The following is a 50,149-nucleotide window of genomic DNA, read 5'->3' as shown; positions in this document are numbered from 1 at the left end:
GTCACCCACGAAGCTTTGCACGTCTTTGCACGTCTCAAGATCGGACGCACTGTTCTCGACACGACAGGGCGGTGCCGGACGCACGGTCAGCGGCAGAAGCGGACGTCACGACGCGCGGGCCGTCGACACCATGGTGCGGAAGGTCTGCCGGTACGCCGTCGGCGAGACCCCGATCGCGCCGGTCAGGTGCTGACGCAGCGACGCGGCGGTGCCGAAGCCGGCCTCGGCGGCGACCCGGTCGACCGGCAGGTCGGTGGTCTCCAGCAGACGGCGGGCGTGTTCGACCCGCTGCCGCGCGAGCCACTGCACTGGTGTCATGCCGACCTCGGCGCGGAAGCGGCGCGAGAACGTGCGTACGCTCATGCGGGCGTGCCGGGCCAGCTCGGCGAGGGTGATCGGCCGGTGCACCTGTCCGAGTGCCCACTGCCGGGTCTCGGACGTGGTCGTGGTCGCCGGCTCGGGCACCGGGCGGTCGATGAACTGCGCCTGGCCGCCCTCGCGCCACGGCGGCACGACGCACAGCCGTGCCACCCGGTTGGCGACGGCGCTGCCGTGGTCGCGGCGCACGAGGTGCAGACACAGGTCCACGCCGGACGCCACGCCGGCCGCGGTGAGCACCTGTCCGTCGTCGATGAACAGCACGTCGGCATCGACCTTCACATTCGGAAACGTACGCTGGAAATGCTCCGCATTGTTCCAGTGCGTGGTGGCAGGCCGGCCGTCAAGCAGCCCGGCGGCGGCCAGCACGTACGAGGCTGTGCAGATGGACACGATCCTCGCATCCGGCCGCAGCCGGCGCAGCGCCGCCGCGACCGGCTCAGGCAGCCAGTCCTGGTCGCCGATCGGATCGCACACGAAGGGCGGCAACACCAGTGTGTCGGCCGTGTCGATCACCTCAGGGCCGTGCTGGACGGCCACGGTGAAGTCCGCGCTGGTGGCGACTGGTTCGCCGTCGACGCTGCAGGTGACGACCTCGTACAGCGGCTCACCGTCGGGACCGACAGCGGTACCGAAGATGCGGACCGGAATGCTCAGCTCAAACGGGTACACGCCGTCGAGCGCCAAGACGACCACGCGATGCATGGCCAGATCCTTCCACATATTGGCGATCTGGCCACTCGAACCATCGAACGCCGCTCCGGCAGGGTGGATCGCACACACCGAAGATGGACAGAAAGGCATGCGATGCGTGCGATCGAACAGGACCGGTTCGGCGGCCCCGAGGTCCTCAAGCTGATGGAGGTCGACCGCCCCGAGCCCGGCCCGGCGGAGGTACTCGTCCGGGTCCACGCGGTCGGGGTCAACCCGACCGACCTCTGGCACCGCGCAACCGGCGGCCTGCTCGGCCGACCGGTGCGGCTGGGCTGGGACCTGTCCGGCGTGGTCGAGGCCGTCGGTGTCGGCGCCGCGCTGTTCCGGCCCGGTGACGAGGTCTTCGGCATGCCACTGCTACCGCGGGCGGCCGGCACCTACGCAGAGTACGTCACGGCACCGTCGCGGCACCTCGCTCGCAAGCCCGCCGGGCTGTCCCACGTCGAGGCGGCCGGTCTGGGGCTCGCCGGGCTCACCGCGTGGCAGGCCCTGGTCGATGTCGCCGACGTCCAGCCGGGCCAGCGCGTACTGGTTCACGCGGCCGCGGGCGGCGTCGGCCACCTCGCCGTGCAGATCGCCAAGGCGCGCGGCGCACACGTGATCGGCACCGCGAGCGCCGCCAAGCACGCGTTCGTCCGTGGGTTAGGTGCCGACGAGGTCATCGACTACACGACGACGGACTTCGCCGAGCGCCTCCACGACCTCGACGTGGTCATGGACTCGATCGGCGGCGAGTACGGGCCGCGCTCGCTGCGGACCCTGCGCCCGGGCGGCATCCTGGTCGCCCTCGCCTCGCCGGCCGAGACGTACCTGGAGGAGGAGGCAGCCCGGCAGGGCAAACGCGCCCGATTCATGATCGTCGAGCCGGACGCTGCCGGGCTCACGTCCCTCGCCAACCTGGTCGGCACGGGGCAGCTCCGCGTCGAGGTGGACACAGTACTGCCCCTCGAACAGGTCGCCAAGGCCCACGAGATCGGCCAAACCGGCCGTACCAAAGGAAAAATTATCCTGACACTCTGACCTCCTGCGTCAATCCTGGCGGCAACCCGACTGGACGCGGCCGCAGCGGCGCCGTCGCACCGCGTCGTCCACCACACATGAGTGCTCACCTCGCCGCAGATCTCGCCGCAGATACTGATGGGACTAGCCGAACGCAACGTCGACGTCTGGCGATGCCCTGGCCGGCTCGACGCTGGCGACCCAGCCAGTGAACCGCCGCGGCACGGCCGGATCAGGCGCCCGGGCCGAGTGCATTTCGCCACCACCCGAGCCAGCCGGCTCGGGGCCAGCTGTCCGGCGCCATCGATGATGATGGTCAAGATCAAGACTTGGAGCGGGGTCCGCAGCAGGTGTTGCAGCGCCTCGTCGTCCGCGGCCTTCTGCAGGCGTGTGAGCACTCTTTCGATGCGATCGAGGTCCGTGCGGAGGCGGACCTTCGTCGCAAGCTCGCCGTAGCGGACGGCCTCGGCGAGTTCGAGGAAGTCCAGGTCGATCCGCTCGAAGTGCGCGGGCGCGATGTTCTCGGTGTAACCGACCGGGCGAGTGGTGAGGACAACCAGCACGTCGCATTTGTCGGCCTCAGCGATGTTGACGAACTCGGTGACTCGCTCGATCAGGCGCTTGCGCACAGCCGGTTCGGTGACTTCGTCCAAGCCGTCCGGGACGAGCAGCCAGGGCCACCTCTGCATCCAGGTTCTCAGCGCCCACGGCTTCACCTCTCCCATGTCGGAGCGGCGCGAAACCTTGTGGGCGATCCACCGCAGCAGAGTCGAGTCGTCGCTGAGCCCTCCTTCCTGGGCGTACAAGGCCAGGTCGATGCGCATCGGCCAGCGGCGGTTCTTCGGCAGCTCACGGCCGAAGCGCTTCAGGGCTGCCGCGGTGCCCTTGATGACGTCGCGGTGCCCGTCGCTGAGGTCTTCGGCGCGTTCGAGCATGGCCGCGCGGAACATCTGGACGAGGAACTTGGAGATCGTCGTCTTGCCGTTGCCGGGCGCGCCGGTGACGATCATGTGCCGGGGCGCCTCCTGGGTGGTGACGCCGGGAGCGAGGACATGTTCGGCGCGGTCGAGCACGTACTTCACTACGCTCGTACGCCGCGTGCCGGCGGCGAAGGTGATGGGCAGGTCGATGGCGACGTCGTGGACGGGGATCCCCTGGCCGTCACCGCTGCCCGCCTCGTCGAAGTAGATGAAACCCTCGCCCATGAGCGTGGTCTTGGCGTGCTCCCGGAGCCCTTCTTCGAGGTCCTTCAGCGGTATGGTGTCGGTGAACTGTGCCAACGCGGCGAAGACGTCGCCGGCGGTGAGGAACCCCGGAAACGCGTTGCGGATGCCCGGGTGCACCTTGAGCAAGGCCTGGATCTGGTTGCCATCCCAGATACGCACCTTCTTGATGCGCTTCAGCCTGGCCAGGCGCGCCCTCCGCTCCTCTGCGGCTTCGGGGTCGACCTCCCGAGTTTTGTCGGCAAGGCGCTCTAGGTAGCTCTTGATGTTGTCGTTGAGAAGATCATGGCCGCCGACCTGGGGGAACGGCGTGAGCATCACGTTCGTGATGATGATCAGGAAGTCGGGAACCGGATTGCGATCTCCGTAGGGGTTGGCCCAGTCATCGAGCTCGCCGCGGACCTGCCCCCACAGCCAGGCCGCGTTCTCCTGGTGGTTGGCGGAGGGGGTCGCCCGGTGCTTCACCTGCAGGACGGTGTATCCCTCCCACACCTCGGCAGGCTGATCCTCCGTCGGCTTCCAGATGAGCGAACCCCGGTGGTACAGGTCCCGCCCGCCGTCCCGGCCCGCGCCCATCACCTGGACACCTGGCCCGAAGGAAGCGACCGCTAGGCTGGCCGCAAGGTCTTGGAAGCCTGTTGGACCTAACTGCTCCAAGTTGTCGCTCAACGTCACACCTTCTCGGCCACCCTGTCATGCGGGGCGAGCCGCCACGGCCCCGGAGGACAGCCTACGCGGGCGGGTCGCCAGGCCAGGTGGCCGGCGTCATGCCAGGCGATCCTGCACCTCGCGATTGGCGAGAGTCGCCCCGCGACCGCAGGCCTGCTACGACTCGCCGAAATAGCCCTCCTCCTCGCCGAGCAGCAGCGGCACGTCGTACACCGACATGTCCGGCCGGGCCCTTGGTGGCGGGCGGTATTCGCTACGTCCCTATTCGCCCCAGTCCTACGATCCCCCGACGGCGTAGCCCCGTAGTCCGGCACCGGTCAGCCTAACTATGCGGTTGTTCGGTAGGCGTCGAAGACGCCGTCGATCCTGCGGACCGCGGCCAGCAGGTGCCCCAGGTGCTTTGGGTCGGCGATCTCAAAGCTGAATCGGCTCACTGCCACCCGGTCGCGGGTGATGGTGACGGTGGCGGAGAGGACATTGACCTGCTCGTCGAACAGCACCCGCGCGGTATCGACAAGTAGCCCGCGCCGGTCGAGGGCCTCGACCTGAATCGCCACCACGAAGTTTGACGAGGAGGTGAGTTTCCAGGTCACCTCGCGAAGCCGCTCGGGCTGGGCCTTGAGGTCCTCGGCGTTGGGGCAGTTGTCCCGGTGCACGCTGACCCCGCCGGACCGGGTGACGAAGCCGAAGACCGAATCCGGCGGAACGGGGGTGCAGCAGCGGGCCAGCTTGATCCAGACGTCGCTGACCCCGCGGACCACGACACCCGGGTCGTGACTGGAGGCCCGGTTGCGCGGCGGCTCGGTGGCGACGGTGGTCTCGGCGATGTCCTCCGCCGCGCCCTCCTCGCCGCCGTAGGTGGTCATCAGCTTCTGCACCACCGACTGCGCGGAGACCTGGTTGTCGCCGACCGCCGCGTAGAGCGAGGCCACGTCGGCTAGGTGCAGGTCCCGGGCGATCGACATCAGCGCGTCGGAGGTGAGCATCCGTTGCAGGGGCATGCCCTGCTTGCGCATGGCCTTGACGATTCCGTCCTTGCCGGCCTCGATCGCCTCCTCGCGGCGCTCCTTGTTGAAGTACTGCCGGATCTTGGTGCGGGCACGTGGGCTCTTGACGAAGCCGAGCCAGTCCTGGGTCGGGCCGGCCGTGTCGGACTTCGAGGTGACGATCTGGATCACGTCGCCGTTGGAGAGCGTGGATTCCAGGGGCACCAGCTTGCCGTTGACCCGCGTCCCGATGCATTTGTGCCCGACTTCGGTGTGCACCGCGTACGCGAAGTCTACCGGCGTCGACCCGGTCGGCAGGGGGATGACGTCACCCTTCGGGGTGAAGACGTACACCTCCTGGCTGGACAGGTCGAAGCGCAGCGCGTCCAGGAACTCGCTCGGGTCGGCCGCCTCGCGCTGCCAGTCCAGCAGTTGCCGCAGCCAGGTCATCTCGTCGATGTGCGCCGGCGGGCCGACGATCTGGGTGCCCTTGTGCTCCTTGTACTTCCAGTGCGCGGCGATGCCGAACTCGGCGGTGCGGTGCATCGCGTACGTGCGGATCTGCATCTCCACCGGCTTGCCGGTGGGCCCGATGACCGTCGTGTGCAACGACTGGTTCATGGCCCGCCTGCACGGCGACGCCGGGATGAACACCGCCGAGTACGCCGTCGGCACTCTCGCCGCCGTCGCCTTCGCGGGGATCCTGTTGAAGGTGTTGACCTCCGGCAACGTCCAGTCGGCGTTGACCGCCGTGATCGACCGGGCGCTCAAGTGATCGGGCGCCGGCAGACCGGCCGCTGTCGGGGGTCCGGCACCACCGGGTGGGCGGCCGGCGGCGGACGGAGATTCCGCTTCGTCGACCGGGCAGCCGGTGGGGACCGGGGGTCCTTCACCGCCGAACTGGCGGCCGGCCTGCCGGCGCTGCTCCTGCTCCTGCTCACCGGCCTGGCCGCGGTCAACGCGGTCAGCACCCGGGCGAGTTGCCTGCACGCGGCCCGGGAGGCGGCGCTGGCCGCCGCCCGGGGCGCGGACGGCAGTGCCGGCGGCCTGCGCGCGGCGCCGCCGGGGGCGGAGGTGTCGGTGTCGGTCGACGGCGACCGGGCGCAGGCGACGGTCCGGGCGCCCGTACGCGCGTTGGGCGGTCGCCTCCCGCGGATCACCGTGGTCGCTACCGCCGTCGCGGCCGTGGAACCCGGGGCCACCGAGGGCAGCCGATGAACCAATGCCCAGGCATGCCGAAGCAGCAGACCGGGCCGGGCCGGGCGCACCTCCGCCATGAACGACCGCACCCCGAGCGACCGCACACCGAGCCACCGGAAACCGAGCGACCGCACACCGAGCCACCGGAAACCGAATGTCCGCACCGGGAGAGGCTCGACGCCGAGCGGACGGAGACTGCATGCCCGCCCGGGGACAGGCCCGACGCGGAGCGGACGGAGACTGCATACCCGCCCGGGCACACGCCCGATGCGGAGCGGACGGAGGCTGAGCGAGGCGGGGCAACCGTGCTCCTGCTCGCGATGGGTCTGGTGTTCGTGCTGGTGGGGACATTCGGCGCCGCCGTCGCCGCGGCCGGAATGGCGGCGCAACGGGCGGCGGTGGCGGCCGACCTGGGTGCGCTGGCCGGGGCGGCCAGGGCGCTCGACGGCGACGCGGCGGCGTGTGCGTCCGCTGCGGACATCGCTGGTCGCAACGGTGGCCGGCTGGTCGACTGTCGTACCGACGGGCTGGATGTGCTGGTGACCGTCCAGGTGGCGATCACGCCGCTGCCCGGCCTGACCCGGGTAGTGGCGTCAACGGCCCGCGCGGGCCCGGTGCGCGGTTGAACGATGCGCGGCCCGCACCCATCGACGGCATCAGCCGCGATGCGTCTACGACATCAGGTCGAGAGGCGCCGCAGAACAGCAGGCGGCCCGACAGCCGGCTGGCCGGGACGTGGGCCGACGGGCCCGTGTCCCGGCCAGCGGGCGAGAAGATGGGTGGCTCGGTGAGCCGGGGTGGGTCAGCGGGACTGGAGCGCGTCGAGAGCGACGGCCATGGCGATGACCAGGCGGCGGTCGATCTGCCGGTTCTGTACCTCGACGATGTACTTGTCGCGCAGGCCCCACTTCTTCACGACCGAGAAGACGGGCTGGCCGCCGGCGGTGAAGTCGAAGTGGTACGGCAGCCAGGACAGCGAGTCGACGAACCGGCGCAGCAGCGCCACCGGCATGCTGCGCTCCTGGCCCGTCACCTGCGGCAGGCCGTTCTGCTCGACGTGCCAGGTGGAACGGAGCAGCGACTGGGCGAAGTCCTTGCGGAACAGGCCGATCGGGTTGCCGGCCGCGTCGGTCACGTCGTACGTGGCGCCCAGGTCGAGGCGCTGGCGGGCCTTGAAGCCGAGCAGGGGCTGCTGCTTGGAGTCGTCGGTGTAGATCGTCACCTGCTCCTTGAAGGCGAGCCGCTTCTGCTGCGCGAAGGCCAGCAGTTCACCCTCGGTGCCGTCCGGCGAGACCGCCCGGACCTCGTACTGGTTGACCATCATCCGCAGCCGCTGGCGGATGTGGAACTGCTGCAGGGTCTGCAAGTTGTCGAGCTGCATCTGGTCTCCTCAGGGGGATTGTGCGCCGGAGTCTCGCACAGCCCGGCGACCGCCGCCGGCCCGCGTCCCGGCGCTCCCACCCGTGACCGTGCGGCCGTCCCTGCAGAGGTCAGCGGCCGTCGACGGTGACGCGCAGCGCCCAGCCGTTGAGAACCTGGTGGATGCCCTGCAGCCGCTCGTTGATCTGCTCCAGCCGTTCTGCCTGGGCCAGGGCGGCCAGTGCGGATCCGAGCGCGATCTGCTGGTCGAGGGTGAGTTTCTCCTGGTCGATGGTGTAGAGCAGGTCGACGGTCTCGGCGATGGTGTCGGCCACGGCTCCTCCTTGGGCACGGGACGGGCAGAAAAGGCAGGCATCGATGGAAGCGCTCCCATCATTGTGCCCCGTCCGGCTCGGGATCATGCAAGGTGGTTCAGGCGGGCAGGTTCGCCAGCACCACGTCGAGCACCCGGATCGCGTCCGGCTTGGAGAGCGGGTTGTTGCCGTTGCCGCACTTCGGCGACTGCACGCAGGACGGGCAACCCGTCTCGCAGCCGCACTCCGCGATCGCGTCCCGGGTGGCCCGCAGCCACGCCGACGCTGTCCCGTACGCCCGCTCGGCGAAGCCCGCGCCGCCGGGGTGTCCGTCGTAGACGAAGACGGTCGGCGCCTCGGTGTCCGGGTGCACCGCCGTGGAGAGCCCGCCGATGTCCCACCGGTCGCAGGTGGCCATCAGCGGCAGCAGGCCGATCGCGGCGTGCTCGGCGGCGTGCAGCGCACCCGGCACGTCCGGGGCCTGCACACCGGCTGCGGCCAGTGACTGCGGCGACAGGGTGAACCAGACCGCCACCGTGCGCAGCTCCCGGGTGGGCAGGTCGAGCGGCCGGGTGTCGATCACCTCACCGGTGGCGATCCGGCGTCGCTGGTACGACACCACCTGGCTGGTCACGTCCACCTCGCCGAGGAACATGCCGACCGGCCCGGCGTCCACGTAGGAGCGCACCGACACCACGGACAGGTCGGTGACGTCCCGGGCGTGAGTGGACCAGTCCGGCTCCTCCACGTGCACCAGCGCGCAGCCGTCGGCGAGGTCGAGGTCGTCCACCACGTACGAGACGCCCTGGTGCAGGTAGACCGCGCCGGGGTGGAGCAGGAAGTGCGAGGAGCCGCCGTCGACCGTGCCCAGCAGCCGGCCGGTGGCCGACTCCACCACGCAGACCGGGGCGCCGCCCTGGCCGCGCAGGTCCACCTCGGGGCGCTCCCGGTGCCGCCAGTACCAGCCGGTGGGCCGTTGCCGCAGCGCCCCGGCCGTCACCAGCTCGTCGATCGCCTCCTTCGCCCCGTCACCGAAGAGTGTCAGGTCGGCCGGGGTCAGCGGGGCCTCGGCCGCGGCGCAGGCGAGCTGCGGGGCCAGCACGTACGGGTTGGCCGGGTCGAGCACCGTCGCCTCCACCGGCGCACCGAAGATCGCCTCCGGGTGGTGGACCAGATAGGTGTCCAGTGGATCGTCCCGGGCCACCAGCACAGCCAGGGCCTCCTGCCCGGAGCGCCCGGCGCGGCCGGCCTGCTGCCAGAGCGACGCCCGGGTGCCCGGATACCCGCAGATCAGCACCGCGTCCAGGCCGATCAGGTCCACGCCCAGTTCGAGCGCGTTGGTGGAGGCCAGGCCCAGCAGGTCACCGTGCAGCAGCGCCCGCTCCAACTCACGCCGCTCCTCACGCAGGTAGCCACCCCGGTAGGCGGCCACCCGCTTGCCGAGCCCCGGCACCGCCTCGTCCAACGACCGGCGCGCACTGGCGGCCACCACTTCGGCGCCCTTGCGGGACCGGACGAACGCGAGCGTGCGTACCCCCTCGGCGACCGTGTCGGCGAGCAGGTCCGCGGTCTCCCGCAGCGCCGACCGGCGGACCTGGATGAGGTCCGGCACGTCGTCGTGCCCGCCCGCCGCCTGGGCGGGCGCCGGGGACGAGGTCGCCGACGAGTCGGGTGGCAGCAGCGGCGGCTCCCAGAGTGCGAAGGTCACCCCGCCGCGCGGCGAGGCGTCCTCGGTGACCGCCGTCACCGGCAGGCCGGTCAGCCGTCCGGCCGCGGTCGCCGGGTCGCCGGAGGTCGCCGAGGCGAGCACGAACACCGGGGTGGCCCCGAACCGGGCGCACTGCCGGCGCAGCCGGCGCAGCACGTGCGCGACGTGCGAGCCGAACACCCCCCGGTAGGTGTGGCACTCGTCGATCACCACGTACGCCAGCCGGCGCAGGAAGCCCGACCACTGGGCGTGCCCGGGCAGGATGCCGTGGTGCAGCATGTCCGGGTTGGTCAGCACGAACCGGGAGTGCCGGCGAATCCACTCCCGCTCGGCGCGCGGAGTGTCCCCGTCGTAGCAGGCCGGGCGTACGCCCTCCAGTTCCAGCCCGGCCACGGCCCGCAGCTGGTCGGCGGCGAGCGCCTTGGTCGGCGCCAGGTACAGCACGGTGGCCCGGGGGTCGGCGAGCAGCGTGGCCAGCGATGGGAGCTGGTACGCCAGGGACTTGCCGGACGCGGTGCCGGTGGCGACCACGACGTGGCCGCCGTCGTACGCCAGGGTGGCCGCCTCGGCCTGGTGCCGCCAGGGCGCGACCACGCCGCGGCGGGCGAACGCCTCGCGCAGCTCCACGGGCGCCCACGGCGGCCACGGTGCGGGCACTCCGGCGCGGGCCGGCACCCGTTCGACGTGGGTGACCGGGTCACCGGCGCTTCGGGCGCGCAGCCGGCGCAGCAGGTCGACCGGCGATGGCTCGGGGCCGGGATCTGCGGATACGGTGGCTGCGGACGACACGCCCTGCACTCTCGCACTGGTGTTCGGAGATGAAAAGTCGGGCCGGGGGGTAAGGGGGAGCTTCCGTTGGTGACCGCAGGGTGGCCCAGCGGTAGTGGTTAGATGCCCAGGAGAGTTTACGGCTCTGGCGAGGAGGACCGATGGAGCTGTCGCTGGCGACCCGCACCGTGGGCGAGCACACGGTGCTCGAGGTCGGCGGTGAGGTGGACGTCTACACCGCGCCCCGGCTCCGCGAACGGCTCCTCGAACTGATCGACGGCGGCGCCCGGCACGTGGTGGTCGACCTCGGTCGGGTGGACTTCCTCGACTCGACCGGGCTGGGCGTGCTGGTCGGCGCGCTCAAGCGGCTCCGCACGGCCGGTGGCTCGTTCGCCCTGGTCTGCGACAAGGAGCCGCTGCTCAAGATCTTCCGGATCACCGCGCTGGACCAGGTGTTCCCGCTGTACCCCTCGGTCGACGCGGCGGTAGGCGCGGAACCGACCGGTGCCAGCGCGTGATGGCGACAGTCAAGCTCTCCTTCTCCCCGGCGCCGGTGCACGTACGTACCGCCCGGCTGGTCGGTGTCGCCGTCGCCCGGCGCGCGGGGGTCCGCGAGGATCTGCTGGACGAGGTGCGCCTGGCCATCGGCGAGGCGTGCACCCGGGCGGTGGCCCTGCACCGCCAGTACGGCCTGGCCGACCCGGTGCTGGTGGAGATGTCGGACGCCGGGTCGTACGCGGTGCGGGTGGTGGACCGGGCGCCGATCGAGGCCGGCATCGGGCTGGCCGCGCTGCCGCCGGACGAGCTGGCCAACGAGTCGCTCACCGATGAGGCGCTGACCACCGGAGTTGGTTTCGCCCTGCTCGCCGGCTTCGTCGAGGACCTTCAGGTGCGTCCGGTCGACGATGGCGTCGGCACCGAGGTGCGGATGGTGTGGCCGGTCGGCCGCTGACCCGTTCGTTCTGTTCTGTTCCATACAGGCCGCATCCCCGCCGGGGTGCGGCCTTTTTGCCATGGGCCGGGCCCTATATCAGATTTCGTTTCATAACACAGCGACGAAGATCATCGAGACATGGTGCCACCTCGGTGTGACCTCCAACACTCCGGAGGGCTACAGTACCCGGGTTGTCAGCAAGTGATCCATCCCGCAGCCAGCGGGAATGGGTGGTCATCGCTGGTCCGCTGGGGTGGGTTGGCGCGCGCTTGCGAGTCCGCGTTCAGGCGCCGGTCGGTGCGTCTCCACTCACCGGCGCGAGTGTTCGGTAACAGGAGGACACAGATGTCCGAAACCTTGGCCGCCGACGCCGGCGGGCTGTCCCTAACCGGAAGCAATGTCACGTACGTCGTCATCGCCGCGGTAATCGCGCTGGTGGCGCTCGTCTTCGCCGCCGCCCTGACAAAGGCGGTGCTGGCAGCCGGCAAGGGCACCACCAACATGCAGGAGATCTCGGGGGCGGTCCAGGAGGGCGCTTCCGCCTACCTGCTCCGCCAATTCCGCACTCTGGCGATCTTCGTTGTCATCGCCGTGGTGCTGCTCTTCCTGCTGCCGGTGCACGACACCGACGGCAGCGAGACCGCCGTGAAGTTCGGCCGCTCGCTCTTCTTCGTGGTGGGCGCCCTGTTCAGCGCGTCCATCGGTGGTGCCGGCATGTGGCTGGCCACCCGCGCCAACCTGCGCGTGGCCTCCGCCGCCCGGGAGCGAGAGGGTGGCCGCGAGGCGGCCATGAAGATCGCCTTCCGCACCGGCGGCGTGGTGGGCTTCCTCACCGTCGGTCTCGGCCTGTTCGGCGCCGCGCTGGTCGTCCTGGTCTACCGGGGCGACGCACCGACCGTGCTGGAGGGCTTCGGCTTCGGCGCCGCGCTGCTCGCGATGTTCATGCGGGTCGGCGGCGGCATCTTCACCAAGGCGGCCGACGTCGGCGCCGACCTGGTCGGCAAGGTCGAGCAGGGCATCCCCGAGGACGACCCGCGCAACGCCGCCACCATCGCCGACAACGTGGGCGACAACGTCGGTGACTGCGCCGGCATGGCCGCCGACCTGTTCGAGTCGTACGCGGTGACGCTGGTCGCCGCGCTGATCCTCGGTCGGGCCGCGTTCGGCGAGGATGGCCTGGTCTTCCCGCTGATCATCTCCACCATCGGCGTGCTGGTCGCGATCGTCGGCGTCTTCATCACCCGGCTGCGCGCGTCCGATCGCAACGCCCTGACCGCGATCAACCGGGCGTTCTACCTCTCCGCGGTGCTCTCCGCGGTGCTGGTGGCGATCGCCGCCTACGCGTACCTCCCGGCGACCTTCGGCGAGTTCGACAGCGGGCTCACCGACGCGGGCGGCAACCCGCGGCTGGTGGCCATTGGCGCCGTGGTGATCGGCATCGTGCTGGCCGCCGCGATCCAGGCACTGACCGGCTACTTCACCGAGACCAACCGGCGCCCGGTGCAGGACATCGGCAAGAGCTCGCAGACCGGCGCGGCCACCGTGATCCTGGCCGGCATCAGCATCGGCCTGGAGTCGGCGGTCTACTCGGCGCTGCTGATCGGTGCCGGCGTCTTCGGCGCGTTCCTGCTCGGCGGCAGCTCCATCACCCTGTCGCTGTTCGCGGTGGCGCTGGCCGGCACCGGCCTGCTCACCACGGTCGGCGTGATCGTCGCCATGGACACCTTCGGGCCGATCTCCGACAACGCCCAGGGCATCGCCGAGATGTCCGGTGACATCGACGAGCACGGCGCCCGGACGCTCACCGAGCTGGACGCGGTCGGCAACACCACCAAGGCGATCACCAAGGGCATCGCGATCGCCACGGCGGTGCTCGCCGCGACCGCGCTGTTCGGCTCGTACACCGACTCGCTCCGCAGCGCGTACGCGACGGCTGGCGTGGGCGACGTCGGGACGGAGATCCTCAACTCGCTGAACGTGGCCAACCCGCGCAACCTGGTCGGCCTGATCATCGGTGCGGCGGTGGTGTTCCTCTTCTCCGGGCTGGCCATCAACGCGGTGTCCCGCTCGGCCGGTGCCGTGGTGATGGAGGTCCGCCGGCAGTTCCGTGAGCTGCCCGGCATCATGGACCGCACCCAGCGCCCGGAGTACGGCAAGGTCGTGGACATCTGCACCCGGGACGCGCAGCGCGAGCTGATGACCCCCGGCCTGCTCGCCATCCTGGCGCCGATCGCGGTCGGCTTCGGCCTCGGGCCCGGCGCGCTCGCGGCCTACCTGGCCGGGGCGATCGGGGCCGGCACGCTGATGGCGGTCTTCCTGGCCAACTCCGGTGGCGCCTGGGACAACGCCAAGAAGCTGGTGGAGGACGGCGCGTACGGGGGCAAGGGCTCCGAGGCGCACTCCGCGACCGTCATCGGCGACACCGTCGGTGACCCGTTCAAGGACACCGCCGGCCCGGCCATCAACCCGCTGCTCAAGGTGATGAACCTGGTCTCGCTGTTGATCGCGCCGGCCGTGGTGGCGTTCAGCATCGGCGACGACCGGAACACCCCCGTGCGGGTGGCCATCGCGGTGGTGGCCGCGCTGATCATCGTGGCGTCGGTGGTGTTCAGCAAGCGCAAGGGCATCGCGATGGACGACTCCGACACCGGTGCGGGCAGCACGGACCACCGGCCGGAGACGGTCAACGCCTGACCATCCTCGGCACCGGGTCCCCGGTCGGCGTGCCACGCCGGCCGGGGACCGTCGGTTCCTCCTCCGGGGCCGTCTGACCGGTGCCACGCCTGGGCGGAGGTCGTACGCTGCAACGCATGCGTACGTGCCAGGCGTCTGCCGCCGGAAAGCTCACGGTGGTCCTGGCCACGCTCGTCGTTGTCCTCGCCGGCTGCGGTGGCGGTCCCAGCCCACGGGCCTGGGCGGCGACGGTCTGCGGCGCGCTCACCCCGTGGCGCTCCGAGATCAGCAAGTTGACCAGCAGCACGGATGAGCAGATGACCGCGCAGACCACGCCGGCGCAGGCCAAGGAGAACCTGGTGCGGCTCTTCGGTGGGGCGGAGCAGGCCAGCGAGACCGCGCGCCGCAAGGTGGAGCAGGCCGGCATCCCGGAGACGGACAACGGTGAGGCCATCTCGGCCGGTTTCCGCAGTTCCCTGGGGAAGATGCGGGACGCCTACGGGCGGGCCCGCGACACCATCGACAAGTTGGGCACCGGCGAGCCGACCGTCTTCTACGACGGCGTGCGGGCCGCGGTGGACACCCTCAACAAGGAGTACGACGCCAGCGCGCTGGACACCAGCCGGCTCAACTCCGAGGAGCTGAAACAAGCCTTCGACGAGGTGCCGGAGTGTCGCTGAGCGGGCTCGGCGACACCGGAGCGGCGCAGCCGCCCCCGGCGCTGTTCCCGGCACCCGAGCCCGACCCGTCGGCTTCCGAGGCGACGCGACGGCGGAGCGGGCCGACCCGGCACGGGTCGAGCGGGCCGTCCTCCGGGCCGGCGCAGACCGACGACGCGGGACATCAACTGGTCTTCTTCGGCGCGGAGGCGGCCGAACCGACGGTCGCTGACCTGGCCGGACTGCTCGCCGGGCCGGGCGAGATGGTGCGGATGGGCGGCACCGCCCGCCTCTCGGTGCACGTGGACGCCGCCTGGCGGGTGCACGTGCTGGTCGCGGAGCTGGCGCTGCGCGGGTTGGCGGCGAGCTGGGAGCCGACCGGGGACGCGCGACACGCCGTCCGTACCTCGTACACCCGGGTCCTGAAGCCGCTCGCGGTCGCGTGGCTGCACGGCCCGGCGAAACGTCCGCCGGCCACCTTGCACCTGACCGGCCGGCGGCTGCGGCTGTGGCTCGCCGCCGCCGGGACGCCGGAGCCACCCGACAGCTTCCTGCTACGGCTCGGCGCCGGTGACCAGGAGTGCTGGGACCCGGTCGGCACGGCGCTCGCCACCGCCGGGCTCGCCGGCACGTTGCTCGGCCCGGACGAGGGCGGCCCGGGGTACCGGATCACGGGCCGGCGCCGGTTGGGCCGGCTCGCCGAACTGGTCGGCGGGCCGCCGCGCGCGGCACCGGCCGACGCCTGGCCGACCCGACCCTGACCAGGGGACGAACCGGGTCATTCCCCTCAAGGCGGAGGTGGCGCCCGGGCGGCCGCGGCTGTCTGGTGCCGGACAGCCGGCGGGTTGATCCGGGCGGAAAACGGGCGGGTCGGACCTCGGCCGAGGGTCCGCCATCGTCACAGTGACCCGCTTCGAGCCCTACCCACGGTGTACGGTGGCGCCGTCCGGCAGTGCCGAGCGCGGTGGGGCGGAAGTGGACCGCCGCGCCGGAGCGGATTGCCGCCCGCGAAACCCGAAACGCGGACGGCGCGTTACGTTGGACATCCGGACCGCCGGTGCGACGGCGGGGTCGAGAGCGGTCGCTGTCCGGGGGCCGGCAGACCACGAGCAGGAGTGAGGTCGGGGAGAGACGTGCCGAGCAACGCTGGAACCACCCGTCTGGTCATCGTCGAGTCACCGGCGAAGGCCAAGACGATCTCGGGCTACCTCGGCCCGGGGTACGTCGTGGAGGCCAGCTTCGGTCACGTCCGCGACCTGCCACGCAACGCCGCCGACGTGCCGGCCAAGTACAAGGGTGAGGCGTGGGCCCGGCTCGGGGTGGACGTGGACAACGGCTTCCACGCGCTCTACGTCGTCTCCGCCGACCGCAAGCAGCAGATCAGCAAGCTGGTGAAGCTGGCCAAGGAGGTCGACGAGATCTTCCTGGCGACGGATGAGGACCGCGAGGGTGAGGCGATCGCCTGGCACCTGGTGGAGACGCTCAAGCCCAAGGTGCCGGTCAAGCGGATGGTCTTCCACGAGATCACCAAGCCGGCGATCCAGGCGGCGGTGGCCAACCCCCGCGAGATCGACCGCGACCTTGTCGACGCGCAGGAGGCCCGGCGGATCCTCGACCGGCTCTACGGCTACGAGGTATCTCCGGTGCTGTGGAAGAAGGTCATGCCGAAGCTCTCGGCCGGCCGGGTGCAGTCCGTGGCGACCCGGATCGTGGTCGAGCGGGAGCGGCAGCGGATGGCCTTCCGCACCGCTGAATACTGGGACATTCTGGCCACTCTCGCCGTGGCGAACGTCGGTGAGGGGCCGCGCGCGTTCAACGCCACCCTCATCGCGTTGAACGGCGACCGGATCGCCACCGGTAAGGATTTCGAGCCGACCACCGGTCGAGTGAAGCCCGGGGCCGGCGTCGTGCACCTGGACGAGGGCGGCGCCCGTGGGCTGGCGGCCCGGCTCGAGGGACGGCCGTTCACCGTCACCCGGGTCGAGGAGAAGCCCTACCGCCGCCGCCCGTACGCGCCGTTCATCACCTCGACGCTCCAGCAGGAGGCGGCCCGCAAGCTGCGCCTGTCGTCGCAGCAGACGATGCGCACCGCGCAGCGCCTGTACGAGAACGGCTACATCACCTATATGCGTACCGACTCGGTGAACCTGTCGGAGACCGCCATCTCGGCGGCCCGCCGGCAGATCGTCGAGCTGTACGGCGAGCGCAGCGTGCCGCCGGAGCCCCGCCGCTACACCGGCAAGGTGAAGAACGCGCAGGAGGCGCACGAGGCGATCCGCCCGGCGGGGGACAACTTCCGCACCCCGGGCGAGGTGGCCAAGGAGCTGTCCGCCGAGGAGTTCAAGCTCTACGAGCTGATCTGGCGCCGCACCATCGCCTCGCAGATGACCGACGCGGTCGGCTCCAGCGTCTCGGTGCGCATCCGCGCGGTCTCCACCTCCCAGGAGGAGGCCGACTTCGGCGCCACCGGCAAGACCATCACCGACCCGGGCTTCCTGCGCGCGTACGTCGAGTCGAGCGACGACGAGACCGCCGAGGCCGAGGACGCCGAGCGCCGCCTGCCCACCCTGGTCAAGGACCAGCCGCTGACCGCCGACGAACTCGCCGCGCAGGGCCACCACACCCAGCCGCCGTCGCGCTACACGGAGGCGTCGCTGGTCAAGGCACTGGAAGAGCTGGGCATCGGCCGGCCGTCCACGTACGCGTCGATCATGCAGACGATCCAGGACCGGGGGTACGTCACCAAGCGCGGCCAGGCGATGATCCCGACCTTCCTGGCCTTCGCGGTGATCGGCCTGATGGAGCGGCACTACCCGCGCCTCATCGACTACGACTTCACCGCCACGATGGAGAACGAGCTGGACGAGATCGCCGGCGGCGGCCACGCCGCCGTCGACTTCCTCACCGCGTTCTACTTCGGCGGCGCCAACGGTGCCGGCGACCAGGGCATCGCCCGCTCCGGCGGGCTCAAGAAGCTGGTCACCGAGAACCTCAGCGACATCGACGCACGCAGCGTCAACTCCATCCCGCTCTTCACCGACGACGACGGCCGGGAGGTCGTGGTCCGGGTGGGCCGGTACGGGCCGTACCTCCAGCGGGAGCTGCCCGGCGGCGAGCCGGCGGCACCGGCCGAGGGTGAGGAGGGTGGCACCCAGGGTGACCGGGCGCCGATCCCCGAGGGGCTGGCCCCCGACGAGCTGACCCCGGAGAAGGTGCACGAGCTGTTCCTCGGTGGCAGCGGCGAGCGCAAGCTCGGCGACGACCCGGGCACCGGCGAGCCGATCGTGCTCAAGTCCGGCCGGTTCGGCCCGTACGTGTCCAGCGGCGAGCGGAAGTCCTCGCTGCTGCGCTCGCAGACGCCGGATTCGCTGACCCTTGAGGAGGCGCTCAAGCTGCTCAGCCTGCCCCGGCTGGTCGGCGTCGCGCCCGACGGGGTCGAGGTGTTCGCCAACAACGGCCGCTACGGCCCGTACGTCAAGCGGGGCGAGGAGTTCCGGTCGCTGGAGTCCGAGGAGCAGATGTTCACGGTCGGCCTGGACGAGGCGCTGGCGCTGCTGGCCGCCCCGAAGGCCCGTGGACGGCGGGCCGCGGCGCCGCCGCTGCGCGAGATGGGCGTCGACCCGCTGACCGAGAAGCCGATGGTGATCAAGGACGGCCGGTTCGGCCCGTACGTCACCGACGGGGAGTTCAACGCGTCGCTGCGGCGTGGGCAGACCCCGGAGGCGCTGACCATCGAGGAAGCCTCGGAGATGCTGGCCGAGAAGCGGGCCAAGGGTCCGGCGCCGAAGAAGAAGGCGGCGGCGAAGAAGGCTCCGGCGAAGAAGGCCACGGCGGCCAAGAAGACGGCCGCTGCCAGCAAGTCCACCGCCGCGAAGAAGACCACCACCGCCAAGGCGACCACTGCCAGGAAGGCGGCCCCGAAGAAGGCCGCCGCCAGGCCCGCCGAGGAGTGACGGTCACCGACCCCTGTCCCTAATGGATGAAATGTTCTATTTGGTACGAGGGTTTGGTGGAGGTTCCCTAACGTGAGGGGATGTTCGCCACCACTGCCACGCGTCGCCGTTTACTCGTCAGCGCGTCGGCGGGAGCGTTGCTGCTTGCCGTGGCCGCGGTCGGCTCCTGGGCGATGGATGCCGAGAGCTCCGCGCCGGCCGGGGCCACCGCGTCACAGGCTGCCCCGCAGACCGTCGCCCCGGGGTCGTCCACCGGGCCGACCCGGGATGCCGCCAATCGGCGGACCGTGCGACTCGTCGCCGCGGGTGACGTTCTGGTTCATCCCGCTGTGACCGACCAGGCGCGTCGGGACGGCGCCCGGGCCGGCCGCCTGGACTTCGCCCCGATGTTCGCCGGGATCGCCCCAGCCGTCGGCGGCGCCGACCTGGCGCTGTGCCACCTCGAAACGCCACTGGCCGATCCCGCCGGCCCGTTCGCCGGCTATCCGTCGTTCAACGCGCCCCCGCAGGTGCTCGAGGGGCTGCGCGGTGCCGGGTTCGACGGCTGCTCGACCGCCTCCAACCACACCCTCGACCAGGGCGCCGACGGGGTGGCCCGGACGGTCCGCGCGCTCGAAGTCGCCGGGCTGGGGCACACCGGCAGCGCCCGCAGCGCCGCCGAGGCGGCCACGCCCCGGATCTACCAGGTCGGCGACGTCCGCGTCGCCCACCTGGCGTACAGCCTGAACTTCAACGGGCTGAGCCGCCCCCCGGGCCAGCCGTGGCTGGCCAACCTGATCGATCCGCCAGAGATCCTCGCCGCCGCCCACGAGGCGCGCGCCGCCGGCGCCGACATCGTCGTGCTCAGCCTGCACTGGGGTACGGAGTACCAGCACCTGCCGGACGCCGACCAGCGGGCCTGGGCACAGCAGTTGATCTCTTCGCCCGACGTGGACCTCATCCTGGGCCACCACGCCCACGCGGTGCAGCCGTTCCAGCGCTTCGGCGACAAGTGGGTGGTCTTCGGCATGGGCAACGAACTGGCCCGGCACGCGGAGCCGATCGACGACAACCGCGAGGGTGTGATGGCGCGAGCGACCTTCACCGAGACCGCCCCGGGGCGCTGGACGGTGACCCGGATGGAGGCGCTGCCAACCTGGACCGACCTGGCACCGGCCCTCCGGCTGGTCGACCTGACCGCAGCGCTGGCCGACCCGGCCACCCCGCCGGGTCTGCGGGGCGACTACCGGGCGGCGTACCAGCGGGTGCTCGGCTACGTCCGGTCCCTCGGCGCCGGCCCGGATCAGGTGGTGGCGTCGGGCGGCTGAGCGCCGCCACAGAGGACGCGGTCGATGTGGGCGTTGGTGAAGACGCGGTCGGGGTCCAGGCGGTCGCGGACGGCCAGGAAGTCGGCGAAGCGCGGGTAGGCGGTGGCCAGCGAGGCGGCGTCGCGGTAGTGCAGCTTGCCCCAGTGCGGCCGGCCGCCCAGTCCGGCGGCCACCTCCTCGAAGGCCCGGAAGTACGGCTCGTACGGCATGCCGACGTACTGGTGCACGGCAATGTACGCGGAGTCTCGGCCGTAGCCGTGCGACAGCCAGATGTCGTCGGCGGCGGTGAACCGCACCTCCACCGGGAAGAGCACCTTGAACGGCAGCCCGTCCACGATCCGCTGGAGTGCCGCCAGCGCCTCGGGTAGCGCCTCGCGGGGGAGGCCGTACTCCATCTCCAGGAAGCGGACCCGGCGCGGGGTGCAGAACACCCGATCGGAGCGGCCGGTGTACCGGCGTTCGGTGAGCGCGCGGGCGGAGACGGCGCTGATCCTCGGTGCCAGCGTCGGCACAGCCCGGCCGAGCCGGCAGGCGCCGGCGAAGACGGTGTTGGCCAGGAAGTCGTCGTCCAGCCAGCCGCGCCATCGGGGCAGCGGCCGGTCGTTTGCGGGTACCCGGTCGTTGGTCTTGACCTGGACCCGTTCGGTGTAGGGGAACCAGTAGAACTCGACGTGGTCGTGGCCGTCGATCAGTGCCGGCAGTTCGTCGAGCACGTCGGCCAGCGCGGCCGGGCGTTCGTGGGCGTGCAGCACGAAGGCGTCCACGCAGCTCAGGGTCACCTCGACGAGCACACCGAGCGCGCCGAGCGACACCCGCGCGGCGGCGAAGACGTCCGGGTTCTCGTCGGCGGAGCAGCGCAGCACCTCCCCGGTGCCGGTGACCAGGGTGATCGCCTCGACGAAGGTGGACAGGCAGCCAAATCCGGCGCCGGTGCCGTGGGTGCCCGTGGAGATCGCCCCGGCGACCGTCTGCGCGTCGATGTCGCCGAGATTGGGCAGGGCGAGGCGGTGTCGGGCGAGCAGGCCGTTGAGGGCGTGCAGGGTCATCCCTGCCGGTACGGTGACGAGCCTGTGCTCGAGGTCGACGCTGACCATGGTGTCGAGCTCGGACAGCTCCATCCGCCGGTCGTCGGCGAGCGCGATGGCGGTGAATGAGTGGCCGCTGCCGGCCACCCGGATCCGGCCGCCGGAGGCGGCGGCGGCCCGGACGGCCTCGGCGACGTCAGCCGGCGAGCCGGGGCGGAGGATTGCGCTGGCGCTGCCACGCTGGTTACCGGCCCAGTTGGACCAGCGGGCGGTGAGCGGTGCGGTGCCGACCATGCTCGCTCCTCGAAAATGAATATGAAGTGACTTCATATCAGGAACGTTGTAGCTGGTAAATACCGCAATTGCGGTCCGCTCGTTGTACCGGTAGTCACGGACTCGTGACGTGGAGATATGTTCATCCGTCGAAGGGGGGTGGCGCCGAGTGTCCACACCAGCCGCCACGACCGGGCCGCTGCGCCGCGTACCGGTGCAGGGTCGAAGTGTCGCGCGGGTACAGCGCATGTTGGACGCCTGCGCCGAACTCGTCGACGAGGTGGGGTACGAAGGGCTGACCACGACCCTGCTCGCCGAGCGCGCCGAGGTGGCGATCGGGTCGGTCTACCAGTTCTTCCCGGACAAGCGGGCGATCGTGCAGGCATTGACCCTGCGCACGATGGAGTCCTACCTCCAGCGGCTCGACGAGCGGTTCGCCTCGGACGAGATGACCCACTGGTGGGACGGCGTCGACGCGGGGATCGATGAGTACATCACGATGCACCGCACCGTCCCCGGCTTCCGTACCCTGCACTTCGGCGACGTGGTCGACCTGCACCTGCTCGATGAGCAGCGCGACAACAACGGCGTGATCGCCGACCAGTTGGCGCGGGTGCTCACCGAGCGTTTCGGGCTGACCGACGTCCCGAAGCTCCGCTTCGTCCTCGAGATCGCGGTGGAGGCGGCCGACGCGCTGATCAAGCTCGCGTTCCGCCGGAGGTCCGACGGCGACGAGCGGGTGCTGCTCGAGGCCAAGGCGCTGATCCGGGAGTACCTGCACCGCCAGGTCGACGGCCCGGAGAGCGCGCGGTCGACCGCCGAGCAGCAGGCCGCGGTCGCCCAACCAGCCTGACCCGGCCCGCCGGGTGGGCGGACCGGGCAGCGGGGGTGGCGTCAGAGGAACGCCTGCCCCTCACCCCGGTAGGTGGGCACGGTCGCCACGATCGCGTCCCCGTCGACCAGGTGCAGCTCATTGACCCGTTCGCACAGCTCACCGGCTTTGGCGTGTCGGAACCACACCCGGTCGCCGATGGCCAGGGTTGCCGCCGCCGCGCCGGCCAGCGGGGTCTGGACCTCACCGGCCCCCTCGGTGCCGACCAGCTTCAGGCCGGCCGGCAACCACGGTCGGGGCAGTCGGCTGTCGGCGGCCGGGCCGGAGGCGATCCAGCCGCCGCCGAGCACGGTCGCCAGCTCCGGCGTCGGCCGACGCACCACCGCGCAGGCGAAGAACGCCGCCGGGGTGGGCCGCCAGGCACGGTAGGCGTCGAACAGCGTCGGCCCGTACAGGCCCGATCCCGCGGTGACCTCGGTGACCGCGGGATCGGCGCTGGTCGCGGCCACGCTGCCGGTGCCGCCACCGTTGACGAACTCCAGGTCGGCGTGCTGACGGACCGCGGCCACCGCCGCGCTCCGGCGGGCCAGCAACTCGCGGTACGACCCGCGCTGGGCCAGCCGGATCACGCCGGCCAGCAGCGCCTGCCCCGGCGGCGCGTCGCCCAGGCCGGCGATCTGCGCCTCGTACGACATGAGGCCGACCAGCCGGAAGCCGGCGCGGCCGGCGACGGTGGCGGCGAGCGCGCCGGCCGCTCGGGCGCTGTGCACCGGTGAGCGGCGGACGCCGACGTGCACCCGCCCGCGCAGCGGTCGCCAGGAGGCGTCCAGGTCAAGGCAGAGCCGCAGCTCGGCGCGCTGCCCGGGGGCTCGCACGGCGTCGATGAGATCGAGCTGCCCGCTGCCGTCGATCATCAGGGTGATCGCGGCGGCCAGCGCCGGGTCGGCTGCCACCTCGGCGAGCGCCGAGCGGTCCGCGCTGGGGTACGCGACCAGCACGTCGTCGCTCACCCCCACCCGGACCAGCCAGATCGCCTCGGGCAGGGTGAACGCCATCACGCCCCGCCAACCGGGCCGGGCGAGCGCCCGGCTGATCAGCTCCCGGCTGCGGACCGACTTGCTGGCCAGTCGGACCGGTTTGCCGGCGGCGCGGTCGGCCAGGGCGGCCGAGTTGGCGTCGAAGGCGGTGAGATCCACCACCGCGTACGGCGGGTCGAGGTGGGCGGTCGCCCGATCCAGGCGCTCGCGAAGTTTGTCGCTTTCGATGACCACGTGTGCACGCTAATCTGTCTGACGGCAAATGCGAAACACCCTCGCGTATAACCCGGGCTGCGGTTGGTGCCTTCGGCGGCCTAGGCTCAGCGAGCAGGAGAATGTCGCGAGTGGGATGGCTCCCCACCGGGTCTAGAGTGTTCCACCGGGAATGCCCAGCGATGGGCCGGCACGTGGAGGTACGGCCATCGAAAGCCAGAACAGCGGCGAGTCGCACGGCGTGTCGCGCTCCGGAGGCCAGCCGGGCAACGCCGCCAACCAGTCCGGCGGCAGCCAGGTCGATTCATCCGGCTACGCCGCCATCCGGTCAGTGCTGCGCATCCGGCCGTTCCGCCGGCTCTGGATCGTGCTCGGCGCGGCCTCCTTCGGTGACTGGCTCGGCCTGCTGGCCACCTCGGTCTTCGCCGCCTCCCAGGTGCAGGGCAGCACTGCCCAGGGCGCGGTCTTCGGTGGCGTCATCGCCATCCGGCTGCTGCCCGCACTGGTGCTCGGACCGATCGCCGGCGTCCTCGCCGACCGGTTCGACAGACGCTGGACGATGGTCATCTGCGACCTGCTCCGGTTCGTCCTGTTCGCGTCCATCCCGATGGTGGCGCTTGCCGGCGCCAGCGGCGCGGTGGTGGTCCTGTGGGCGACCATCGCCACCTTCCTGATCGAGTCGATCACCCTGATCTGGATCCCGGCCAAGGAGGCCGCGGTCCCCAACCTGATCCCGCGCGCCCGGCTGGAGGCGGCCAACCAGCTCACGCTGATCACCACGTACGGCCTGACCCCGGTGCTCGCCGCGCTGGTCAGCGCCGGTCTGGACCGCAGCGTCCGGGGCGTGACCGGCGGCAACTTCCCGGACTGGGCCGAGCCGGCCCAACTGGCCCTCTGGTTCAACTCCCTGTCCCGGCTGGCCACCGCCCTGGTCGTCGCGTTCGGCATCAGGGAGATCAGCCAGGGGCAGACTGCCGAGGGCGACCGCCACGAGCAGAGCATGCTGCGCCAGTTCAAGGAGGGCTGGCAGTTCATCGGCCAGACCCCGCTGGTGCGTGGGCTGGTCCTCGGCATCCTGGGCGCGTTCGCCGGGGGCGGCATCGTCATCGGCACCGCGAAGTTCTTCGCCAGCTCGCTGGGTGCCGGTGACGCCGCGTTCTCGCTGCTCTTCGGTGCCATCTTCGTCGGCCTGGCACTCGGCATCGGGCTCGGCCCGATGATCGTCAAGGAGATGTCCCGGCGCCGCTGGTTCGGCATGAGCATCGTGCTGGCCAGCGCCGCCGTGATGACCCTCGCCTTCGCCATCCACCTGTCCATGGCGATCGTCGGCGCGGTGCTGGTCGGCGCCGGCGCCGGGATGGCCTTCCTGGCCGGCACCACGCTGCTCGGCGGCGAGATCAGGGACGAGGTGCGCGGCCGGGTCTTCGCCGTCGTGCAGATCGGCACCCGGCTGGTGCTGATCCTGGCCATCGCGCTGAGCAGCCTGCTCGCCGGTGTCGGTGGCTCGCGCAAGCTGGAGATCGCCGACCTGGGCCTGTCCATCTCGTCGACCCGGCTGCTGCTGCTCGCCGCCGGGGTCGCCGGCATCTTCGCCGGGATCAGCGCGTTCGGTCAGATGGACGACAAGAAGGGCGTCCCGGTCCTCGCCGACCTCTGGGGCTCCATCCGGGGTCGCCCGCTGATGCCGGCCGAGCCGTTCGTCTCCGCCGGGCTCTTCGTGGTCTTCGAGGGCGGTGAGGGCGCCGGCAAGTCCACCCAGCTCGCCGCGCTCGCCGAGCGGCTGCGCGGCCAGGGGCGCGACGTCGTGGTCACCCGCGAGCCGGGGGCGACCGGGGTCGGTCAACGAATCCGGTCGCTGGTGCTGGACACCTCCGGCGACGAGGCGCCCTCGCCGCGCGCCGAGGCGCTGCTCTACGCCGCCGACCGGGCGCACCACGTGGCCGCCGTGGTGCGACCCGCGCTGGTCCGTGGCGGCGTGGTGATCAGCGACCGGTACGTCGACTCGTCCCTGGCGTACCAGGGCGCGGGGCGGACACTCCCGGTCGACGAGGTCTCCTGGCTCTCCTCCTGGGCCACCGGCGGGCTCAAGCCCGACCTGGTGGTGCTGCTGGACGTCGAGCCGCAGACCGGCCTGTCCCGGGTGGCATCGCGCAGCGCGGGCGTCGACCGGCTGGAGGCCGAGTCGATCGCGTTCCACGAGCGTGTCCGGTACGCCTTCCTCGACCTGGCCGCCGCCGACCCGAAGCGCTACCTGGTGCTCGACGGGTCCCGACCGGCCGAGGAGATCACCCGGCAGGTGGTCCGACGCGTCGAGGAGATGCTCGGAAATCCGGGCGGCATCGTGCACCCCAGGCCGGCGCAGGGTCCGGACACCTCGGTGCAGCCGGAGTTATCCGACGCGGAGCTGGTGACGATGGAGCATCGAACCTGATGCCGGAGGTCTTCGCCGACCTGGTCGGTCAGGACGAGGCGGTGACCGAGCTGCGCCGGGCCGCCGCCGCGGCGGCGGCCGTGCTGCGCGTGGGCGCGGCCGACCGTTCGCCCGCGCTGATCGCCGCCGGCCCGGCCGGCACGGACGGCGGGGCCGGTGCACCGGCCCGGGTCGACCCGAGCGCCGGGATGACCCACGCCTGGATCTTCACCGGGCCGCCCGGCTCCGGCCGCTCGGTCGCCGCCCGCGCCTTCGCCGCCGCCCTGCAGTGCGTCCACGGCACCGGCTGCGGCGAGTGCCCCGGCTGCCACACCACGATGGGCGGCACCCACGCCGACGTCCGGATGGTGGTGCCGGAGGGGCTCTCCATCGGCGTCGGCGAGATGCGCGCGCTGGTGCTCCGCGCGGCCAGCACCCCGTCCGGCGGGCGCTGGCAGGTGGTGATCATCGAGGACGCCGACCGGCTCACCGAGGCGGCTGGCAACGCGCTGCTCAAGGCGATCGAGGAGCCCCCACCGCGTACCGTGTTCCTGCTCTGCGCCCCCTCCACCCACCCGGACGACATCTCGGTGACCATCCGGTCGCGCTGTCGCGTCGTACCCCTGCGGCAGCCGCCGGCCACGGCGGTGGCCGAGGTGTTGGTCCGTCGGGACGGCATCGCCCCCGACGTGGCGCAGTGGGCGGCGGCGGCCGCGCAGGGGCACGTGGGTCGGGCCCGCCGGCTGGCCCGCGACCCGGAGGCCCGCCAGCGGCGCGAGGCGGTGCTCGCGGTGCCTCGCCGGCTGACCGGCGTCGGCGCGGCGTTCGACGCGGCGTCCGCACTGATCGAGGCGGCCGAGGCGGAGGCCGAGGCGTCGGTCACCGAGGCCGACGCGACCGAACGGGCGGCGCTGGAGACCGCGCTCGGCGCCGGCGGCACCGGCCGGGGCGCGGCCGGCGCGATGCGGGGCGCCGCCGGGCAGCTCAAGGAGCTGGAGAAGCGGCAGAAGTCGCGGGCCACCCGGGCTCAACGGGACGCGCTGGACCGGGCGCTGGTCGACCTGGCCGGTTTCTACCGGGACGCGCTCACCATGGCGCTGCGCGCTCCGGTCGCCCCGGTGCACACCGACACCGCCGTGCTGGCCGGCGCCGGGGCACAGAAGTGGGACGCCGAGGGGTCGCTGCGCCGGCTGGAGGCCGTGCTCGCCTGCCGGGCGGCTATCGAGGCGAACGTCAAGCCACGGATCGCCGTCGAGGCGATGATGCTCGCCCTCTGGAAGGGCTGACCCGCACCCTCCGTGCCGTGGTCCCGCCCGCCGGACCGGTCATCGACAGGCATCGACACGCGCGATTGCTGTGCGGTACGGTCCGGTGTGCTGTTGTGACGGTGACGGCACGCTCGGTGATGGGTCATCCGGGAGGAGTCGGCCGATGCCGCGGGGGGAGATCGACGAAGCCTGGATCGAGGAGGCGGTTCGGCGCTACCGCCGGATCGAGTCGCTCCCGGCCGAGTTCGACCAGGCGGTCTCGACCGTCGAGGTCACCGTCCGCTCGCCGGACGGGCTGGTCGAGGTGGTGGTCACCGCCGGTGGGCGGATCACCGACGTCCGGTTCCTTGGGCCGCTGCACAGCCGCAGCCCGCGAGACGTGGCCGGCTCCGTGCAGGCCGCGGTCACCGCCGCGGCCTGCACGGAGCCGAGTGGGCCCGGGAGAAGCTGCACAACGAGACGTTCGCCGCCTACCGACCGCTCGCGGGGGCCTGAGATGGACACACTGCGCGCGCTCTCCGCCCGGCTGGACGAGGCGAGCACCACGCTCACCGCCCTGTCCCGCACGGTCACCGCCAGCGATCCGGCCCAGGCAGCCTTCGGCACGGACGCCCCGGGGCGGCCCGGCGAGATCGGCCGCGCCCTGCACCGGCAGTGGACCGCCGCCACCGACGACCGGGCCCGCGAGGCACGCGCCGCCGCCGGTCGGCTGGCCGCCGCCGCCTCGGCCGTGCGCGAGGCCGCCGACCGCTACGGCGAAGTCGACCGGGCCGCCCGCCGCCGCATCACCGGGGAGCCCTGATGGACCCGCTGGACCGGCTCGCCGAGCCCGGCCTGGACCTGCTGCGCCGGGTGGACACACTGCTGGCCGCCGGGGTCCCCGAGGGGCACCGGGTCTGGCCGCTGCTGCGCCGGATGCAGGTGCTCCCGGGCGACGCGGTCCGCGGCTTCCTCGACCTTCATCCGGCGCCGCTCGCCGGCGCCGGGCACGCGGTGCGCCGGCTGGTCCGGGGGTACGACGACGTCTCCGCCGCGCTCAGCGACCCCGTGCTCTGGTCCGGCCCAGCCGCCTCGGCCTACGGGCAGGAGCGGGCGGCACTGCTGCGCCACCTCGACGAGGGGCCGGAGAGCCTGGTCGGGCGCCTGGAGTCCACGGCCGGATACGCCGACGCCCTCGCCGACTGGGTGGAGGGCACCCGGCTCGCCCTGGCCCGCACCCTGGCCGACATCCTCCGCTCGGCCGAGGCGGTCGCCGTGGTCGCCGCCACGGCCACGGGCATGCCGCTCCGGCCCGGCCCGGTGGGGGCCGGGCGTGGCCGATGCGGCCGAGATCGCCGCGCGGGTGCTGGCGGTGCTCTGCGTCGCGTACGACGGTGCCGAGACGCTGCTGCACCAATGGGCGCCGAGCCTGGCCGAGTCCGCCTGGCGGCCGCCGGTGGACGGTCGACCCCGGCACGACCAGACCACCCAGGTCGGCTGGTAGCCGGCCGACCGCGCCCCGGACAGGCCACGGCGTCGCCCGCGGGCGCCCGGCCTGAGCCGGCACCGACGGCGACGCCGTGGTCTTCCCCCTGCACCCCCCGCAGGTCTGCCTCCACTCAACGCCGCCCGGACGCGTTTGTCCCCTACTGCGGCCAGGATTCAACCGTCCGGGCGAGGAGCAACGGCACGACGGGTGGCCCTGCCATCGGTCAAGTCGACGGTCATGGATGGCAGCGGGCGGTAGTCGCCCGGCGACGGCCGACGCGCCCTCCGGCGGTGATCCGTCGTAGGGTGGGGTGCATGGGCATGCTCTGCGCGGTCAGCTTCAACCGGTACGGGCGCCTCTACTACCTCGACCCCGGCGAGTTGCGCCCGCAGGTCGGCGACAAGGTGCTGGTGCCGACCGACGACGGGCCCGAGGTGGCCGAGTGCGTCTGGGCCGCACAGTGGGTGACCGAGGAGACCGAAGGCTTCCCCCGGCTGGTGGGGCTGGCCGGCGACGACGATCTGCGCCGGGACGAGGCGCTGCGTCGGCGCAAGGCCGAGGCCAAGGTGGCCGCGAAGCGGCTGATCCGCGCGCACGGCCTGCCGATGAAGGTGGTTGCCGTCGACCACGTGCTCGGCTCCACCGAGGGTGGCGGCGAGCGCAGCACCGTCTACTTCACCGCGCCGCACCGGGTGGACTTCCGCTCCCTGGTCCGTGACCTGGGCGCCACCCTGCACTGTCGCGTCGAGCTGCGGCAGCTCTCCGCACGGGACTCCGCGCGGGTGCAGGGCGGGATCGGCTCGTGCGGGCGGGACCTGTGCTGCGCCACGTTCCTCACCGACTTCGAGCCGGTGACCATCCGGATGGCCAAGGACCAGGACCTGCCGCTGAATCCGCTGCGCATCTCCGGCGCGTGCGGCCGGCTGATGTGCTGCCTGAAGTACGAGCACCCGCTCTACCAGCGTTTCCAGGAGACCGCCCCGACCGTCGGCAGCCGGGTCTCGACGCCGGAGGGGGACGGCCGCGTGGTCGGCCACAGCGTCCCCCGTGACGCGGTGACGGTCCGGCTCGACGCCGACGGCTCCCGCTGCTCCTGCTCCCGCGCCTCCGTCTGCGCCCCCCGCCAGGCCCACGACCAGCACTACACGTCCTGACCCCGCAGGGCCCCGTCCGACCGGTCAGTGCAGGACTATGGGGGGTTCGGCCAGGCGGGGGGTCAGGGGGGCCTTCGGGGTCAGCCAACTGGCGGTGGGGGACTGGTCGGGGTTGACCTGCCAGTCGCGGGAGACCCGGTCGACGGCCACCGGGTAGATGGTGAGCGTGCCGTCGGGGTCGATGCGCAACCGCAGGAACGCCTTCGAGTCCTCGATGCCCTGACCGGCGAAGAGTTCGTTGACGTTCACCCCGAACGACCCCGCCACCAGCAGGTACGCCGCCACCAGTTGACTGGCCAGCAGGCCGCTCACCGGGCCGTAGAGCACCGCGGCGGCGACCACCGGCAGCGGCCACGGCCAGTCGTAGAGCGGCAGCGCCAACCAGGCCCAGGTGCCGGCGGCGGCCAGCCCCACGTGTGCCAGGCCGTGGCTGACGCCGAGGATCCAGTGCCGCGCGTGCCGCTTGCCGCTCGCGCTCGGCGGTTTGGCGAACAGAGCCGCCGCCAGCACTGTCACGAGCAACATCAACACCAGCGGTACGGTGAACAGCCGCTGATCGGTGGCGTCCGCCCAGTTCGCGGCCGCGCCCGCCATGGCCAGCATCAGCAGCGTGTGCAGGGTGCCGAGCAGGGTGGTGAAACCGGGGTTGCGGAACGGCAGCCGGGGGAAGATGCCCCAGCCGTAGCGGCGCGAGCGGGCCGCGTCCGGATAGCGGGCCACCAGGTCGTACGGCTGGGCACGGCTGGCCCGCCGGGCCAGGGTGTCCCGCGGCGGCACCTCGATGCGCTCCGGCAGCTTGTGCGTCGGGTAGAGGTACGCCCCACCGCCGCCGCAGGTGATCAGCTGCCGGGTCGGCCCCGCGTAGCGGGCGTAGTGGTGCAGGTCGCCGGAGAGCAGCAGACGGACCTGCGCCCCGGTCGGGTCGATGATCGTTCGGATGAAGTAGTCGACCGAGTCGTACGCCGTCGGATGGTCGGCGGCCTTGACCCACGTCGGCGCCGGCGTCGCGATGATCACCTTCGACTCCGGGCCGAGCCGCCGGGCCACCTCGTCGAAGTACGCCAGCTGCGGGTCGTCCAGGTACGAGCCGGACTGGTCGTCGACGCCGAGCAGCCACCAGCCGGCCGGCAACTCCACGGCGAAGTACGAGCGCGACTGCCCGGTGCCCCAGCCGCCGAAGTGCCGGTCCCTGGAGCGGACGAACAACCGCAGGAAGGCGGTCAGGCCGTCGTACCAGTCGTGGTTGCCGGGCACCGCGAAAAGGGTGGGCCGCTCCGGCGGGGTCGCTGGCAGCGCGGCCTGGTAGGGGCCCTTGCACCGATCCTCGTACGAGGCGTAGGCCGCCGACGGGTACACCTGGTCGCCACCCATCACCAGGGTCTGCGCCCGGGGCAGCCGGTGCCCGTCCACGGTCAGCTCCGGCTGTGCCAGCAGGTACGCCACCGAGTAGGTGGCATTGAAGCCGTCACCCAGGTCGGCCACGTAGTCGAGCCACAGCCCGCCGTCCGACCCGGCCTGGCGGAAGGCGTCGTCGCCGAACGCGTTCTGCAACTCGCGCTTGTCCAGGTACGCCCCGAAGAGCATCGCCAGCAGCGTCCGGATGCCGGTGCTGATCAGCAGGAACGGGGCCAGCCACGGCACCGGCTTGCGCGGCGTGAAGCCCAGCTCCAGCGGGTCGGTGGTGCGGGGCCGGTGGGCGACCCGCTCCCCGGCCGGCGGGCCGTCGGGACGTCCGTCCGCCGGGTCCTGCTGGTCGGGGCGGTCGAGGGGGGCGTGATCGTCGCTCACCCGCCGCAGCGTAGTACCGACCCGGATGATCCGCTGTCCGGTAAACGTCCAGATGACGGCGGTTGTCCGGTTGGCGGCAGCGGGCGGGGAGGGGGTATCCCGTTCGGGCGACGGCCGTGGGGTGCCGTACACTTGACGATCGTTGCCGCCTTAGCTCAGTCGGCTAGAGCGACGCACTCGTAATGCGTAGGTCGACGGTTCGATTCCGTCAGGCGGCTCGGCACGGAAGCCCAGGTCATCGGCCTGGGCTTCGCCGTTTCCCGAGGTCGACAACACCGCCGCCGGCCGTGCCAGTCCGCAAATAGTCCGCACCCCGCGCAGCGACCGCCTCGTCCAGCCGGTTGGCGACCGCGTCCAGGTCGTCACCGAACAGCCCCGCGTACACGTCCAGCGTCATCGACGCCGAGGCGTGCCCGAGCATCCGCTGCACCGCCTTGACGTTGGCGCCCGCCGCCACGGCCAGACTCGCCGCCGTGTGGCGCAGGTCGTGCGGAGTCAGGCCCGCCAGCCCGACCGACGCTGCGGCCGGCGCGAAGACCCTCGATCGGAAGTTGGTGTTGCGTAGCGGCCCGCCATTCGGGGCGGTGAACGCCAGCTCGTCGCGGCGCTTCCCGGCGATGTGCGCGGCCAGCTCGTCGACGAGGAACCGCGGAATCGGCACCGACCGACGCTGATGGTTCTTCGGCGTGCCCTCCACCAGTTCCCCGCCGACCTCGGCGAACGCCACCGCCACGGTCACCCGCCGCCGCAGCAGATCCAGCCGCGACACCCGCAGCGCCGACGCCTCACCCCACCGCAGCCCGGTGTAGGCCAGGAACCGCACCAGCAAGCCGTATCGTCCGCACGCCTCCGCGAGCATCGCCACCTGGTCGTGGTCGAGGAACACCGGCTCCTCCTTGACCACCCGAGGCAGCCGCACGCCCTCTGCCGGATTCCGGGACATGCGACCGTCCCGCACGGCGTGCGCCAGGACCAACGACAGCACCCGGTGCGCGTACCGGACCGTTGCCGGAGCGAGGCCGGACGCGGTGAGCCGCTGCACCCAGGCGGCCACCTCCGCGTACGAGACTGTCGAAAGCGGGATGTCCTCCCACGTCGGGAACACCTGCCGCCGTAGCGCCACCTCATACCGGGCGCGCGTCGTCGGCTTGAGCTGCACCTGAGCTGCCATCCACTGCGCCGCCCAGACGCCCACGGTCACCCGCGCCCGAGCGGGGTCGATCAAGGCGGCCCGCAAAGCGGGCCGCGCCGGCCCGGCCCCGGCCTGCTGGCGACCTTCGGCCGGCATCGGCCGGGCCGGCCGGCCCACGCTGACGGGCGATCAGGATGACGAAGACCTCGGGGCTCCGCCCCGAACCCCGGCCCTCCTCAGAGATGCCGCCGCGGATCTCCTCGCCGGGCACCCAAGGGCTACCAGCCTCCTGGGACGGGCACCAGGTCGTTCGTCCGGTAGGGCGCTCCACGTGGTCCCCGTCCCAGGAGGCTGGACGGTCTGCGACTGCCCGACGAGGAGATCCGCTCTTGACTCAGCTGGGCGCCCACAAACGTCAACGGATCGGCGCAGGTGTCATCCGTGCCTGGCTCACGCGAGCGTTACCGCCGTCGCCGCCGGTTGATGAAACGGGCGAAATCGGTGCGCGCAAAGCGATCCTCCCGCAACCATGGGCGGATGGGGCGACCATCGGAGCCGGCGCAGACCGGGGGCATCATGCGCGGCGAGGAGGACGCCCAGCAGGCCAGCTTCCTGGAGCTGTTCTTCGACCTGGTGTTGGTCTTCGCCCTGGTTGGGGTCGTCAGCCGGATGGGGCCGGACCTTCTCTCCGACAATGTGGGCGTGCGCTGGCTGTCGCTGCTGTACGCGGCCGTTCTGGCCCTGCCGTTGCTGTGGCTGTGGACGACCACCGCGTACGTCACCAGCCGGTTCGACTACCGCAACGGCTGGATTCAGCTGCTGGTCCTGGTCAGCGCGTTCGGCCTGCTGATCATGGCGACGTCCCTGTACGAGTTCGAGCAACACGGCGCCACCTTCGCCATCGTGTACGTGGTGCTGCACATCGGACGTCCCTTGGTGCTCCGGCCCCTGTTACGGGAGCACGAGCAGGTACGGGAGCTCTACACCCGCCTGGCCATCTGGGCCAGCATCTCCGGCGTCATTTGGCTCGCCGGGGCGGCGATGCGCGGAAACCTCCGGCTCGCCCTATGGTTGATCGCCATCACCGTGGACCTGGTCGTGGCGCGGGTCAGATGGCCGGTACCCGGCCTGGGCCGACCACCGACCAGCGCGTGGGCGATGGCCAGCAGCCGATACCTCCCCGAGCGCTACCAGCAACTGTTGTTGATCGCGCTCGGCGAGACGGTGCTGTCCATTGGCCTCACCTACGCCACCCACCCCACCACGCTCGCCGCAAAGGCGGCCCTGGTGGTCACGTTCCTGTCGTCCGTGCTGATGTGGCGGATCTACTTCTATCGCGCGGGCCAGGTGCTGGCCGAGGCCGTCGAGATGTCGTCGAACCGGGCAGCTGCCGGCGGGATCGTCGGTGTGGCCCATCTGCTCATGGTTCTCGGCATCACCTTGGCCGCGGCTGGCGCGGAAATCGTGTTGGCGCATCCGGAGGGGCCCTCCGTGCCGGCCTGGCTCGTGGTCATCCTCGGCGGGCCGGCGATCTTCCTGTTCGGCCGCAGCCGGCTGGAACGGGTCGTCTTCAACCGGCTCGCCGTGCGCCGGCTCGTCGGCATCGGCGTTCTGGTCCTGCTGGCGCCGCCGCTGTTCTTCGGCCCGCCGCTGCTTGCCGCCATCGTCGCTGCGGTCGTGCTGCTCGGCGTCGCCGTTGCGGACGCTCGACGCGCCGCCGGCCGCCCACTGGAGGCCCCGTCCCCGTCCGCCTAGCAGAGGCGGTCCGCATCCAGTCCGCAAGAGGTCCACAGACGATGGGGAAGCGTGAGGGATGTCGGAAGGATTTCCGCTGCCAGGCCCCCATGTGCCCAGGTCGGCGGCACGGGCAGTTTGATCTCGTAATGCGTAGGTCGACGGTTCGATTCCGTCAGAGCAGCCAAGGTTCACTCACCCCCGACCACAGCGCCCCCTCCAGGCGTGACGCGGCTTCACGCGCAATCTCAGGCGCGACGTGGGCGTAGATGTTGAGGGTCACGCTGATCTGCGAATGGCCGAGGATCTCCATGACCACGCGGGCGGGCACGCCCTGGGCGAGGAGGACGCTGGCCGCTGTGTGCCGGAGGTCGTGCAACCGCACTTGCCGCAGACCAGCCGGCCGGATGATCTCTCGGAACGAGCGGTAGTCGTTGCGTGGATGAATCGGGGTGCCCACACTCGTCGCGAAGACAAGGCCGGGGTCGGCCCAACGGTCCGCCTCAAGACGCTCTGCCGCTTGGCTCTGTTGGTGATGACACAGAGCCGCTAACACCGTGGAGGGTAGAGGCAACGTCCGGCGGGACCGCGCCGTCTTGGTTTCGACGAACACGAGCCCACCCGAATCAGGATCGCGTTGCAACTGTCCGCGTACACGAAGCGTGCCCGCAGTCAGGTCGACGTCTTCCCAACGCAAGCCCAGCACCTCAACTTGACGAAGTCGTCCTTCCCGGCTGTTCGCGCCTGATCCGGAGGTCTGCGGCTTGGCCCCAATCGGAACGCCGGCCGGCCTGCTGGCGGCGATGTCGTACTCCGGCGGGGTCGGCATCTGGCTGTCGGCCCAGGCCTATGGTTCCTCACCGATCAGGCGAGATGGAGGGTCTAGTCTCGGTCGGCCTCGCGGATCTCGTGCATCCGATCTTCGCCACGTACGACGATGTCGTCGGGGGCAGTGGATTCTCGGGGGTGACAGGGTGCGTAGCCGGCTTTGGAGTGCACTGCGGGGGCTCGTGGGGCGGCGAGGCAGCGATGTGTACGAGCGGCTTCGCACGTACGCGATCGTGGCGGCGCAGGCGGGTGTGGCGGCCGTGCTCGCCGGGTTCATCGCGCGGGACGTGCTGGACAACCCGCAGCCGTTGTTCGCTCCCGCGGTCGCGGTCGGCACGATCGCGTCGGCCATCGGTAACCGGGTCCGGCGAGCAGCGGAACTGGTGGCCGGAGTGGTCGTGGGGGTGGTCGTCGGGCACTGGCTCATCCGGGTCATCGGGGTTGGGCCCGTGAAGACCGGCGTGGTCGTGGCGTTGGCGATATCGGCGGCAGTCCTGTTTCGGGGCGGCGGCGCGGCCTTGGCGCAAGCAGGAAGCACGGCGTTGCTGCTGGCAACGGTGGCGGATGGAGCGACTCTGGCGGTGCCGCGAACCGAGGCCGCTCTGGTCGGTGGAGTGACCGCCATCGCCGTGGCGCTGATCATGCCGCTCAACCCGCTGCGCGTCATACGTCGCGCCGGCGGTCCGACGACGGATCTCTTCGCCCGTGAACTGACGACCGCCGCCCGGGCACTGGCCCACCGTGACCTTCAACAGGCCGAGAACGCGCTGCAGGGCTACACCCCCGCAGATGCGAAGAGGCAGAACCTAAACGAGATGGTCGCCGCAGCGCGGGAGGTCGCGGTCCTCTCGCCGTGGCGCAGACGACAGCTGAACATGGTGCGCCGCTACCAGCACGCCGGCGAGCAGCTCGAACACACATACACCAGCGGCCGGGAGATGGTGACGTGGGCCGGGGCAACCATCCGCGCCGGCGAGCCGGTTCCCGCCGGCCTGCCAGCCTCGATCGAGCACGTCGGTCAGGCGCTTAGGCTCATGCACCGCGACTTCCTCGCCGGCCGGGAGCCGGAGCCCACACGCGCGCGGGCATTGCAGGCGATCAAAGAAGTCAACGACGCCTGCGCCCACGGCATCGAGTTCTCCGGGACAGTCGTCGTCTCGCGCGTGCGCGCCGCCGTCAGCGAGCTGCTCCAAGCGTCGGGGCTGCCGAAGGCAGAAGCGAACGAACAGGCTGGTCTGAAGGCCGACGTCTAGCTCATGCGCCTATGCATCGACTCCTGCCGGACCGGCTCTGTCAAGTCACGCCAGGTACCGGCCGAGGCCTTCATCATCCGCTCGACCATCAAGCGGGCAGATCGGTCTCGGGACCTGCGTGACGCTCTGCGGAGCCTGGGATCCGCGACGCATCTCAGCTCCATCCACTAGGCGTTGGGCCGAGTAGCGCGGCGGTGTCGGCGGCGGGGCAAACGCCCCCATCAGCTCTCCGTAGGCTTCGGGCATGCTCCGGACTTCTCCAAGCTGTGGCAGGGCGTGGCTGGTGAGACTCAGCCGAGGAGGCTGCTTGTGATGGCCACTCCGCCACCGCCTTGCACGGATTCGGAGCAGACAGGACCGCAAGGGGCACCACCGCTGCCCGCGGAGCTGCCGCCACGCTCACCGTCGGCCAAACGTGGGCGGATCTCCGCCGGTATCGGCATCGCCCTCGCCGGCCACCTGCCCGCAAGCGGGCTATGGCTTCTCTCGTTCTACACGTTTGTCTACAACGCAAGCCCGGACTCGCTGTTCATGGTGGACTGCCTGGTAATACTCCTTCAGTTGGCCTTGTTCGCCTGCTGCGCCGTGACGGGCAGTGTGATGGTCATACGCGGCGATCGCGGCCTTGGACTGGGCCTGCTCATCGGTTGGGTGACCGGCATCATCGTGCTCGTGGCGGGCACCGCCCTAATCGCCTTCTCCGCGCCGGCTACCTGATCGTCTAGCCGCATCTGTCACGAAGGTCCCGAGACTGATCCGTCACAGAGGTCCTGAGACTCGACAACCGTCTGCCGGCGAGGTTGTTCAAACTTTCTGTACGTCTTCAAGGCGGCCCGAAACGGGCCGCACGCGCCGCCGCCTGGGCGCGCGTCCGTCGCTCCGCTGGCGCTCCGACTCCGGCCACGCAACACGCCCGGCGGCTGGCGTCGACGGTGCCGGTCCTTGAATAGTCCTTGTCCCGTGCAGTGACCGCCTCGTCCAAGCGGTTGGCGACCGCGTCCAGGTCGTCACCGAACAGGCCGGCATACAGGTCCAGGGTCATCGAACTACGGAGGAAAGCCGGCATGCAGGTGACCGTACGTGAGGCGACGGTGTCCGACGCTGCGGTGTTAGGCGGTCTTCGGTGGCGGCGGCTGACCGAGGAACGCGGCTACACCGGAACAGACCGCGCCGCCTTCATGGAGCTGTTTTCCACTTGGTCGTCCACCACCTGTCAACCCACCTGCCCTTCCTCGCCCAGGTAGACGATGACGTAGTCGGCGTGGCATGGCTGATCCTGTCGTAGCCGATGAGCGAGCACGTCGTTCCGCAGCCCGCTGAGAAAACCCATTGCGAGTGGCCGGCACCGGACGTCTGGTTGATCGGCCACCAGTCACAGGAGGGAACATGACGCCCATGTCGCTGCCCACCCTCCGCTGGCTCAGTCGAGTTCGGACAGGAAGGCAATGGCAGCGGCAGCGAACTGCGCTTGAGCATCGTGATGCACCACGTGACCGGCTGGCAGCTCGGCAAGACGGGCCTGGCCGGCGCGACGGGCGATCATCTCGCGAGCGTGGCCGGCCGCCAGTTCATCGCTGCGCGTTCCACGGATCAGGAGGGTGGGGCAGCTTACCGAAAGCCAGTCCTTCCAGTGGTCACCGTTGAGTGCTTTCTGGGACGCCACCGTGTCATCGATGTCGAACGAGAAGCCCCAGCCGTCCTTCGACCGGCGGAAGGAACACTCCAGATAGGGAGCCGTCGCGCCCAGGGCCGAGGCCAGCGCATCGCGAGATCGCGCGTGGCGGGGGAGGCTGGTGGTGAACGACCAGTCGCAGTCCACAACCGCGCCGATGTCCTCGACGATCAGCGCCGTGACCCGGTCCGCGTGCCGGCCGGCGTACTGGTAGGCGTTCACACCGCCGAGTGAGTGGCCCAGCACCGCCACAGGGCCGACTTCCAGATGCCGGTGGAAGGCGGCGACGTCGGCAACATAGTCGTCCCGCTCATAGCTCTCGGCACGGTCCGACGCTCCATGCCCACGCTGATCGAGCGCGATCACCCGCCACCGCGGTGCCAGCGCCTCAGCCAGCGGCGCGAATACCGACGCTTCGTTGTAGTGCCCGTGAAGAGCCAGGAGCGGAGCACCCGAACCGCCAAAGTCCAGATACGAAAGCCTGCGACTCCCAACCGTGAAGAACCCACGCATGACCTGGAATGTTAGGCACCCGCAGTTTTCCGCACTCCGGGAGCGGTGAGGGCGCCGGCCGCTACGGCCAGGCTCGCAGCGGTGTGCCGCAGGTCGTGTGGCGTCACACCGGCGAAGTTGGCATGGGCGAGCGGCCTTCGAGCGGCACGAGAGGTGCCAGCAGTTCCTCCGGAACGCGACGCGCGATTGTCAGATGTACGAGAACGACCAGCCGAACATCCGCACCGGCAGGAGTACAAGAACGACGGTCGCAGCGACGGCGAGCAGAACGCGCACTGTGCGAAGACCTCGCCACCACGGGATAATCCAGAGCAGCAACCACATGGTGCCTGAGATCACCACATGCCCGCCGATCACCCCGAGGCTGGTCTCCTCGCACATGTTGTCAGCCATGGCCTGCTCGCACAGCGCCGGTGGGCCGTTGTGGTCCCCGAGGTTTCCCAACATTCCTACGATGCAGGCCAACACCGGAGCCGCCACGAGGGTGAACAGCGGCGTCACCAACCATCCGGCGAGGTCACGGCGCCGATCCGCTAGCCGTCCCACTGGCAGAACGCTACAGCCGGGCATCGACATTTCCCAAGCTGACGCTTCGGGCCCCCGCATCAACGGAACGGTCCGCATCCAGTCCGCACGAGGGTCCACGGACGGTGGGAGTGCGGTGAGCGATGTCGGAAGATTCGGGTGGAACCGTGCAGGTGCGCGGGCGTTCCTGAAGGGCGCTGGGCGTGGCAATCAAGCGCGCCGGTGGCAGTGGGTCTCGAGCAACGACCGTAGCCGCGCCGGATCGCCGGTCACCAGGCCGCGCTTGGGCAGCACGAGTACCGCTGCGCCAAGCCGCTCAGACGCGCGCAGAACGAACGACCGTTCCGTCTCGATATACCGCAGGTACTGGGACCACGCGGCTGTTTCGCTCCGGCTTGCGCTGGTGAGACGTAACCCTGTGTCATCCACGGTGGTTCGGATGGGCTCGGACAGCCAAGGATTTCCGTGCATGATCAGGCGTACCTGCCAGCGATAGATCCAGCGGGCGGCGACCAGGAGCCGAAACAGCAGCAGGCCGAGCCCGATGCCGAAGAGGGCCACCGTGGCGAGGACTGCGATGTGAGCCGCCGACATGGTCCGGGAGCCGTCAGAAGAGATGAGCCCAGGAAGGAGCCCGACGAGCGCGGCGACGATCAGTACCGGGACCAGCCAGGGACGCCGGACGTCGCGCCGGTGGGCGACGATGCCGTCGAGCCAGTCGTCCTTGGTGAGGGTGTAGCTGAGTTCGACCGGGCTGACGGTGACCTGCTCGGATGACATGGAGGGCAGTGTATTTCCGAGGTCCCGTCCGTCTGGCGGATGGGTATGCCTGATCGGCCGACAACTGTGCCCTCGCCTTCGACGCGTACGCGTAGTCAGTTGAGGAACCGTGCTGGGGCCGGTCGGCCAATCCGGTGCCACATGGTTCGGGGCAGCCGCGGCCGAGCCGACGCGTACCTGTCGTGACCGGCGGGGAAGGCCCACCCACCAGCACCATCCCGGGCTCAGCAGCCAGTGACCGACTTCGGGATGCCGGCGAGGTGGACTCCTGCTCCGGCTCGACTTGGCCGGCCATCGCCGAAGAGGACGCCGTTCCGCTGCGGTTGTCACTGACCTGGGGCTGTCTTTGGCAAGAAATCACGGGTGCAGAATTCGTAGGCCTACCGGCGCGACCGAATACCGCTACTCATTCCCGGCGTGACTCCCCCGTTCGTCTCCTCTACGGGTTAACAGGACCGTAGCGTCGTCGGATTGCCGACGTAGCGCATGGACCCTCACCTTGTCGTGGTAACTCTGGGCACCCACCTGTTAGCGCGCTTGACCGATAGCTGTCCCGATGTCCCTTGCTGGAGGCCGTAGTGGCGACTCCCGAAGACCGGCCGTCTGACGTTCGACAGTTGGGGGAGGCAGCGGCACCGGTACGGGTATTGATCTCTTACGCGCATGGCGACCCGGCGCACGAGGAGGACGTCCGGCGATTCTGGACGCTGTTGCGGGCCGAGGGAGTGGACGCGCGGCTGGATGTGACGGCGGCGAGTCAGCGCCAGTTCTGGCCGCAGTGGATGTCGGAGCAGATCTGTCAGGCGCGGTTCGTGATTGTGGTTGGTACGCCGACATATCGGGAACGTGCTGAGGGTCGCGCTGCGGCGTCTGTCGGCCGGGGGGTGCGCTGGGAGGCGCGACAGTTGCAGGAGCTCCTGTACGCGGATATGGAGACGGGCACACAAAAGATCGTTCCGGTGCTCCTGCCAGGTGGCGAAGAGACTGATCTTCCGGATTGGCTGCAGCCGGGAGGTGGCACGACCTACCGGATCGCGACGTTGACTTCATCCGGTGTGGAAGGTCTGCTCCGGCTGCTGACGGATCAGCCGTTGGATGTCGATCCACCGTTAGGCATGCCACGGCCGCTCCCGCCACGGCCTCGCGCGGCGTTGCCAGCCGAGACTCCCGATCGTGACGCGAAGGTGTCGTCGTCACTGCGAACCCAGCTCCTCATCGAGGCTCGAATGGTCGACGACATGTTGGAGTGCTCGGTGTCGCTGGCCGGCACGCCGGTCGGGACGCGGCAGAGCCGCGTCCCGGCGGAGGTATGGCAAGTCTGGCAGGCGCTGCGCGCAGGCCCGCGGGTCGCGGTTGAGCGGATGTTCGCTGTCGGTCCGGTACTGGCGAACGCGGTGTTCGATCAGGATGGGCACCGCCTGGTCGCTGACTTGGTCGGCCGGTTACGACCAGGCGACTGGGTAGAGGTGCTGCTGACGGCCTCAGACGCTGCCTTGACGCTGCCTGTCGAGTTGCTGCGGCTGACCGGCGCTGACGGCAGGGACCTCGGACCGCTCGCGCTGATCGCGGGTGTGTCGGTGCGGCGCCAGGTGGCTGGTGCCCCACAGCCCCTGCGCGTCGGGCTCAGCGGCCCGCTGAAGGTGCTGGCGGCTGTGGCCGCGCCAGACGAGGACGTGACTGCTAATGCGCCACTGGATGTCGAAGCGGAGATGCAGGCGGTCCTGGACGCGGTCAGCGATCCAACCGCCGAGCATGGCGGCGAGGTGCAGATCCTCGAGGTGGCCTCCCTGCGGCAGATCGCCGAGGCGCTGACCAGGGATGACTACCATGTGCTGCACCTGTCCGCACACGGCTCACCGCAGGCCGTGGAGCTGGAGGACGAAGACGGCCACCCGGTCGGCGTCAGCTCTCAGCAGCTTATCGAGGCACTGCGTGACGTCGGCAAGCCGGTGCCGTTGATCGTGCTGTCGTCGTGTTCCGGAGCGGCCGGTAGTGCGGACGCGATGGCGGCGGGCCTCGTGCGTGCCGGCGCTGACCGGGTCGCGGCCATGCAGGCACCCATCAGCGACAAGTACGCGACGACCGTGGTAGCCGCGCTGTACCAGGAACTCGCCACCCGCCCCACGCAGCCGGTGGCTGCGGCGTTGGCACGCGCTCGTCGACGCGCCGAACAGCTCCACCGGGACGAACCGCCTCGGCTGCCCGAGTCTGGCATACCCACTGTGTTGTCCGCCGCGGACGACGCGGCGCTCGCCGACCCCGACCTGCCGGCAGTACCACTACGCGGCACCCGCGTCGTGCCCTCCGGTGCGTCAGTACGTGAACTGTCGGTCGGCCAGCTCATCGGTCGGAGACGTCAGTTGCGGGCGGCGACGGCCGCGCTATACGCCGCACCCCTTCGGCCAGCGAGGCGCACGGCACAATCGCCGGGGTGCAGCTCGTCGGGACAGGCGGGATCGGCAAGGCCGCCATCGCTGGGCGCGTGATCGCCCGACGACGTGGTGATGGAGCGCTCGTCGCTGTCCACGAGGGTCGATGGAACCCGACTGACCTGCTGGCCTCGGTCGCCCAAGCCATCAAGGACGTACCCGCCCTGGCTTGGCACGCTCAGATCTTGACGTCTGACGCTATCGACGACACAGCCAAGGCCGAGATGGTCAAGCAGCTCCTTACCCGAGTGCCGCTGCTGCTGGTGTTTGACGATTTCGAGCAGAACCTCACCGCCGGAGGAGACGCCTTCACCGACCCGGCATTCGACGATTTGTTCACGAGCTGGTGCGATGCTGCCGAGGTCGGCGCCATCCTGGTCACTTGCCGTTACCCCCTGCCGGATGACGACCGATACCTGGTACGCATCCCGGTGCCACCGTTGTCTCCCGCCGAACTGCGCCGCTTGCTGCTGCGCCTGCCCGCGCTGCGCGGCTTGCCGCCAGAGGAGGTGCGCCTCCTCGGCAGAGTCATTGGCGGGCACCCCCGCCTCATCGAGTACGTCGACGCCCTGGTCCGCGGCAGACCGGCACAAATGAGGAGCGTCCAGCGCAAGCTGCGCGACCTGGCGCGCCAGGAGGGTGTGGACCTGCGTCGACCTCGGCCCTTGAGCGCCGCCGTCGACACAGCCTTGGTCCTCGGGAGCGCCGACATCCTCTTGGATGGGCTGCTTGGGCTGCTCACCGAAAGCCAGCGTGCCGTTCTCACGCAGCTCTCCGTCTCCCGCGCCCCCATGACCATCGACGACCTTGCTTACGCATGCGAACAGGAGGAAGGTGAGCCGGCGACAGACGTCCAAGAGTTGACTCGCGTTGTCGAGCGCCTCACCGACCTGACCCTACTCACTCCCGGCCCTGGCATTTTGATCCACCCGTTCACCGCCGAGGTCCTCGATCGGCAGAACACCGCAGACAAACATCAGCTACACGAGCGTGCGGCGGCAATGCGACTGCGGCGTTTCGAAGAGGGATCCGCGGTCTACGCAGATCTGTTGGAACTACCGCGCCACTGGGCCGCTCTGGGTCGTTACAGCGACATCGCTCAACTCGCACAGGTAGTCAACCGCAAGATCGCCGGGAGATTGGCAGTCAGCGCCTACTTGGCTGAGGTTCGACCACTCATTCCGGAGTCCGAATTTGCCTGGTACACGGTTGCCAAGTGGGAGTACGAGGCAGTACGCAACAGTGGCAATCTCGGTACGGCCGGGGAGCTGCTTGGACGAATGCGGAATGTGATTCAGCATGAAGTTGACAAGCAGCCATCGAGACCGGACTGGCAGGAGGCCCTTTCGCTCCTCCTGGTCGACCTCGGCGACCTTGCGACCGCGGGAGGCAATCTCAGTGAAGCCGCAGGTCACTACCAAAAAGCGCTGGCACTGGCTGAGGAGTGAAATCGAGACCGTGACAACGGCCCTTGGTGGCAACACCGGCCTGGGCTGATCCACGGCCGGTTGGGCAATGTGGCGGTGGCGGCGGGGGATCTGGAGGTCGCTCGCGGGCACTACCAGGGCAGTCTGGAGATTGCGGAGGGGCTGGCGTCGGCCAATCCGAGCGATAACGGGTGGCAGCGGGACCTGTCGATCAGCCGTGAGCGGTTGAGAGCGTTACGGGAAGGGGAAAGCGCGTCACCAGAGCAAGGTCCGCTTGAAGAAGGGGGCGGATGACTAACGCGAACCGTCAGCCGGAGCCGGGAGGACACCATGTTTCCGTGTCCCGCGTCTCAAGCACAGTCTGGAGCCGATCCCATGCAGTATTCGCCCGTGATCATCGGTCTTCCGATCGCCGACCGTCCGACCTCGCACCGCTTCTACCGGGATGGTCTCGGTCTGGAGACGGTGGGAGAGTTGGCTGACGACGGCATCCCGGAGCCGTTGCAGTTCGTCGTCAACGACGGGCTGCGGCTGATGCTTATCCCGACCGGCGGATTCGGGTGGGTGATCGGTCCGCATGAGGCCGCGGCGCGGGGGCAGAGTGAGTGTCTGCTCAGCCTGAGCGTCGCCTCGCCCGCCGCGGCGGACGCGATCGTCGAGCGGGCGCGCTGCGCCGGCGCCGAGGTGGTCACCGAGCCGACAGCACAACCCTGGGGGTACGCCGGCGTCTTCGCCGACCCCGACGGTCACCTGTGGATGGTGTCCGTCGAGCCAGCGTCCTGAAACGTCGACGGGGCCAAGGGCGTTCGGCGAGGCGGTCCACCTTGTCCCCGTCGGAGGAGGCTGGACGGTCTACGACTGCCCGACGAGGAGATCCGCCCCCAGTGGGAACTCGCAGACGGTGCGCCAAGGGCTTAGGCCCGGCGTTCCGGCGATGAGGCGAACCATGTCGACGGCCGCGTTGATCGGCAGCTGCGCGGAGACAGTCTCCGCGGCGTGGCTCAGTGTGGGCTTGGGACCGTCCTGGCCGATGGTCAGGTGCGGCACCACCTCGGTGTGCGCCCCGGCATATGGGGTGGTCTCGGGAAATCGCTGCCACACCGCCGCGGTGAGGTTCCGGAACGGATGGTCTGGCTGCGGCGCAAGCCATACGACCGTGTCACCGAACCAGCCGATGTGAGTCAGCGCAACGTCGAACCGCGGTATGCCGGCAATGGTCTTGCGCAGCGCGGTCAGGGCCTGGTCGTTGATCTGCTGCGGAGGCAGAAACGGGTAGAGGACGGTCACGTGCGCCGGCACGCCCCATGAGGCAGCCGGGTCGAGAGATTCCCGAAACCGGCCTACCGCTTCCTCGGCCTCGGGTATCGGCACGATGAGCGCCGTCTGTGTCGGTTCCATACCGGCAGTTTCCCGATCACGGCCGGTGCTGGTCTACGGACTTTCGCCACCGGTGCTGCGTAGTGCCCCCGTCTCGGTCCTCGTCCTGTCCTCGAGAGGTCGAACCCCGGCCGCTGACACTGAGAGATGCCGAGAGGGGTTTCTGCAGGCCAGGCGGGGCCGGGGCAGCGATCTGCTTACCCGAGGCGTCGTAGACGGGCGCCCGCTACTTCCGGTTCGGCCGCTTCTCGATGCTCACCGGCTACGCCGCCTGCCTGGCCTAGCGGTGTTGCCCTGCGCGGATTTTGATCGGCTGGCGCGTTAACCGCACTGTCCTCCCAGAGCGTTCATGAGGTGGGAGGTACACATACACATGCAACGACCCCGGGAACTGAGGCCGCCGGAGGGCTTCGCCGAGTTCGTCGCGGCGCGCTCGGATGCGCTGCTACGTTCGGCCTGGCTGCTTACCGGCGACGTCGGGCGGGCGGAGGACCTGTTGCAGACGGTTCTGGCAGACGTCTGGCGGCGCTGGGCCGCGATCACGACTGTCGGGCATCCCGAGGCGTACCTGCGCAAGGCCTTGTTCACCACGTACGTGTCCTGGTGGCGGCGTCGCTGGCGCAATGAGATTCCAGGCCAGCCACCGGACAAGTCCGAATACGGCGACATAGCCGGGGAGTCCGCTGACCGGGACGCGGTGCGCCGCGCCTTGGCGCGGCTTAGCCGACAGCAGCGGGCGGTCGTGGTGCTCCGCTACGTCGAGGACCTGACGGTCCAGCGGACAGCGGAAGTGCTCGGCTGCTCGCACAACACGGTCAAGGTGCAGGCCTCTCGTGCCCTACGGATTCTGCGTACCGATCCGAACCTTGAGCTGTCTGCCACTCGGAGGTCACGAAATGACGCATGAAGATGAGGACATCAAACTCCTGTTGACCGAGGCTGTTCCCCCGCTGGCGCCGCCGGTGGATCGGGTTGGCGCGGTGGCGAGGCGGGTCCGCCGGCACCGGCAGCGCCTGATCGGAGCTAGCGCGCTCGCGATAGCGATGACCGCTGCACTGGGAGTCGGAGGGATGCAGATACTCGCCGGTGGCAACCACACCCCTCCACCCCAGGCGGCGGGCGACTCGGGCGGACAAGGGCGGTGGACCTCGTGCGCCGACGCGGCACCGGAGATGGCCACCCCTGGCTTCTTCATCACGGCCGAGGACGTGCCCGTCCTGCCCCGCCTCGATGGTGACTTCACGCCGACAGCGGTCGTCATCTGCGGACACGAGACGCAGCGACGCGCTGACGGAGGCGAGGACATGGTGGCGACGGAACGTCGTGCCGACGACGTCGCCGCCCTCGTCACCGCGCTCCGCCTGCCCGACGAGCCGCCTGCAAATCGAGGAGGGTGCACCATGGAATTGCCATTGGCGCCCTGGCTGGCGGTCGTCGACGCCGACGGCCGGTGGATGCGACCCGGGATACCCCTCGACCTGTGCCGGAAGCTGCGGACCGAGGTACGTGAGGCCCTCGACGCCCTGCCGCTGACCACTGTGGCGACCCGTCCGATCGCCGAGGTCGAGTCGGCCGAGGCCGCCGCAGCGGGTTGCAGCCAGCGCTGGAAGGACATGATGTCGGTGGAGACGACGAGGAAGCCGGGGCCCCGCACCGGAGCCCTCCCCGAGCCGTTCCCCGTCGGGCAACAGGTCCGCCTTTGCCTTTACCAGGTGCCGAAGAGCGCGCAGGGGAGCGACGGCGAATTCGCGCACGGGACGGTGCTGCCAGCGGACCGCCGGACGGCAATTGAGCACGCCCTCAAGGCTGCCGGGCCGGTGGAGTCGTGCAGCGGACAAGCCAGCCGCTTCGCGCTGCTGTGGTCAGTGGCCGGTGGCGACCCGCAGACGTACGTCGAACTCGACGGCTGCCACCGGATCATGGTGGTCGTCCATCCCGGCGGCCCGGTCATCGCCCAGGGTGACGCCGCACTGGCCGAGCTGATCGACAAGCTGTGACCTATCGGCGAGGCCGATTCCCCGCGGTTACGGGGTGCCGGTGCTCGGTGTTCGACCGGCGGGTCCGATGACTTTCGGCGCCGGGCCGCGTCCATCCTGGAGACAGTGTCCGTTCGACACCCTGGAGCCCGTCCCATGACCTTCGCGCCCGTGATCATCGGTCTTCCGATCGCCGACCGTCCGACCTCGCACCGCTTCTACCGGGATGGTCTCGGTCTGGAGACGGTGGGAGAGTTGGCTGACGACGGCATCCCGGAGCCGTTGCAGTTCGTCGTCAACGACGGGCTGCGGCTGATGCTCATCCCGACCGGCGGATTCGGGTGGGTGATCGGTCCGCATGAGGCCGCGGCGCGGGGGCAGAGTGAGTGTCTGCTCAGCCTGAGCGTCGCCTCGCCCGCCGCGGCGGACGCGATCGTCGAGCGGGCGCGCTGCGCCGGCGCCGAGGTGGTCACCGAGCCGACAGCACAACCCTGGGGGTACGCCGGCACCTTCGCCGACCCCGATGGTCACCTGTGGATGGTGTCCGTCGAGCCAGCGTCCTGAAACCGACGGCGAGGCGGGATCAGACGTAGATGCTCCGGACGTACTCCGGGCCGTAGCGCTGTTCAAGGTCCGCCAGGCTCTCCGCCGGCGCCTCGACCTCCTTGATCAGCCGGGCCCGGGACGGCAGTACGTCCGACTGCCAGGTCTCCGGCTGCCACAGCGCGGACCGCATGAACGCCTTGGGGCAGTGGTAGAAGATCTGCTCGATCTCCACCACCACCGCGAGCACCGGCCGGTGCCCCTTGACCACCATGTCGTCGAACCAGGGCGCGTCCCGCACCAGCCGGGCCCGTCCGTTGATTCGCAGCGTGTCGGTCCGCCCGGGGATCATGAAGAGCAACCCGACGTGCGGGTTGTCGAGGATGTTGCGGTAGCCGTCCGCCCGCTTGTTGCCCGGTCGTTCCGGCAGCGCGATGGTCGTGTCGTCCAGCACCAGGGCGAACCCGGCCGGGTCGCCCTTGGGCGATACGTCGCAGCTGCCGTCCGCGCCGGCCGTGGCCACCAGGCAGAACGGCGCGGCGGCCAGCCACTGGCGGTCCCGCTCGTGCAGGCGGGCGCGATCCTTGTTGGCGGCCTGTGCGTTCGGCACGCCGAGCAGCTCGCGTAGTTCCTCGTGCGAGGTGATCTCCACCGTCACGTGATCCTCCCCCGGCCGTTGACCTGGGTGGCGGGCACCACCGTCCGACGACCTCGTCCGCCAGCCTAGGCCTGCGTGGCCAGCGCGAGGTTTGCCCCCGGTTGTCGGGGGTACGGCCTCACCCGACGCGCCCGCAGCACGAACTGTCACGAGGACGCCGACCAGTGGAGGCCGGGAGATGGAGAGCCGACTCAAGGTGCTGGGCCATCCGGTCCATCCGATGCTGGTCATGTTCCCGGTCGCGCTGCTCGTCACGGCGTTGCTGTTCGACGTGGTGGACACCGTCGGCGGGCCTGATTTCCTCGGCGAGGTCGCGTACTGGAACATCACGGTCGGTCTGATCGGCGGCCTGCTGGCCGCGGTGGCCGGCTCGTTCGACCTGTTGGCGATCCCGACCGGCACCCGCGCCAAGCGGGTGGGTCTGCTGCACGCCGGCGCGAACGTCGCCGTGATCCTGCTCTTCGCCGCCGTCTGGGCGGTCCGGCTCAACGCGGATTCCCGGGCCGCAGGTGGCGCGCTGGTCGCCATCGAGGTGGTGGCGGTCGCCATTCTCGGCATCAGCGCCTGGCTCGGCGGGGAACTGGTCGACCGGCTCGGCGTGGGCGTCGACCGCGAGGCCGGTCTGGACGCGCCCAGCTCACTGCGGCCGCCCGCGGCCGCCCGGCGGATCGGAGAGGTGTGATGACCGAGCAGCAGACCGGCGGCTTCGGCCGGGGATGGCGGGGTCGGCAGCAGGGTTGGGATCCGATGGGCGAGCTGCAGTCGCTGCGCGCCGAGCTGAGCCGGCTGGTCGGCGGCCGGGCCGGGACGTCCGACGTCGAGCTGACCGAGACCGCGGACGGCTGGGAGGTCGTCGTCCGGCTGCCCGGGGTGGCGCCGGAGGAGGTGGCGGTCGAGCTGGACGACCGGGAGTTGTGCGTACGGGCCCGTTCCGAGGCGGAGGTCAACGCCGACCAGGGCATTCCGGGCGGCTTCGAGACCCGCGGCTTCGAGTACCGCATCGACCTGCCGGCCCGGGTCGACCCGGAGGGCATCGACGCGGTGATGGACCACGGCCTGCTCCGGGTCCGGCTGCCGCGGGCGGTCCGACCCAGGCCGCGCACCATCACCGTCGGCCGCACCGGGCCGCGTTCCGGCGACTTCTCCACCGGTACGCCGATGCCGGCCGATCCCGCCGCCGACCGCGAGCTGCACCGCCCGGACACGGTCGGCGAGATCGACCGGTCGTAGCGGGACCGCGTGGTCACCCCGTCCCTGCTCGGCCCGACGGCCGGGCGCGTCCCCGACGTACAGCGGATCGCCGTGCTGCGCGCCAACGCGCTCGGCGACTTCCTGTTCGTCCTGCCGGCGCTGGACGCGCTGCGCGCCGCGTACCCGGGGGCGGAGATCGTGCTGCTCGGCGCGCCGTGGCACGCGAAGCTCTGGCGCGACCGGCCCGGCCCGGTGGACCGGGTGCTGGTGGTGCCGCCGGCGCCGGGCATCCGCACGCCGGAGGCGGGTGAGGCGGAGTCGTCGATGGACGACTTCCTGGCGGCGGCCACCGGCGAGGGCTTCGACCTGGCGGTGCAGATCCACGGCGGCGGCGCCAACTCCAACCCGCTGGTCAGCGGCCTCGGCGCCCGGGTCACCGTGGGGCTGCGCGCCGACGACGCGCCGCCGCTGGACCGGTGGATCCGGTACATCTACTACCAACACGAGGTGATCCGCTACCTGGAGGCGGTGGCCCTGGTGGGTGCGCCGGCGACCACCATCGTGCCGGCGCTGGCCGTGACCGACGCCGACCGGGCGGAGGCGGACCAGGTGCTCGGCCCACCGGACCGACCCCGGGTGGCGCTGCATCCGGGCGCCAGCGACACCCGCCGCCGCTGGCCGGCCGAGCGGTTCGCCGAGGTGGCCCGCGAGCTGCACGGCGACGGCTTCGAGGTGCTGGTCACAGGTACGCCGAGCGAGCGGGAGGTGGTGGACCGGGTGGTCGCCGCGGCGGGGGTGC

At 70.7% G+C, this 50,149-nt stretch carries 42 protein-coding genes, 1 tRNA gene and 4 pseudogenes (1 of these 47 only partly in view); 31 read left to right on the top strand and 16 right to left on the bottom strand.

The features are described from left to right. Positions 1-105: 105 nt before the first annotated feature. Positions 106-1,290, bottom strand: coding sequence for a GlxA family transcriptional regulator (locus ACWD5O_RS11020; RefSeq protein ID WP_450085146.1), 1,185 nt, complete (start codon positions 1,288-1,290; stop codon positions 106-108). Between ACWD5O_RS11020 and ACWD5O_RS11015 the strand changes: the two genes are divergently transcribed. Next, complete coding sequence (locus tag ACWD5O_RS11015) at positions 1,186-2,112, top strand: NADP-dependent oxidoreductase (protein ID WP_450085145.1); 927 nt, start codon at positions 1,186-1,188, stop codon at positions 2,110-2,112. The genes ACWD5O_RS11020 and ACWD5O_RS11015 overlap by 105 nt on opposite strands. 2,197 nt (positions 2,113-4,309) lie before the next feature. On the opposite strand, the pseudogene ACWD5O_RS11010 reads toward ACWD5O_RS11015, so the two are convergent. After that, a pseudogene (locus ACWD5O_RS11010) lies at positions 4,310-5,590 on the bottom strand (RelA/SpoT family protein); the annotation flags it as partial. On the opposite strand from ACWD5O_RS11010, the gene ACWD5O_RS11005 reads away from it, so the two are divergent. The 3 genes and pseudogenes from ACWD5O_RS11005 to ACWD5O_RS10995 all read left to right on the top strand — a co-directional run. Further along, positions 5,589-5,744 (top strand): DUF4244 domain-containing protein, encoded by a 156-nt coding sequence (locus ACWD5O_RS11005; RefSeq protein WP_354964345.1) that lies wholly within the window; start codon positions 5,589-5,591, stop codon positions 5,742-5,744. The pseudogene ACWD5O_RS11010 and the gene ACWD5O_RS11005 overlap by 2 nt on opposite strands. Positions 5,745-5,869: 125 nt before the next feature. Then, entirely contained in the window at positions 5,870-6,187 is a 318-nt protein-coding gene (locus ACWD5O_RS11000; protein WP_354964621.1) for a TadE family type IV pilus minor pilin, read from the top strand. A 197-nt stretch (positions 6,188-6,384) separates the two neighbouring features. Beyond that, positions 6,385-6,795 (top strand): annotated as a pseudogene (locus ACWD5O_RS10995) (Rv3654c family TadE-like protein); the annotation flags it as partial. 176 nt (positions 6,796-6,971) lie between these two features. Here the strand turns inward: ACWD5O_RS10995 and ACWD5O_RS10990 are convergent. The 3 genes from ACWD5O_RS10990 to ACWD5O_RS10980 form a co-directional block, all read right to left on the bottom strand. Next, positions 6,972-7,550 carry a hypothetical protein gene (locus tag ACWD5O_RS10990; RefSeq protein WP_450085144.1) on the bottom strand — a complete coding sequence of 193 codons (579 nt, stop codon included), beginning with the start codon at positions 7,548-7,550 and terminating at the stop codon, positions 6,972-6,974. A 109-nt stretch (positions 7,551-7,659) separates the two neighbouring features. After that, positions 7,660-7,863, bottom strand: a complete 204-nt coding sequence (locus tag ACWD5O_RS10985; RefSeq protein ID WP_354964347.1) for a hypothetical protein — start codon at positions 7,861-7,863, stop codon at positions 7,660-7,662. 97 nt (positions 7,864-7,960) lie between these two features. Then, positions 7,961-10,339, bottom strand: coding sequence for a DEAD/DEAH box helicase (locus ACWD5O_RS10980; protein WP_354964348.1), 2,379 nt, complete (start codon positions 10,337-10,339; stop codon positions 7,961-7,963). Positions 10,340-10,479: 140 nt separating this feature from the next. Here ACWD5O_RS10980 and ACWD5O_RS10975 point away from each other — a divergent pair, with 140 nt between their 5' ends. The 7 genes from ACWD5O_RS10975 to ACWD5O_RS10945 all read left to right on the top strand — a co-directional run bounded on the left by ACWD5O_RS10975 (position 10,480) and on the right by ACWD5O_RS10945 (position 19,844). Further along, the gene (locus ACWD5O_RS10975; protein ID WP_354964349.1) at positions 10,480-10,836 is read left to right on the top strand and encodes an STAS domain-containing protein; all 357 of its coding nucleotides are present in this window, start codon (positions 10,480-10,482) and stop codon (positions 10,834-10,836) included. After that, a complete protein-coding gene (locus ACWD5O_RS10970) occupies positions 10,833-11,270 on the top strand; it encodes an ATP-binding protein (protein WP_354964350.1) in 438 nt (145 codons plus the stop codon). The genes ACWD5O_RS10975 and ACWD5O_RS10970 overlap by 4 nt, the downstream gene beginning before the upstream one ends. 327 nt (positions 11,271-11,597) lie before the next feature. Next, positions 11,598-13,946, top strand: coding sequence for a sodium-translocating pyrophosphatase (locus ACWD5O_RS10965; protein WP_450085143.1), 2,349 nt, complete (start codon positions 11,598-11,600; stop codon positions 13,944-13,946). 116 nt (positions 13,947-14,062) lie between these two features. Next, positions 14,063-14,605: a nucleoside/nucleotide kinase family protein gene (locus ACWD5O_RS10960; RefSeq protein WP_354964352.1), complete on the top strand. Its 543-nt coding sequence runs from the start codon at positions 14,063-14,065 to the stop codon at positions 14,603-14,605. Continuing rightward, positions 14,596-15,345: a hypothetical protein gene (locus tag ACWD5O_RS10955; protein ID WP_354964353.1), complete on the top strand. Its 750-nt coding sequence runs from the start codon at positions 14,596-14,598 to the stop codon at positions 15,343-15,345. Before ACWD5O_RS10960 ends, ACWD5O_RS10955 begins: the two co-directional genes overlap by 10 nt. A 372-nt stretch (positions 15,346-15,717) precedes the next feature. After that, positions 15,718-18,537 (top strand): type I DNA topoisomerase, encoded by a 2,820-nt coding sequence (topA, locus tag ACWD5O_RS10950; protein ID WP_387322855.1) that lies wholly within the window; start codon positions 15,718-15,720, stop codon positions 18,535-18,537. Positions 18,538-18,617: 80 nt separating this feature from the next. Beyond that, positions 18,618-19,844 (top strand): CapA family protein, encoded by a 1,227-nt coding sequence (locus ACWD5O_RS10945; RefSeq protein WP_354964355.1) that lies wholly within the window; start codon positions 18,618-18,620, stop codon positions 19,842-19,844. On the opposite strand, the gene ACWD5O_RS10940 is transcribed toward ACWD5O_RS10945, so the two are convergent. After that, positions 19,820-21,163 (bottom strand): D-arabinono-1,4-lactone oxidase, encoded by a 1,344-nt coding sequence (locus ACWD5O_RS10940; protein WP_450085142.1) that lies wholly within the window; start codon positions 21,161-21,163, stop codon positions 19,820-19,822. The genes ACWD5O_RS10945 and ACWD5O_RS10940 overlap by 25 nt on opposite strands. 226 nt (positions 21,164-21,389) lie before the next feature. On the opposite strand from ACWD5O_RS10940, the gene ACWD5O_RS10935 reads away from it, so the two are divergent. Next, a complete protein-coding gene (locus ACWD5O_RS10935) occupies positions 21,390-21,995 on the top strand; it encodes a TetR family transcriptional regulator (protein WP_450085153.1) in 606 nt (201 codons plus the stop codon). 41 nt (positions 21,996-22,036) lie between these two features. On the opposite strand, the gene ACWD5O_RS10930 is transcribed toward ACWD5O_RS10935, so the two are convergent. Continuing rightward, complete coding sequence (locus ACWD5O_RS10930; protein ID WP_450085141.1) at positions 22,037-23,245, bottom strand: amino acid deaminase/aldolase; 1,209 nt, start codon at positions 23,243-23,245, stop codon at positions 22,037-22,039. A gap of 151 nt (positions 23,246-23,396) precedes the next feature. On the opposite strand from ACWD5O_RS10930, the gene tmk reads away from it, so the two are divergent. From tmk to ACWD5O_RS10900, 6 genes and pseudogenes are all read left to right on the top strand, one after another. After that, the gene (gene tmk / locus ACWD5O_RS10925; RefSeq protein WP_449935604.1) at positions 23,397-25,655 is read left to right on the top strand and encodes a dTMP kinase; all 2,259 of its coding nucleotides are present in this window, start codon (positions 23,397-23,399) and stop codon (positions 25,653-25,655) included. Further along, positions 25,655-26,920 carry a DNA polymerase III subunit delta' gene (locus ACWD5O_RS10920; RefSeq protein ID WP_354964359.1) on the top strand — a complete coding sequence of 422 codons (1,266 nt, stop codon included), beginning with the start codon at positions 25,655-25,657 and terminating at the stop codon, positions 26,918-26,920. Before tmk ends, ACWD5O_RS10920 begins: the two co-directional genes overlap by 1 nt. Positions 26,921-27,065: 145 nt before the next feature. Next, positions 27,066-27,397: pseudogene (locus tag ACWD5O_RS10915) on the top strand (YbaB/EbfC family nucleoid-associated protein). Position 27,398: 1 nt separating this feature from the next. Continuing rightward, positions 27,399-27,704: a hypothetical protein gene (locus ACWD5O_RS10910; protein WP_354964360.1), complete on the top strand. Its 306-nt coding sequence runs from the start codon at positions 27,399-27,401 to the stop codon at positions 27,702-27,704. Continuing rightward, positions 27,704-28,385 (top strand): annotated as a pseudogene (locus ACWD5O_RS10905) (hypothetical protein). The gene ACWD5O_RS10910 and the pseudogene ACWD5O_RS10905 overlap by 1 nt, the downstream one beginning before the upstream one ends. A gap of 299 nt (positions 28,386-28,684) precedes the next feature. Further along, a complete protein-coding gene (locus tag ACWD5O_RS10900) occupies positions 28,685-29,524 on the top strand; it encodes a PSP1 domain-containing protein (RefSeq protein WP_354964362.1) in 840 nt (279 codons plus the stop codon). 24 nt (positions 29,525-29,548) lie between these two features. On the opposite strand, the gene ACWD5O_RS10895 is transcribed toward ACWD5O_RS10900, so the two are convergent. Then, positions 29,549-31,444: a metallophosphoesterase family protein gene (locus ACWD5O_RS10895; protein ID WP_450085140.1), complete on the bottom strand. Its 1,896-nt coding sequence runs from the start codon at positions 31,442-31,444 to the stop codon at positions 29,549-29,551. A gap of 12 nt (positions 31,445-31,456) precedes the next feature. Between ACWD5O_RS10895 and ACWD5O_RS10890 the strand changes: the two genes are divergently transcribed. Further along, positions 31,457-31,530 (top strand) — tRNA-Thr (locus tag ACWD5O_RS10890). A 17-nt stretch (positions 31,531-31,547) separates the two neighbouring features. Here the strand turns inward: ACWD5O_RS10890 and ACWD5O_RS10885 are convergent. After that, positions 31,548-32,537, bottom strand: a complete 990-nt coding sequence (locus ACWD5O_RS10885; RefSeq protein WP_450085139.1) for a tyrosine-type recombinase/integrase — start codon at positions 32,535-32,537, stop codon at positions 31,548-31,550. 444 nt (positions 32,538-32,981) lie between these two features. On the opposite strand from ACWD5O_RS10885, the gene ACWD5O_RS10880 reads away from it, so the two are divergent. Then, entirely contained in the window at positions 32,982-34,199 is a 1,218-nt protein-coding gene (locus tag ACWD5O_RS10880) for a low temperature requirement protein A (protein ID WP_450085138.1), read from the top strand. A 154-nt stretch (positions 34,200-34,353) separates the two neighbouring features. Here the strand turns inward: ACWD5O_RS10880 and ACWD5O_RS10875 are convergent, their stop codons facing one another. Beyond that, on the bottom strand, positions 34,354-35,007 hold the full coding sequence (locus tag ACWD5O_RS10875) for a site-specific integrase (RefSeq protein ID WP_450085137.1): 654 nt from the start codon (positions 35,005-35,007) through the stop codon (positions 34,354-34,356). Between the two features lie 232 nt (positions 35,008-35,239). Between ACWD5O_RS10875 and ACWD5O_RS10870 the strand changes: the two genes are divergently transcribed. Together ACWD5O_RS10870 and ACWD5O_RS10865 are read left to right on the top strand one after the other, a co-directional pair. Further along, complete coding sequence (locus tag ACWD5O_RS10870; RefSeq protein WP_450085136.1) at positions 35,240-36,259, top strand: FUSC family protein; 1,020 nt, start codon at positions 35,240-35,242, stop codon at positions 36,257-36,259. 312 nt (positions 36,260-36,571) lie between these two features. Then, the gene (locus tag ACWD5O_RS10865) at positions 36,572-36,976 is read left to right on the top strand and encodes a hypothetical protein (RefSeq protein ID WP_450085135.1); all 405 of its coding nucleotides are present in this window, start codon (positions 36,572-36,574) and stop codon (positions 36,974-36,976) included. A gap of 106 nt (positions 36,977-37,082) precedes the next feature. Here the strand turns inward: ACWD5O_RS10865 and ACWD5O_RS10860 are convergent, their stop codons facing one another. The 4 genes from ACWD5O_RS10860 to ACWD5O_RS10845 form a co-directional block, all read right to left on the bottom strand. Then, positions 37,083-37,325 carry a hypothetical protein gene (locus tag ACWD5O_RS10860; RefSeq protein WP_450085134.1) on the bottom strand — a complete coding sequence of 81 codons (243 nt, stop codon included), beginning with the start codon at positions 37,323-37,325 and terminating at the stop codon, positions 37,083-37,085. A gap of 354 nt (positions 37,326-37,679) precedes the next feature. Further along, positions 37,680-38,444, bottom strand: coding sequence for an alpha/beta fold hydrolase (locus tag ACWD5O_RS10855; RefSeq protein WP_450085133.1), 765 nt, complete (start codon positions 38,442-38,444; stop codon positions 37,680-37,682). Between the two features lie 189 nt (positions 38,445-38,633). Beyond that, on the bottom strand, positions 38,634-38,945 hold the full coding sequence (locus tag ACWD5O_RS10850; RefSeq protein WP_354964371.1) for a hypothetical protein: 312 nt from the start codon (positions 38,943-38,945) through the stop codon (positions 38,634-38,636). A gap of 234 nt (positions 38,946-39,179) precedes the next feature. Continuing rightward, positions 39,180-39,749, bottom strand: coding sequence for a YcxB family protein (locus ACWD5O_RS10845; protein ID WP_450085132.1), 570 nt, complete (start codon positions 39,747-39,749; stop codon positions 39,180-39,182). Positions 39,750-40,366: 617 nt separating this feature from the next. Between ACWD5O_RS10845 and ACWD5O_RS10840 the strand changes: the two genes are divergently transcribed. The 3 genes from ACWD5O_RS10840 to ACWD5O_RS10830 all read left to right on the top strand — a co-directional run bounded on the left by ACWD5O_RS10840 (position 40,367) and on the right by ACWD5O_RS10830 (position 44,388). Beyond that, positions 40,367-42,235, top strand: a complete 1,869-nt coding sequence (locus ACWD5O_RS10840) for a CHAT domain-containing protein (protein ID WP_450085131.1) — start codon at positions 40,367-40,369, stop codon at positions 42,233-42,235. Further along, the gene (locus ACWD5O_RS10835; protein ID WP_450085130.1) at positions 42,181-43,626 is read left to right on the top strand and encodes a hypothetical protein; all 1,446 of its coding nucleotides are present in this window, start codon (positions 42,181-42,183) and stop codon (positions 43,624-43,626) included. Before ACWD5O_RS10840 ends, ACWD5O_RS10835 begins: the two co-directional genes overlap by 55 nt. A gap of 369 nt (positions 43,627-43,995) precedes the next feature. Beyond that, positions 43,996-44,388, top strand: coding sequence for a VOC family protein (locus ACWD5O_RS10830; protein ID WP_450085129.1), 393 nt, complete (start codon positions 43,996-43,998; stop codon positions 44,386-44,388). Positions 44,389-44,457: 69 nt separating this feature from the next. On the opposite strand, the gene ACWD5O_RS10825 is transcribed toward ACWD5O_RS10830, so the two are convergent. Beyond that, positions 44,458-45,003, bottom strand: a complete 546-nt coding sequence (locus ACWD5O_RS10825; protein ID WP_450085128.1) for a 2'-5' RNA ligase family protein — start codon at positions 45,001-45,003, stop codon at positions 44,458-44,460. 352 nt (positions 45,004-45,355) lie between these two features. On the opposite strand from ACWD5O_RS10825, the gene ACWD5O_RS10820 reads away from it, so the two are divergent. The 3 genes from ACWD5O_RS10820 to ACWD5O_RS10810 all read left to right on the top strand — a co-directional run bounded on the left by ACWD5O_RS10820 (position 45,356) and on the right by ACWD5O_RS10810 (position 47,522). Beyond that, the gene (locus ACWD5O_RS10820) at positions 45,356-45,889 is read left to right on the top strand and encodes a SigE family RNA polymerase sigma factor (protein WP_354964374.1); all 534 of its coding nucleotides are present in this window, start codon (positions 45,356-45,358) and stop codon (positions 45,887-45,889) included. After that, complete coding sequence (locus ACWD5O_RS10815) at positions 45,879-46,979, top strand: hypothetical protein (protein WP_450085127.1); 1,101 nt, start codon at positions 45,879-45,881, stop codon at positions 46,977-46,979. The genes ACWD5O_RS10820 and ACWD5O_RS10815 overlap by 11 nt, the downstream gene beginning before the upstream one ends. Positions 46,980-47,114: 135 nt before the next feature. Then, positions 47,115-47,522 carry a VOC family protein gene (locus ACWD5O_RS10810; protein ID WP_450085126.1) on the top strand — a complete coding sequence of 136 codons (408 nt, stop codon included), beginning with the start codon at positions 47,115-47,117 and terminating at the stop codon, positions 47,520-47,522. A gap of 19 nt (positions 47,523-47,541) precedes the next feature. Here the strand turns inward: ACWD5O_RS10810 and ACWD5O_RS10805 are convergent, their stop codons facing one another. After that, complete coding sequence (locus ACWD5O_RS10805; RefSeq protein ID WP_354964377.1) at positions 47,542-48,159, bottom strand: pyridoxamine 5'-phosphate oxidase family protein; 618 nt, start codon at positions 48,157-48,159, stop codon at positions 47,542-47,544. Between the two features lie 178 nt (positions 48,160-48,337). On the opposite strand from ACWD5O_RS10805, the gene ACWD5O_RS10800 reads away from it, so the two are divergent. The 3 genes in view from ACWD5O_RS10800 to ACWD5O_RS10790 are tightly spaced (at most 9 nt apart) and all read left to right on the top strand, a layout consistent with a single transcriptional unit that may run on beyond the window. Then, positions 48,338-48,841: a DUF2231 domain-containing protein gene (locus ACWD5O_RS10800; RefSeq protein ID WP_450085125.1), complete on the top strand. Its 504-nt coding sequence runs from the start codon at positions 48,338-48,340 to the stop codon at positions 48,839-48,841. Beyond that, a complete protein-coding gene (locus ACWD5O_RS10795) occupies positions 48,841-49,389 on the top strand; it encodes an Hsp20/alpha crystallin family protein (protein ID WP_354964379.1) in 549 nt (182 codons plus the stop codon). The genes ACWD5O_RS10800 and ACWD5O_RS10795 overlap by 1 nt, the downstream gene beginning before the upstream one ends. A 9-nt stretch (positions 49,390-49,398) precedes the next feature. Further along, a protein-coding gene (locus ACWD5O_RS10790; protein ID WP_450085124.1) for a glycosyltransferase family 9 protein crosses the window boundary here: on the top strand, positions 49,399-50,149 show its 5' portion. Its footprint extends 356 nt past the window's final position; the window shows 751 of its 1,107 coding nt (coding positions 1-751); it begins with the start codon at positions 49,399-49,401; the stop codon falls past the right edge of the window.

Source organism: Micromonospora sp. NPDC005161 (assembly GCF_053599855.1).
Note: the sequence above shows the minus strand (reverse complement) of the source record. Positions and strands in the feature narration are given on the sequence as shown.

Excerpts from the sequence above, each read along its gene's own strand:
- ACWD5O_RS11015 (WP_450085145.1), top strand. The coding sequence starts at position 1,186 with ATGCGTGCGATCGAACAGGACCGGTTCGGCGGCCCCGAGGTCCTCAAG.
- ACWD5O_RS11005 (WP_354964345.1), top strand. The coding sequence starts at position 5,589 with ATGGCCCGCCTGCACGGCGACGCCGGGATGAACACCGCCGAGTACGCC.
- ACWD5O_RS10990 (WP_450085144.1), bottom strand. The coding sequence starts at position 7,550 with ATGCAGCTCGACAACTTGCAGACCCTGCAGCAGTTCCACATCCGCCAG.
- ACWD5O_RS10975 (WP_354964349.1), top strand. The coding sequence starts at position 10,480 with ATGGAGCTGTCGCTGGCGACCCGCACCGTGGGCGAGCACACGGTGCTC.
- ACWD5O_RS10965 (WP_450085143.1), top strand. The coding sequence starts at position 11,598 with ATGTCCGAAACCTTGGCCGCCGACGCCGGCGGGCTGTCCCTAACCGGA.
- ACWD5O_RS10960 (WP_354964352.1), top strand. The coding sequence starts at position 14,063 with ATGCGTACGTGCCAGGCGTCTGCCGCCGGAAAGCTCACGGTGGTCCTG.
- ACWD5O_RS10945 (WP_354964355.1), top strand. The coding sequence starts at position 18,618 with ATGTTCGCCACCACTGCCACGCGTCGCCGTTTACTCGTCAGCGCGTCG.
- ACWD5O_RS10940 (WP_450085142.1), bottom strand. The coding sequence starts at position 21,163 with ATGGTCGGCACCGCACCGCTCACCGCCCGCTGGTCCAACTGGGCCGGT.
- ACWD5O_RS10935 (WP_450085153.1), top strand. The coding sequence starts at position 21,390 with ATGTTGGACGCCTGCGCCGAACTCGTCGACGAGGTGGGGTACGAAGGG.
- tmk (WP_449935604.1), top strand. The coding sequence starts at position 23,397 with ATGCCCAGCGATGGGCCGGCACGTGGAGGTACGGCCATCGAAAGCCAG.
- ACWD5O_RS10920 (WP_354964359.1), top strand. The coding sequence starts at position 25,655 with ATGCCGGAGGTCTTCGCCGACCTGGTCGGTCAGGACGAGGCGGTGACC.
- ACWD5O_RS10910 (WP_354964360.1), top strand. The coding sequence starts at position 27,399 with ATGGACACACTGCGCGCGCTCTCCGCCCGGCTGGACGAGGCGAGCACC.
- ACWD5O_RS10900 (WP_354964362.1), top strand. The coding sequence starts at position 28,685 with ATGGGCATGCTCTGCGCGGTCAGCTTCAACCGGTACGGGCGCCTCTAC.
- ACWD5O_RS10880 (WP_450085138.1), top strand. The coding sequence starts at position 32,982 with ATGGGGCGACCATCGGAGCCGGCGCAGACCGGGGGCATCATGCGCGGC.
- ACWD5O_RS10875 (WP_450085137.1), bottom strand. The coding sequence starts at position 35,007 with ATGCCGACCCCGCCGGAGTACGACATCGCCGCCAGCAGGCCGGCCGGC.
- ACWD5O_RS10865 (WP_450085135.1), top strand. The coding sequence starts at position 36,572 with ATGGCCACTCCGCCACCGCCTTGCACGGATTCGGAGCAGACAGGACCG.
- ACWD5O_RS10860 (WP_450085134.1), bottom strand. The coding sequence starts at position 37,325 with ATGCCGGCTTTCCTCCGTAGTTCGATGACCCTGGACCTGTATGCCGGC.
- ACWD5O_RS10855 (WP_450085133.1), bottom strand. The coding sequence starts at position 38,444 with ATGCGTGGGTTCTTCACGGTTGGGAGTCGCAGGCTTTCGTATCTGGAC.
- ACWD5O_RS10845 (WP_450085132.1), bottom strand. The coding sequence starts at position 39,749 with ATGTCATCCGAGCAGGTCACCGTCAGCCCGGTCGAACTCAGCTACACC.
- ACWD5O_RS10825 (WP_450085128.1), bottom strand. The coding sequence starts at position 45,003 with ATGGAACCGACACAGACGGCGCTCATCGTGCCGATACCCGAGGCCGAG.
- ACWD5O_RS10820 (WP_354964374.1), top strand. The coding sequence starts at position 45,356 with ATGCAACGACCCCGGGAACTGAGGCCGCCGGAGGGCTTCGCCGAGTTC.
- ACWD5O_RS10815 (WP_450085127.1), top strand. The coding sequence starts at position 45,879 with ATGACGCATGAAGATGAGGACATCAAACTCCTGTTGACCGAGGCTGTT.
- ACWD5O_RS10810 (WP_450085126.1), top strand. The coding sequence starts at position 47,115 with ATGACCTTCGCGCCCGTGATCATCGGTCTTCCGATCGCCGACCGTCCG.
- ACWD5O_RS10800 (WP_450085125.1), top strand. The coding sequence starts at position 48,338 with ATGGAGAGCCGACTCAAGGTGCTGGGCCATCCGGTCCATCCGATGCTG.
- ACWD5O_RS10795 (WP_354964379.1), top strand. The coding sequence starts at position 48,841 with ATGACCGAGCAGCAGACCGGCGGCTTCGGCCGGGGATGGCGGGGTCGG.